The organism is Hymenobacter sp. UYAg731 (assembly GCF_054061335.1).
On the sequence record NZ_JBSSEC010000003.1, the window covers coordinates 747545 to 803436 of the forward strand.

At 57.5% G+C, this 55892-nt stretch carries 61 protein-coding genes and 1 pseudogene (2 of these 62 running past the window's edge); 6 read left to right on the forward strand and 56 right to left on the reverse strand.

The window, feature by feature from the left end:
* A protein-coding gene (locus ACVWYF_RS11310) for an Ldh family oxidoreductase (RefSeq protein ID WP_457067939.1) crosses the window boundary here: on the forward strand, window positions 1–554 show its 3' portion. It extends 511 nt beyond the left edge of the window; 554 of the gene's 1065 nt are visible here — the last part of the coding sequence; the start codon falls outside the window, past its left edge; its stop codon occupies window positions 552–554.
* An 83-nt stretch (window positions 555–637) separates the two neighbouring features.
* Here ACVWYF_RS11310 and ACVWYF_RS11315 read toward each other — a convergent pair whose 3' ends face one another.
* Together ACVWYF_RS11315 and ACVWYF_RS11320 are read right to left on the reverse strand one after the other, a co-directional pair.
* Complete coding sequence (locus ACVWYF_RS11315) at window positions 638–1483, reverse strand: murein L,D-transpeptidase catalytic domain family protein (RefSeq protein WP_457067941.1); 846 nt, start codon at window positions 1481–1483, stop codon at window positions 638–640.
* A gap of 148 nt (window positions 1484–1631) precedes the next feature.
* Window positions 1632–2318 carry a murein L,D-transpeptidase catalytic domain family protein gene (locus tag ACVWYF_RS11320; protein WP_457067943.1) on the reverse strand — a complete coding sequence of 229 codons (687 nt, stop codon included), beginning with the start codon at window positions 2316–2318 and terminating at the stop codon, window positions 1632–1634.
* Window positions 2319–3051: 733 nt separating this feature from the next.
* On the opposite strand from ACVWYF_RS11320, the pseudogene ACVWYF_RS11325 reads away from it, so the two are divergent.
* Window positions 3052–3990: pseudogene (locus ACVWYF_RS11325) on the forward strand (alpha-amylase family glycosyl hydrolase); the annotation flags it as partial.
* A gap of 942 nt (window positions 3991–4932) precedes the next feature.
* Window positions 4933–5235, forward strand: coding sequence for a T9SS type A sorting domain-containing protein (locus ACVWYF_RS11330; protein ID WP_457068223.1), 303 nt, complete (start codon window positions 4933–4935; stop codon window positions 5233–5235).
* Window positions 5236–5306: 71 nt separating this feature from the next.
* Here ACVWYF_RS11330 and ACVWYF_RS11335 read toward each other — a convergent pair whose 3' ends face one another.
* The 6 genes from ACVWYF_RS11335 to ACVWYF_RS11360 form a co-directional block, all read right to left on the reverse strand.
* A complete protein-coding gene (locus tag ACVWYF_RS11335) occupies window positions 5307–7628 on the reverse strand; it encodes a TonB-dependent receptor (protein ID WP_457067945.1) in 2322 nt (773 codons plus the stop codon).
* Between the two features lie 84 nt (window positions 7629–7712).
* Window positions 7713–7952, reverse strand: coding sequence for a hypothetical protein (locus ACVWYF_RS11340; protein WP_457067947.1), 240 nt, complete (start codon window positions 7950–7952; stop codon window positions 7713–7715).
* Between the two features lie 147 nt (window positions 7953–8099).
* Window positions 8100–8489: a hypothetical protein gene (locus tag ACVWYF_RS11345; protein ID WP_457067949.1), complete on the reverse strand. Its 390-nt coding sequence runs from the start codon at window positions 8487–8489 to the stop codon at window positions 8100–8102.
* A 71-nt stretch (window positions 8490–8560) separates the two neighbouring features.
* Complete coding sequence (locus ACVWYF_RS11350; RefSeq protein WP_457067951.1) at window positions 8561–9262, reverse strand: HupE/UreJ family protein; 702 nt, start codon at window positions 9260–9262, stop codon at window positions 8561–8563.
* Window positions 9263–9301: 39 nt separating this feature from the next.
* Complete coding sequence (locus tag ACVWYF_RS11355) at window positions 9302–10630, reverse strand: tetratricopeptide repeat protein (protein ID WP_457067953.1); 1329 nt, start codon at window positions 10628–10630, stop codon at window positions 9302–9304.
* A 121-nt stretch (window positions 10631–10751) separates the two neighbouring features.
* Window positions 10752–12914: a DUF4331 family protein gene (locus tag ACVWYF_RS11360; protein WP_457067955.1), complete on the reverse strand. Its 2163-nt coding sequence runs from the start codon at window positions 12912–12914 to the stop codon at window positions 10752–10754.
* Between the two features lie 321 nt (window positions 12915–13235).
* Here ACVWYF_RS11360 and hscA point away from each other — a divergent pair, with 321 nt between their 5' ends.
* A complete protein-coding gene (gene hscA / locus ACVWYF_RS11365; protein WP_457067957.1) occupies window positions 13236–15107 on the forward strand; it encodes a Fe-S protein assembly chaperone HscA in 1872 nt (623 codons plus the stop codon).
* Between the two features lie 72 nt (window positions 15108–15179).
* Window positions 15180–16352, forward strand: a complete 1173-nt coding sequence (locus ACVWYF_RS11370; RefSeq protein ID WP_457067959.1) for an anhydro-N-acetylmuramic acid kinase — start codon at window positions 15180–15182, stop codon at window positions 16350–16352.
* Window positions 16353–16396: 44 nt separating this feature from the next.
* Here the strand turns inward: ACVWYF_RS11370 and ACVWYF_RS11375 are convergent, their stop codons facing one another.
* The 22 genes from ACVWYF_RS11375 to lepB all read right to left on the reverse strand — a co-directional run bounded on the left by ACVWYF_RS11375 (window position 16397) and on the right by lepB (window position 34541).
* Window positions 16397–16933: a hypothetical protein gene (locus tag ACVWYF_RS11375; RefSeq protein WP_457067962.1), complete on the reverse strand. Its 537-nt coding sequence runs from the start codon at window positions 16931–16933 to the stop codon at window positions 16397–16399.
* A 93-nt stretch (window positions 16934–17026) separates the two neighbouring features.
* On the reverse strand, window positions 17027–21397 hold the full coding sequence (locus ACVWYF_RS11380; protein WP_457067964.1) for a CARDB domain-containing protein: 4371 nt from the start codon (window positions 21395–21397) through the stop codon (window positions 17027–17029).
* 111 nt (window positions 21398–21508) lie between these two features.
* Complete coding sequence (locus ACVWYF_RS11385; RefSeq protein WP_457067966.1) at window positions 21509–21823, reverse strand: FtsB family cell division protein; 315 nt, start codon at window positions 21821–21823, stop codon at window positions 21509–21511.
* A gap of 75 nt (window positions 21824–21898) precedes the next feature.
* The gene (gene eno / locus ACVWYF_RS11390; protein WP_457067969.1) at window positions 21899–23170 is read right to left on the reverse strand and encodes a phosphopyruvate hydratase; all 1272 of its coding nucleotides are present in this window, start codon (window positions 23168–23170) and stop codon (window positions 21899–21901) included.
* A gap of 248 nt (window positions 23171–23418) precedes the next feature.
* A complete protein-coding gene (rplQ, locus tag ACVWYF_RS11395) occupies window positions 23419–23973 on the reverse strand; it encodes a 50S ribosomal protein L17 (protein ID WP_457067972.1) in 555 nt (184 codons plus the stop codon).
* 186 nt (window positions 23974–24159) lie between these two features.
* Entirely contained in the window at window positions 24160–25149 is a 990-nt protein-coding gene (locus tag ACVWYF_RS11400; protein ID WP_457067974.1) for a DNA-directed RNA polymerase subunit alpha, read from the reverse strand.
* 90 nt (window positions 25150–25239) lie between these two features.
* The gene (gene rpsD / locus ACVWYF_RS11405) at window positions 25240–25845 is read right to left on the reverse strand and encodes a 30S ribosomal protein S4 (protein WP_457067977.1); all 606 of its coding nucleotides are present in this window, start codon (window positions 25843–25845) and stop codon (window positions 25240–25242) included.
* A gap of 26 nt (window positions 25846–25871) precedes the next feature.
* On the reverse strand, window positions 25872–26264 hold the full coding sequence (rpsK, locus tag ACVWYF_RS11410; RefSeq protein WP_035567868.1) for a 30S ribosomal protein S11: 393 nt from the start codon (window positions 26262–26264) through the stop codon (window positions 25872–25874).
* Window positions 26265–26351: 87 nt separating this feature from the next.
* Window positions 26352–26729 (reverse strand): 30S ribosomal protein S13, encoded by a 378-nt coding sequence (gene rpsM, locus ACVWYF_RS11415; protein WP_035567870.1) that lies wholly within the window; start codon window positions 26727–26729, stop codon window positions 26352–26354.
* A 111-nt stretch (window positions 26730–26840) separates the two neighbouring features.
* Entirely contained in the window at window positions 26841–26957 is a 117-nt protein-coding gene (gene ykgO / locus ACVWYF_RS11420; protein ID WP_035567872.1) for a type B 50S ribosomal protein L36, read from the reverse strand.
* A 175-nt stretch (window positions 26958–27132) separates the two neighbouring features.
* Window positions 27133–27351, reverse strand: a complete 219-nt coding sequence (gene infA, locus ACVWYF_RS11425; protein ID WP_035567874.1) for a translation initiation factor IF-1 — start codon at window positions 27349–27351, stop codon at window positions 27133–27135.
* 5 nt (window positions 27352–27356) lie between these two features.
* Complete coding sequence (gene map / locus ACVWYF_RS11430; RefSeq protein ID WP_457067982.1) at window positions 27357–28142, reverse strand: type I methionyl aminopeptidase; 786 nt, start codon at window positions 28140–28142, stop codon at window positions 27357–27359.
* 9 nt (window positions 28143–28151) lie between these two features.
* Window positions 28152–29471 carry a preprotein translocase subunit SecY gene (gene secY / locus ACVWYF_RS11435; protein WP_457067984.1) on the reverse strand — a complete coding sequence of 440 codons (1320 nt, stop codon included), beginning with the start codon at window positions 29469–29471 and terminating at the stop codon, window positions 28152–28154.
* A 15-nt stretch (window positions 29472–29486) separates the two neighbouring features.
* Window positions 29487–29936 (reverse strand): 50S ribosomal protein L15, encoded by a 450-nt coding sequence (gene rplO, locus ACVWYF_RS11440; protein WP_457067987.1) that lies wholly within the window; start codon window positions 29934–29936, stop codon window positions 29487–29489.
* A gap of 13 nt (window positions 29937–29949) precedes the next feature.
* Complete coding sequence (gene rpmD, locus ACVWYF_RS11445) at window positions 29950–30129, reverse strand: 50S ribosomal protein L30 (protein ID WP_035567880.1); 180 nt, start codon at window positions 30127–30129, stop codon at window positions 29950–29952.
* A 5-nt stretch (window positions 30130–30134) separates the two neighbouring features.
* The gene (rpsE, locus tag ACVWYF_RS11450; RefSeq protein ID WP_035567955.1) at window positions 30135–30626 is read right to left on the reverse strand and encodes a 30S ribosomal protein S5; all 492 of its coding nucleotides are present in this window, start codon (window positions 30624–30626) and stop codon (window positions 30135–30137) included.
* Window positions 30627–30716: 90 nt separating this feature from the next.
* On the reverse strand, window positions 30717–31067 hold the full coding sequence (gene rplR, locus ACVWYF_RS11455; protein WP_210521205.1) for a 50S ribosomal protein L18: 351 nt from the start codon (window positions 31065–31067) through the stop codon (window positions 30717–30719).
* 9 nt (window positions 31068–31076) lie between these two features.
* On the reverse strand, window positions 31077–31631 hold the full coding sequence (gene rplF / locus ACVWYF_RS11460; protein WP_457067990.1) for a 50S ribosomal protein L6: 555 nt from the start codon (window positions 31629–31631) through the stop codon (window positions 31077–31079).
* Window positions 31632–31658: 27 nt separating this feature from the next.
* Window positions 31659–32057 carry a 30S ribosomal protein S8 gene (rpsH, locus tag ACVWYF_RS11465; protein ID WP_068191741.1) on the reverse strand — a complete coding sequence of 133 codons (399 nt, stop codon included), beginning with the start codon at window positions 32055–32057 and terminating at the stop codon, window positions 31659–31661.
* 270 nt (window positions 32058–32327) lie between these two features.
* Entirely contained in the window at window positions 32328–33089 is a 762-nt protein-coding gene (locus tag ACVWYF_RS11470; RefSeq protein ID WP_457067993.1) for a zeta toxin family protein, read from the reverse strand.
* Complete coding sequence (locus ACVWYF_RS11475; protein WP_457067995.1) at window positions 33082–33333, reverse strand: hypothetical protein; 252 nt, start codon at window positions 33331–33333, stop codon at window positions 33082–33084. Before ACVWYF_RS11475 ends, ACVWYF_RS11470 begins: the two co-directional genes overlap by 8 nt.
* A gap of 41 nt (window positions 33334–33374) precedes the next feature.
* Complete coding sequence (gene lepB / locus ACVWYF_RS11480) at window positions 33375–34541, reverse strand: signal peptidase I (protein ID WP_457067997.1); 1167 nt, start codon at window positions 34539–34541, stop codon at window positions 33375–33377.
* 195 nt (window positions 34542–34736) lie between these two features.
* Between lepB and ACVWYF_RS11485 the strand changes: the two genes are divergently transcribed.
* Window positions 34737–35465 (forward strand): hypothetical protein, encoded by a 729-nt coding sequence (locus ACVWYF_RS11485; protein ID WP_457067999.1) that lies wholly within the window; start codon window positions 34737–34739, stop codon window positions 35463–35465.
* Between the two features lie 197 nt (window positions 35466–35662).
* Here ACVWYF_RS11485 and ACVWYF_RS11490 read toward each other — a convergent pair whose 3' ends face one another.
* The 26 genes from ACVWYF_RS11490 to rpoB all read right to left on the reverse strand — a co-directional run.
* Window positions 35663–35998: a type II toxin-antitoxin system HicB family antitoxin gene (locus tag ACVWYF_RS11490; protein ID WP_210521211.1), complete on the reverse strand. Its 336-nt coding sequence runs from the start codon at window positions 35996–35998 to the stop codon at window positions 35663–35665.
* 56 nt (window positions 35999–36054) lie between these two features.
* Window positions 36055–36330, reverse strand: a complete 276-nt coding sequence (locus ACVWYF_RS11495) for a type II toxin-antitoxin system HicA family toxin (protein WP_457068002.1) — start codon at window positions 36328–36330, stop codon at window positions 36055–36057.
* A gap of 169 nt (window positions 36331–36499) precedes the next feature.
* A complete protein-coding gene (locus tag ACVWYF_RS11500; RefSeq protein ID WP_457068004.1) occupies window positions 36500–37078 on the reverse strand; it encodes a hypothetical protein in 579 nt (192 codons plus the stop codon).
* 98 nt (window positions 37079–37176) lie between these two features.
* Window positions 37177–37446 carry a 30S ribosomal protein S14 gene (gene rpsN / locus ACVWYF_RS11505; RefSeq protein WP_035567891.1) on the reverse strand — a complete coding sequence of 90 codons (270 nt, stop codon included), beginning with the start codon at window positions 37444–37446 and terminating at the stop codon, window positions 37177–37179.
* Between the two features lie 12 nt (window positions 37447–37458).
* On the reverse strand, window positions 37459–38013 hold the full coding sequence (gene rplE / locus ACVWYF_RS11510; RefSeq protein WP_457068006.1) for a 50S ribosomal protein L5: 555 nt from the start codon (window positions 38011–38013) through the stop codon (window positions 37459–37461).
* Window positions 38014–38028: 15 nt separating this feature from the next.
* Window positions 38029–38373 carry a 50S ribosomal protein L24 gene (gene rplX, locus ACVWYF_RS11515; protein WP_457068008.1) on the reverse strand — a complete coding sequence of 115 codons (345 nt, stop codon included), beginning with the start codon at window positions 38371–38373 and terminating at the stop codon, window positions 38029–38031.
* Between the two features lie 3 nt (window positions 38374–38376).
* Window positions 38377–38745, reverse strand: coding sequence for a 50S ribosomal protein L14 (gene rplN / locus ACVWYF_RS11520; RefSeq protein ID WP_188561967.1), 369 nt, complete (start codon window positions 38743–38745; stop codon window positions 38377–38379).
* A 9-nt stretch (window positions 38746–38754) separates the two neighbouring features.
* The gene (rpsQ, locus tag ACVWYF_RS11525; RefSeq protein ID WP_168672178.1) at window positions 38755–39054 is read right to left on the reverse strand and encodes a 30S ribosomal protein S17; all 300 of its coding nucleotides are present in this window, start codon (window positions 39052–39054) and stop codon (window positions 38755–38757) included.
* 5 nt (window positions 39055–39059) lie between these two features.
* On the reverse strand, window positions 39060–39272 hold the full coding sequence (rpmC, locus tag ACVWYF_RS11530; protein ID WP_345051291.1) for a 50S ribosomal protein L29: 213 nt from the start codon (window positions 39270–39272) through the stop codon (window positions 39060–39062).
* A gap of 3 nt (window positions 39273–39275) precedes the next feature.
* Window positions 39276–39701, reverse strand: coding sequence for a 50S ribosomal protein L16 (rplP, locus tag ACVWYF_RS11535; RefSeq protein ID WP_035567899.1), 426 nt, complete (start codon window positions 39699–39701; stop codon window positions 39276–39278).
* Between the two features lie 108 nt (window positions 39702–39809).
* Window positions 39810–40700, reverse strand: coding sequence for a 30S ribosomal protein S3 (gene rpsC, locus ACVWYF_RS11540; RefSeq protein WP_092676431.1), 891 nt, complete (start codon window positions 40698–40700; stop codon window positions 39810–39812).
* Window positions 40701–40706: 6 nt separating this feature from the next.
* Window positions 40707–41153: a 50S ribosomal protein L22 gene (gene rplV, locus ACVWYF_RS11545; RefSeq protein ID WP_457068012.1), complete on the reverse strand. Its 447-nt coding sequence runs from the start codon at window positions 41151–41153 to the stop codon at window positions 40707–40709.
* A 1-nt stretch (window position 41154) separates the two neighbouring features.
* Complete coding sequence (rpsS, locus tag ACVWYF_RS11550) at window positions 41155–41433, reverse strand: 30S ribosomal protein S19 (RefSeq protein ID WP_068191730.1); 279 nt, start codon at window positions 41431–41433, stop codon at window positions 41155–41157.
* 3 nt (window positions 41434–41436) lie between these two features.
* A complete protein-coding gene (gene rplB, locus ACVWYF_RS11555; RefSeq protein ID WP_035567906.1) occupies window positions 41437–42264 on the reverse strand; it encodes a 50S ribosomal protein L2 in 828 nt (275 codons plus the stop codon).
* Window positions 42265–42315: 51 nt separating this feature from the next.
* On the reverse strand, window positions 42316–42603 hold the full coding sequence (gene rplW, locus ACVWYF_RS11560) for a 50S ribosomal protein L23 (protein WP_345051278.1): 288 nt from the start codon (window positions 42601–42603) through the stop codon (window positions 42316–42318).
* Complete coding sequence (gene rplD, locus ACVWYF_RS11565; protein ID WP_457068015.1) at window positions 42603–43241, reverse strand: 50S ribosomal protein L4; 639 nt, start codon at window positions 43239–43241, stop codon at window positions 42603–42605. Before rplD ends, rplW begins: the two co-directional genes overlap by 1 nt.
* Window positions 43242–43250: 9 nt before the next feature.
* Window positions 43251–43871 carry a 50S ribosomal protein L3 gene (gene rplC, locus ACVWYF_RS11570; protein ID WP_457068017.1) on the reverse strand — a complete coding sequence of 207 codons (621 nt, stop codon included), beginning with the start codon at window positions 43869–43871 and terminating at the stop codon, window positions 43251–43253.
* A gap of 232 nt (window positions 43872–44103) precedes the next feature.
* Window positions 44104–45372 carry an O-antigen ligase family protein gene (locus ACVWYF_RS11575; protein ID WP_457068019.1) on the reverse strand — a complete coding sequence of 423 codons (1269 nt, stop codon included), beginning with the start codon at window positions 45370–45372 and terminating at the stop codon, window positions 44104–44106.
* 96 nt (window positions 45373–45468) lie between these two features.
* Window positions 45469–45774 carry a 30S ribosomal protein S10 gene (gene rpsJ, locus ACVWYF_RS11580; protein ID WP_035567915.1) on the reverse strand — a complete coding sequence of 102 codons (306 nt, stop codon included), beginning with the start codon at window positions 45772–45774 and terminating at the stop codon, window positions 45469–45471.
* A gap of 39 nt (window positions 45775–45813) precedes the next feature.
* A complete protein-coding gene (gene fusA / locus ACVWYF_RS11585) occupies window positions 45814–47952 on the reverse strand; it encodes an elongation factor G (RefSeq protein ID WP_457068022.1) in 2139 nt (712 codons plus the stop codon).
* A gap of 103 nt (window positions 47953–48055) precedes the next feature.
* Entirely contained in the window at window positions 48056–48523 is a 468-nt protein-coding gene (gene rpsG / locus ACVWYF_RS11590; protein WP_035567919.1) for a 30S ribosomal protein S7, read from the reverse strand.
* A 98-nt stretch (window positions 48524–48621) separates the two neighbouring features.
* Window positions 48622–49044 carry a 30S ribosomal protein S12 gene (rpsL, locus tag ACVWYF_RS11595; RefSeq protein WP_035567920.1) on the reverse strand — a complete coding sequence of 141 codons (423 nt, stop codon included), beginning with the start codon at window positions 49042–49044 and terminating at the stop codon, window positions 48622–48624.
* 296 nt (window positions 49045–49340) lie between these two features.
* Complete coding sequence (locus tag ACVWYF_RS11600; RefSeq protein ID WP_046245258.1) at window positions 49341–49664, reverse strand: DUF3467 domain-containing protein; 324 nt, start codon at window positions 49662–49664, stop codon at window positions 49341–49343.
* Window positions 49665–49718: 54 nt separating this feature from the next.
* Window positions 49719–50183, reverse strand: coding sequence for a hypothetical protein (locus ACVWYF_RS11605; protein WP_457068026.1), 465 nt, complete (start codon window positions 50181–50183; stop codon window positions 49719–49721).
* Between the two features lie 72 nt (window positions 50184–50255).
* The gene (gene rpoC / locus ACVWYF_RS11610; RefSeq protein WP_457068029.1) at window positions 50256–54608 is read right to left on the reverse strand and encodes a DNA-directed RNA polymerase subunit beta'; all 4353 of its coding nucleotides are present in this window, start codon (window positions 54606–54608) and stop codon (window positions 50256–50258) included.
* A 413-nt stretch (window positions 54609–55021) separates the two neighbouring features.
* Window positions 55022–55892, reverse strand: the 3' portion of a protein-coding gene (gene rpoB, locus ACVWYF_RS11615) for a DNA-directed RNA polymerase subunit beta (RefSeq protein ID WP_457068226.1). The gene runs 2999 nt beyond the window's last position; only the last 871 of its 3870 coding nucleotides appear in the window; its start codon lies off the right edge, out of view — the gene reads right to left on this strand; its stop codon occupies window positions 55022–55024.

Genomic DNA, 55892 nt, shown 5'->3' on the forward strand with positions numbered 1-55892 from the left:
ACTTCGTGGCCGATATGGCCACCACTACCGCCGCTAACGGCAAGCTCGAAATTGCCCAGCGCAAAGGCCTGCCCCTGCCCGAAGGCTGGGCCCAAACCGCCGACGGCCAGCCCAGCACCGACGCCAACGCCGTGAAGAACGGCGGTGCGCTGCTGCCCCTTGGCGGGGCCACCGGCTCGCACAAAGGCTACGCGCTGGGCAGCATTGTGGATATTTTCTCGGCCGTGCTCTCGGGGGCCAACTATGGGCCGTGGGTGCCGCCGTTCGTGGCCTTTCTTCAGCCTTCGGCCAACCCGGTGGGCCAGGGCCTGGGCCACTTCTTCGGCGCGATGCGCGTGGATGCGTTCCGGCCCGCCGACGAGTTCAAAGCGCACATGGACAACTGGATTACAACTTTCCGCAACGCCCAGGCCGTGGAGGGCAAAAAAGTCCTCATCCCCGGCGACCCGGAGCGTGAAATGGCCGCCCACCGCCTGCTGGAAGGCATTCCGCTGCTTGATGCCGTGGTGAAGGATTTGGAGGGCGTGGGCGCGAAGTTTGGGGTGAAGCTGTAGGCGGAAATCAGCCATTCCGAAGCATGAAAAAGGCCCTTCGCTGATGCGAAGGGCCTTTCTTATACTATAATTTCTGGCAATGTTTAAGAAATACCATTAGTCGCAGCCTGGGGCACCAGCGCGGCAATGGCTACCTGCTGGTTCAGGTATTGCGAAGAGTAGCCGGCATCCGACTTGTTCAGAAACAGGCAAGTGCCGCCGTTCACGGCATCAATAATCTGCGAATACTGGTCCATCGGCAGGGCCGGGCAGCCCAGGCTGCGGCCCAGGCGGCCGTTTTGCTTAATGAAGTCTTCGCTCACGTAATCAGCGCCGTGCATCACAATAGAGCGGGCGGCGGCGTTCGTATTCACGCCTTCGTCCAAGCCTTGCAGGTGTAGCGAGTGACCGTGCTTGCCCTCGTACTCGCCACCCGTGGCGTAGAAGCCGAGGCTGCTCATGTTGCTCTGGTCGGTGTTGGAGAAGTTGGTGGCCTCGTTCTCGCCCGAGTTGTGGCCGTGGGCCACGAGGGTGTGAAACAGAATTTCCTTCTTGCCCAAATCGAGCACCCAAAGGCGCTTTTCGGTGCTGGGCAGGTCGAAGTCAATAACTGTCAGCATCTGCTTATTCTCGGCCAGCTTGCCATCCTGACGCAGGTTGAGGTAGCCGGTCATGGCTTTGGCGAAGGTTTCGAAACGCAGGCCTTCCTGTTCTGCCCCGAGGGCTTTGTAGGTGGCGTGCAATTCCTGGTCGAACTGGGCTTTGGGCGAGAAGTCCATTTTGGGCATCCGCAGCTCATTGCGCGATCCAGCCATGGACTGCTGGATATTGCCCGCCAACGGCGTGGCCAGAAACAACGATGCCAGGAACGGCAGAACGCGACGCGCTAAGCGCTGACGACGCAGGCTTTTGCGTTTGCGCTGAACAATGCTGGGCTGGTGCTGGTGCATAATCGAAGTGGCTGGTGGTGAAAAAGAACCAGCCGCCGCATGTGCGGCAACTGCTTCGATACCTTATACGGGATAGAAACCCCGGTGGCTATTTTCAAACCCCTCACCAGCCCAAATGATTCCGTTTCCGGCCCGCCGGGCAGACGGCTTAGCGCCAGCCGCGCTGCAAAAACCGCCGCCCGGCGGCCCCGCCATCCAGCCAGCGCGAGGCCAGCCCGGGGCCGCTCACGAGCAGCATGCTCCCGACTCGTAGCGTGGCAATGATGTCCTTGAACTGCTCAGGGGGCAGGGCCGGGCAGCCCCGGCTGTAGCCCAGGTGGCCATATTGGCGCACGTATTTCGGGCTGGCATAGTCGGCGGCGTGCAGCACCACGTAGCGGCCGAAGGCATTGGCATTCTGGCCCTTATCGAGCCCCTCGATGCGGCGCGAGTAGCCATGAATACCATCGTAAGTAGCGCCGGTGCGGTAGAAGCCCAGCGAAGTGCAGGCCGAAGACTCCTGGTTGGAGAAGCGGCGGGCGCGCAAGTGGCCCGAGCCTTCGCCGTGGGCCACCAAGCTGCGGTGCAGCACTTTGGCTTCCTTCAGGTCGATGACCCAGAGGCGTTCGGTGGTATTGGGCAGGTCCATGTCGGCCACGGCCAGCAGGCCGGCCCGCTCGATGCGGCCGGTGGGGTGTAGCGTGAGGTAACCGATGCAGGCCTGTTCCAGCACCTCGGGGCGCAGTTCGGCGGCGGCGGGGCCGAGGGCGGCGTGGAGCTGCTGAATGGCCTGGCGCAGGGTATCGGGCACGGCGGCCAGTGCGGGTACCGGCGTCAGGCGGAGCGAATCGGGCACGGGGGGGGCGGGGGCCGACGTGTCGGGGGCAGCGGTCGGCGTGAGGGGCGTTGCGATTGAGACCAGCCTTTTAGCCGGCATTTGCGCCTCTTCGGCCCGTAGCTGGCAGCCGGCCGTGAGCAATGCTGCCGCCAGGTAACCAACTAAGTGCGCTCTTTCGGCGGCCGTTTTGGCACCAATCCAATATGCTCTCAACCTAACCATTGGCTGAAATTACGCCGCGCTGCCACAGCAACCACATTTCCACCGGCACTTTTGCCTGAATCGGTCGGGCTGCGAGTTGCGTGAGAGCCTATGGTGAAGCTGAGCACCAAGGCTTATCCAAAGCCTGATGAACAATAAATATCAGCATAGCACAATTATTTAAAAAATGCAATCGAATGCACAAATAATATTTTGTCATTTCAAGGTCATGCAAACCATTTCTTCTACCTTGAGGCCATCAATCAACCGAAAAATCCGCATTTTGGATTGCGGCTGATTGACAAGCCACGCTTCACTTTTTCCTCACAAAACCCAATTCCCACACATGATGCACTTTTCTCCTCATTTTCCGTTCCGCAAACGATTCCGGTTCGCGCTGGCGCTGGCTTTGGCCTTGCTGGGAGCCGGCAACCAGAGCGCCCACGCCCAAAAAGTAGTGATGCAGGGCTTCTGGTGGGATTTCTGGAACTCGAACTACCCCAACGGCTGGGCCAACTACCTCGCCGACCTGGCCCCGCGCCTGAAAAGCATGGGCGTAGACGCCGTCTGGATTCCGCCCACCATCAAAAACGCCAACCAGGGCAACGGCTACTCCCCTTTCGACAACTACGACCTGGGCGATAAGTGGCAAAAAGGCTTCCTGGCCACCCGCATGGGCACCAAGGACGAGCTACTGCGCGCCGTGGCCGTGCTGCACGCCAACGGCGTGGAAGTGATTCAGGACGTGGTGCTGAACCACAACGACGGGGCGGGCTCCTCGAACGGCGCGGGCGGGCAGGACCCCGGTGCCTGGGAAGACGGCACGACCAGCAAGTACAAGAACTTCCGCTACGTGAGCTACGCCAAGCCCGTGACCGACGAGAGCGCCGCCGACTACTTCAGCCGCTCGGGCCGCTTCTCGAAAAACTGGGAGAACTTCAACCCCAACCAGGGCAATAACTCGACCTCGGGCGACTGGAACGCGCCCTTCTTCGGGCCGGATATTAGCTACTACGCCGGCTCCTACGGCCAAAGCTCCAACGCCACCACCTACAACCCCGTGCAGGCCAGCGACTACATGCGCACCGGCAACCGCAACTGGCTGATTTGGTACAAGAAGCAGGTCGGTTTCGATGGCGTGCGGATGGATGCCGTGAAGCATTTTCCGGATTTCGCCTCCGAAGATTTCCTGTATAATCTGCAAAGCAATGCCGGCTGGGCCAACGGCGGGGCCACCATGTACGCCGTGGGCGAATGGGTGGGCTCGTCCTCGCAGATGGATGGCTGGGTGGCCAACGTGAACAACCGCGCGGGTACCTTCGATTTCTCGTTGCGCAACGGCCTGTACAACGTCGTGAGCCAAGGGGGCAGCTTCGACATCGGCACGCTGCCCAGCTACCAGCAGGGCACGCGGGTGGTGAACATCGGCGGGACGTATGTGCATCGCACGGTGCCCTTCGTGAACAACCACGACACGATGCGTCCCCAGGTGGATGCCAACGGCAACTACACCGGCTGGAACACCGGCTCGGAGCTGGCCCCGCACATCGACCCATTCGACCCGCGCCTGTCGGCCGTGTATGCCGCCGCGCTGGCCATGGATGGCTCGCCGATGCTCTTCTTTGAGGACGTGTTCAACGTGGGCAACACCAGCAAGCGCTACAGCCACAGCCCCAAAAGCACCACCGACCTGCCCACCCGCGACGACCTCGTGAACCTGGTGTGGTGCCACCAGAACCTGCACTTCAAGGACGGCGCGTATCGGGTGCGCTACCAGGCCGCCGACCACCTCGTGATTGAGCGCAGCACGAAGGCCATCATTGGCATCAACGACAACTTTACCACCTGGCAGAACAATACGGTGAGTTGCGATTTCGCCCCCGGCACCGTACTCAAGGACTATTCCGGGGCCAATGGCACTTCTACCGTCACGGTGAGCGCCTCGCAGACCGTGGCCATCAACACGCCGCCGTGCAACGGCACGGCCGCCAGCGGCCGGCGCGGTTACTCCGTGTGGGCCCCCACCAACGCCGTGACCGGCTACACCCGCCCGGCCCTGACCACCACCCAGGAATGGGAACTGGCCAACGACCTCGGCGATTCTGACAGCCGCAGCTTGATGCAGGGCGGCGCACTGCCGGCCGCCAGCACAGCCTACCGCACGGCCGGCCGCATCTATGGCGCGGCCAACAAATCAATCACCTACACCCTCTTCCCCGTTGATGCCACGCGCAGCCTGACGGTAGCCGTGCTCAACAGCGCCGGCACGGTGGTGAGCAGCCAGACCGGCACGGGCACCCTCACGGGCACCTACACGCCCACCGCCGAGGGCTGGTACACGCTTAAAGCCAAAAACGCCAGCACCGCCAACCCCAGCCAGGGCGCATTCGTGAAGGCCACCTATACCGCCCCCACCGTGGTAACCGGGGCCATGACCGGCCGCCGCGACGCTGCCGTGCTGGCCGCCACCCAGGAAGCCCCCGCCGCTGAAGTGCTGGTGTACCCCAACCCCACCGCCGCCGACCGCATCGACGTGGTAATTACCGCCAACCGCGAGCAGGCCGCCACCGTGCAGCTGCACGACCTCACCGGCCGCCTGGTACACCAGGAAACCGTGCGCCTCTACAACGGCTCCAACGAGCTGCGCCTGGGTGTGAAGAAGACGCTGCCCGCCGGGATTTACCAGTTGAGCGTGCCCGAGTTCCACGTCAGCCAGAAAGTGGCGGTGCAGTAGAGCATAAATCTGACGCAAAAAAGGCCTCTCCAAATATTTGGAGAGGCCTTTTTTGCGTCAAAGAAACCGGCTTAGAAGAAAATACTGAAATTGGCCCGCAGGTTGAAGGGCGTGCCCGGCGTGAAGGTCCGTTCGGTAATGGGGGAGGCTTCGCTACGCAGCTGGGTTTCGGTGGCGTACTGGGCCTCATTCCAGTCCACGTTCAGCAGATTTTGCACCGTGAGACCGAACTGGTAGCGCGGCCGGGTGTAGGCCAGCACGGCATCGACCACGAAGTAGGGTAAGGCCCGCACCGAGTTGTCTTCGATGGCGGGGCGGCCGCCGAGGTAGCGGTAGCGCAGGCTGCCGCTCAGGCCGTTGGGCTGCTTGTAGGTAATGCCCGCGATGCTGGTAAAAATGGGACCCAGCGGCACGAAGTTCTCGCCCTCCGGCGCATCCAGAATGCGGGCGTGGCTGTAGTTGCCGTCAAAATCCAGGAATAAGCGGCTCGTGAGCTGGTAGCGGGCCGAGAGGTCGAAGCCAAACCGCTGGGTCGGTCCCACGCTTTCGGTGGTGCCCTCGTCGCCGGAATACACCAGCTCGTCCTGCAGGCGCAGGTACCAGAAAGCGGCGTTCACCACCAAATTGGCTACGGGCTTGAAGGTGCTGCCCGCCTCGGCCCCCGTGGCGCGGGGCAGCGCCTGGGCGGGGTTAGTGCCCCGGATAACACCCCGCGCATCGTTGGAGTGGAAGCCCAGGCCGGAGCGCACAAACAGCTGCACGTTCGGCGAGGCCTGGTAGTAGAAGTTGAGTTTGGGCGAAACGCGGGCGGCGTTCACGCGCCCGTTCAGCGGCCCGAAGTTTTTCCCGGTCGAGTCGGCAATTTGCCCGCGAAAATCGAACACGAACAGGTCGGCCCGCACGGCGGCGTTCACGGTCAGGCGGTCGGTCAGCTCCAGCGTCTCGTCGAGGTAGGCATTCAGGTTTTGCTCGTGCAAGCGGCCAATGTCGATGATGCTCGTGTCCGACACCTGGCGCTGCACGGCGTGGCGCAGGGCCAGGTTCGCATCGTCGATGCGGGTGCCCACGCCAATGGTGGTGTGCAGGTTACGGCTGCCCAGGCGGTTGTCGCGCTCGTAGGTGCCGGTGTAGCCGTAGAGGTTGCGGCCGTTATCGGTTTGGTTGATTTCGTCGCCGTTGATGGGGTCTTCCTTGTAAAACGTGAAGTTGGAAAACAGGCCAAAGTTGTAGCGCGTGTAGTACACCTGCTGGCGCAGCACCGCGTCGTGGGGCAGCGCGGTGGTGAGGATGGCGTAGGCGTTGCCCCGGTTGGTGGTGCCGCCCTCGGTAGGGTCGATGCTGCCGAAACGCGTAATGGTGCCATCGGCCACGGCACGGGTCGGGATTTCGCCGCTCGCGTTCCAGTTCGAGGTGAAGTAGGAGCCAAACAGCGTGAGCGAGGTGTTATTCGTGAGTTGGCCCGTGTACTTGCCCATGCCGTTGAAGCGCTTGAAACGCTGGTTATTCACGAAGGGCGAAGCGCTGTAGTAGTATTCGCTGGCCACGTAGGCACTCTCCGATTTTTTGGTCAGCAGGTGATGATTACCCAGCAAATCGAGCATCACCAGCGCCCGGTACGTGCTGTACTGGCCGGCCTCTACTTTCACCTGGCTGTGGTCGAGGCTGGTTTTGGTAAGGAATTCGCCCGCACCGGCCGTGGCCAGGTCGCCAAAACGGGCCGTGTAGGGGCCTTTGTACACTTTCAGCTGCTCCACCGTTTCGGGTATCACGAAGTGAAAGTCCGCGTAGCCCTGGCCGTGGGCCTGGCTCACCATGTTCACGGGCATCCCGTCCACGCTGATGGCGAAGTCGGTACCGTGGTCGGCATCGAAGCCCCGCAGGAAAATCTGCTCGGCCTTGCCGCCGCCCGCGTGTTGGGCGATAAACAGGCCCGGCACCAGCCGCAACAAATCCTGCCCCGAGTTCACGGGCCGCAAGCTCTGGTCGATGTGGGTGATGGCGGCCAGGCTCTGGTTGGGGTCGCGGGGCTGGTTCACCGTCACCTCGGCCAGGCTGAGCGTGGCAGTGGCCAGCGTCATGGTCAGGCCGCGCGTTTCGCCGGCCACCAAGGTCACGGCCTGGCTCTGGACGCGGTAGCCGAGGGCTCCCACCCGCAGGGTTTGCTTCCCCGCCGGCAGGCCCGTGAGGCGGAACTGCCCCAGCGCATCGGTGGCGGCCCCGCCCGGCTGGCCCAGCAATCCCACGCTCGCGCCCACCACCGGCTGGCCCGAGAGCGAGTCGGCCACGGTGCCGCGTAGGGTAGCAGTGCCCTGCGCCTGCGTCATCTGCGCCACTAGAAGCAGGCCGAGCAGCAAGCCCCACCCGGTCGATAATGTAGTAAGTAGTTTTTTCATCTAAGTCGGTATCAAGGCCAATGGCAGGCGGCACCGCAGCACCGCCTACCATTGGCTCAGTTGAAGAAAGGGGAAATGTGCCGACTAGAAGTTGGCCTTGCTCATGCAGTTGGCGCGGCACTGCACCTGGTGCTGGGTGCGCTGCTGGCCAAGGTGGCCGCGCGGCTGGTCATGCCGGGCCGAATCAGGGTTGGCCGGCAGTGCGCGGCTACCGCCCGCATCGAACAAAGAAATGGCAATGCGTCCCGCCGTAGGCAATTGCACACGGGAAGCAACGCTCGTAGCGCCCGCTACGGGTTGGAGGGAATTAGCCCGGAAAATCATAAAATGAAGGAGTTGAACGCGCCCCGGCACCATGGCCCGGCAGGCTGCGTCGGATTGATGGATAAGATGAAGCGGCGCGGCTCCTTAGCGGCAGCCGCGCTCAGGAGCTACAGCTGGAATCCAATCCAACCGCGGCCCAGTCTCAACTTATCCCCGACGGGGCGGCAACTCAATCCGGCCCCGGTAGCCCACGGGCACGGCCACCACGCGGGCCGCCCGCCGGGCCACGACAGCACTAAAAACCGGCCGGGTAAACACCACGCGCACTTCTGCCAGGCAGTGGGTATCCAGACCTTTGAGGGAGGTGAGCAGCTGTTGCAAAGGCGGCCGCTCGCCATTTTTCTTCACCGTGTACTGCACCCCGTTGCAATCATCAAAGCAAGCCAGCCGCAACGTGTGCTTTAGCTGGCAATCTTGGCTGTGTACGTAGGCAAACGGCCGGTCAATCACCTTCGCCGGACGCTCCACGAGTCCTGCCCCCACCACCAGCAGGTAGTTGAGCAGCAAAAGCAGCGTGAAGTACGGGCGGAAGGCCATGAGGTGGGAGTGGTTTAGAACTATCTACGGCGCAGGTAGCAGAAAGGATGAATGAATTGTTGGTTGATTGTTCAGGCAAAAAAAACGCGCTCCACGGTCCAGTAAGCCGCAATCAGGCCGATAACCACCGACACCGGAATCACAACCCGCTGCTTGTACCAGCTTTTATCGGCGGCCCAGCGGCCTACCAGTGCCCAGCACAGCAATATTACCGAAACCTGGCCCAACTCCACACCGACATTGAAGGAGATGAGCGAGCCGAAATAGTCCTTCTGCGGCAGCCCCAGCCCCGTGAGGGCGCTGGCAAAACCCATCCCATGCACCAGCCCAAAGCCGAACACGATAACCAGCCGCCACGGGTTCAGCTTATCGGTAATGATATTCTCGATGGCCACAAACAGAATGGACAGCGCGATTATCGGCTCAATAACCGACGACGGCGGCTGAATGAACCCGTACATGGCCAGCCCCAGCGTGATGGAATGCGCCACCGTGAACGCCGTGGCCTGCATGAGCACCGGCTTGAGGCGCGGCTCCAGAATATAGAGGCTGATAATGAACAGAATATGGTCAAATCCCAGCGGAATGATGTGCGTGAACCCCAGCTGTAGGTAGGTCCAGAAAATCTCCGTGCGCGAAAGCTTGCTCAGGTCCGTGTTGAGGACGTGCGCAGCGGCCGGCAACGCCAGCAGCACCAGCAGCACCAGCAGCGGCAGGGCTACCAGGGCGCGGCGCGGCAGGCGCATTCCTCGCAACGGGTTTACTTTTTTCATTTTACGCTCACTACTCACGACCAACTACTTGCTGCCATTCTACCGCGCCGCCAGCAGCTTCTTGCCTTCAGCCTCTACCTCAGGGTTGAGGTAAGGAGCAGTTTTCAGCGCATTCTCAATCAGGGCCTGCCCCTCGGCCGTCTTGCCCATCTTGCTGAGGATGAGACCCGCGCGGCACAGCAGCACCGGGTTTTTCGAGCCCGTGCGGCGGGCCACCTGCATGTATTTCTGAGCCTCGGCATACTGGCCGCGCTTATAGAGCACCCAAGCCATGGTTTCGTTCACGTCGATGTTATCGGGCCGGCGGTCGTACTCGATTTTGGCGTGTTCCATTGCCTTGTCCAGCTCGTTGGTTTTGAGGTAGGCGTAGGCCAGCTCACGGTCGGCGTAGTGACCCATCTGCTCGTTGCTGTTGGCCTCGCTGGCGGCGCTGGCCAGCATATCAATGGATTCTTTGGCCATTTTATCGGCTTCGGCGGGCTGGCCGTTCAGGCGGTAAAGGTCCGTTAGCTCATCGGCAAAGGCATAATCCTTCACGGTAATGCGGGCCTCTTGGTAGAGCTTAATGGCACGGGGATAGTCCTTGCGGGCTGCCGCCATGCGGCCCAGGCCAGCCAGCGCATACGCGTAGCCGGGGCGGGCGGCCAGCGCCATGAGGTAGTAGCCCCGGGCGTGGGCCGTGTCGCCGCTCACTTCGTAGATGTGGCCCAGGGCTACGCGGGTCCATTCGGTTTGCTCCAAACCAATGTAGCCGGCTTTGGCAGCCATATCCATTGCTTGAATGGCCCCGGGCACGTCGCCATAAATCTCGCGCAGGTAGCTCACCCGGGCGTAGGCGGGCAGGTCGGGGCGCACGGCGTTCATCTTGTCGGCCATTTTGATGGCTTCCTCGTAGTGGCCCATTTCCACGTTGGCATCGGTCAGCAGGCCGTACACGAAGCCGCTGTTGGGGTTGAGTTTCTGGGCCTGTTCGGCAATGCCGAGGCCTTGGGCAAAGTGGTGCTGCGTGAGGCAGAGCGAAGCTTTGCAGCACATGGCTTCAAAGTTTTCGGGTTCGGCGGCCAGCACCTGCTCCAGCAGGTCCATAGCCGCACCGTCATAATATGGGTGGTCGCCGGTGATGCGGCCTTCCTGCATATAGGCCTGAGCCAGGAGCAAGCGGCTCTTCTGGTCTTTGGGATTGGTGCGCAGCTTGGCCAGCAGGCCCTCAATAGCCGCTTTGGTGTTTAGCCATTCGTTGCCGACCGACAGGCTGCCGCGCCGGTCTTTCAGTTCCGGCGTACGAACCTCTGGCTTTTTAAAGAAAAAAATGGCGGCCGCCAATACGCCGAAAACCACTAATAGACTGGGGTATAAGTACTTTTTCAAGACAGAGAAAGATGATGGAGTGGAGGAGTAACCGTAAAAATAACGCCTAAAAAAAGAGCCGCCGCCAGTCCCAACGAGGACCAAACGACGGCTCTTTTCAATTAGCTTTTAGCGCAGCAGCTTACTGGCGCTCGATGCGCACCGATTGCACCACGGTGCTACCGTTGTACAGCGTGGCGATGTACTGGCCGGGGGCCACATCGCGGCCGGGCATCCAGCTCAGCTCGTTGGTACCAGCACCGAAAGACTTGTCCTTGGCAATGGTAGCCACCTTGCGGCCGGTCACGTCGGTGATAACCACGCTCATCGTGCCTTTGGTGGGCAGCTCAAAGCGCAGCGTAGTGCGGTCGGCGAAGGGGTTGGGGTAAGCCTGGGCTACGGTCAGGTTAGGCGACAAGCCCAAGCCGCTCGAACGCTGAGCCAAGGCTACACGCTGGGCGGTGGTACCGCTCCAAGGCGTCTGCGAGTAAGGGAACGCAGCTTTGAACGTCGTATCGTTGGCTGGCACACCGGCGCTGAAATTCAGCACGTTGCCGAGCTGAGCAGTAACGGGGTTAGCGCCACCAGCGGGATAGTCGTCGTACCACAGGCCGATGGCGGCCAGTACGACACCACCCACAGCTTGCAATTCGATGCGAGTCACATCATCCTCGAGGCGGCGACCGTTGGGGAAGCCATCCATGTTGGGGATGTTCTGTACGGTGGTGGTGGTGTTGTACGTAGCGTTCGTCAGGCCCAGCACAGCAGCGGCCAGCAGGCCTTCCGAGCTGAAGTTAGCCGAGTTGCGAGCCGTAGGCGGCACAGCCATGTTCAGGCGCAGCATGTCGCCACCGGGGTTGCTTGCCGAGCCACCCACCAACAGGAAGTTGTTGATGAAAGGCTTGCCGGCAGCCAGCGGGTTACCGTTTTTGCCGGTAGCCAGCTGGTAGGGAGGGTAATTAGGCACACCCGTGTGGAAGATGGGCAGAATGTCGACTGAGCGCGGCTTGCCAGCACGTAGCAGGTAAGCGCCGTAAGGGGCAGGGCCAGTAGTAGCCAGTGCCGTGCCGTTCAGGGCAGCGTTGCCCGCCAAGCCGCTCAAGCCGGCCGCGCCGTTGCGGAAGTCAAAACCAGCAGCAGGCAGGCCCGCAGTTCCGGCCAGCGACTTGCTCTGGATACGCAATGGCCCAAGGCCGGGTACAGCCTCACCGTAGTAAGTCTGGCCAGCAGGCTTGGGAGATGCCCCGTTCATGGGCACGTTGTCAGCCATATACAAACCTAGCTCCGGGTTCGACAGGTAGTCATCCGTAGCAGCAACTTCAGCGTAGGGGGAGCCGGCGTTCCAAGCATCCTTAGCGCCAATTGGGTTGATAACTTCGTTCAGCAAGGGCATGCCGATGCGCGATACCTGCACGTAGTTGCCCGATACCGTCGGTGCAGCACCCGTAGCCGACAGCACACGGGTAGCAGGACGGCTAGCCGAAGCCCACACACCGATGATGTAGTTCGAATCCAGAATGTTGGTTGAGCTGGTCAAGGCAGCAGTACCCGTCTTAGCCAGCAACGCCACCGGAATCTGTATGGCAATAGCGTGGGTATTCTTGCGGGCGAGGCCATCGCGGGCAGCGCCGGGAGCACGAATACCGCCCAGGTCGAAAATGCCGCCCAAGTCAGCAAAGAACGGGTCATCGGTCGGGCCGCAGAAGAATTTAGTACCATCCGACAGGGTCATGATGGCGTTGGTCATTAGCGTGTTGTAGGGCGAATTCAAACCAGCGGCGCTGGTGATTGAACGCGGACCGACGTTGGGCGGCGGCACTATACCGTTGGTTACAATGGTATTGAAAGCCCCACCGCCTATGCTTTTCTCGACGATGTACGTCGTTTTCAGGTTCTGCATCCCCAAGCGGATATTGAAGAACGTGGTAGGGTCCTGGTTGGCGCGGGTAAACGTGAAACGGTACGTGATATCGTCGCCGGCCGTGGCCGAGTTGTTTTTCACGTGGATTTCGTAGCGTACGTTCTCGCCGAACGTGTTGTAGTTGGGGCCGCCCTGGGGCAGCTCCAACGGGATGTAGTTGGCGATGATGGTGACGCTGGCGCTACCGTCGTTGTTAGGCGAGTCGGGGCTGCGGAAAGCGTACAAGTCGGTGTTATCGGCCAGCGGGTCGTCGGCGATAAGCGGGGCTTCGCGGTGGCTAGATGCTTCCAATGTGTTGTGCTGGCTGCTCAGGGCCACCACACCTCCAGCCGCGGTTGCGAGCAGAGCAGCCTGGACAAGAGGGCGAGTAAGTAGATTTTTCATAAAAACTGAAAATTGGATTGGGGTGAGGTGTAAGGAAACCGGAAAAATCACAAGCTGAATAGTAGCTTCAATAAACCCACATGTGATGTGGCGCTTTTGAACTACCTGCTCAGCTATACTTTCCTTACGTGCAGACCCGCGAATTCGGTTTTGATTATTCCAATAATAGTTCAATAAGATTTGGGCTAAGTCTGTGGCAATGCTCCTGAGCCTCTTATCGGCTCTGATGTGGCCAGGTTTACCCCGTACTTTTGTAGGGCGCTTTTCTGCGCCATCAACTTTCATTTTTCGGGCCGCCACCAGTGGCAGGCCCTTGTTTATATGGCTACAGTAGCAATCAACCTGGCCACCGGCAGCCTTCAGCAGGAAGAAATCATCGTCGGCATCGACCTAGGCACCACCAACAGCCTCGTGGCCTACGTGCATCCTGAAAGCCGCCAGCCCGCCGCCATCAACGATTTGGGCCGGGGCACCATCGTGCCGTCGGTGGTGCATTTCCCTGCCGGTGGGGCCGACCCCATCATCGGGGCCGAGGCCCGTGAGTATCTCCTCACTGACCCGCAACGCACCATCTATTCCGTGAAGCGCCTGCTGGGCAAAAGCTACCGCGACCTGGGCCAGCACGCCAGCCAGCTCGGCTACAAAGTCATCGACGACAATTCCGAGGGCCTGGTCAAAATCCGGGTCGATGACCGGTTCTTTTCCCCTATTGAGTTGTCGGCCGCCATCCTGCGGGAGTTACGCGCCCGCGCCGAGCACGCCCTGAAAACCCCGGTGAACCGCGCCGTTATTACCGTGCCGGCTTATTTCAACGACTCGCAGCGCCAGGCCACCCGCGATGCGGGCCGCCTCGCGGGCCTTGAGGTGCTGCGCATCGTGAATGAGCCCACCGCCGCCGCCCTAGCCTACGGCATCGGCCTCGACCCCGACGAAGAGAAAACCGTGGCCGTGTACGACCTCGGCGGCGGCACGTTCGATATCAGCATTCTGCGCATTCAGCAGGGCATTTTTGAAGTGCTGAGCACCAACGGCGACACCTACCTTGGGGGCGACGACCTGGACCGCGCCGTGGTGGACTACTGGACGGCCATCTTCGGCCTTCCGGATGCTTTCCATACTAACCCACACTTGCAGCAGCAGCTGCGCCTGGCCGCCGAGATGGCCAAGAAATACCTCAGCCAGCACGACGATTTCACGACCCACCTCACCGACGAGGCCGGCCAGAATATCACCGTCACGCTCACCCGCGCGCAGTTCAACGACCTCATCCGCCCGCTGGTGGACCGCACGATTACGGCCTGCCGCCAGGCATTGGCTGATGCCAAGCTCGAAACCAAGCTTGATGCCGTTTTGCTGGTAGGCGGCTCTACCCGCGTGCCGCTAGTGTACGAAGCCGTGTCGGAGTTTTTCGGCCAGCCGGCGAATAATTCACTTAACCCAGATGAAGTGGTAGCGCTGGGGGCGGCCATTCAGGCCGACATTCTGGCCGGCAACCGGCGCGATGTGCTGCTGCTGGATGTGACGCCGCTCACGCTGGGCATTGAAACGCTAGGCGGCCTGTTGGACCCGATTATTCCACGAAACTCGAAAATCCCGACCAAGGCCGGCCGCCAGTATACCACCAGCGTGGACGGGCAGGTGAACCTGAAAATTGCCGTGTACCAGGGCGAGCGCGACCTCGTGAGCCAGAACCGCAAGCTGGGCGAATTTACCCTCACCGGCATTCCGGCCATGCCCGCCGGCCTACCCAAAGTTGATGTCAACTTCCTGCTGAATGCCGACGGCATCCTGAAGGTGGAGGCCATCGAGCTACGCTCCAACACCCGCCAGCAGGTAGAGATAAAGCCCCAGTACGGCCTCACCGACGACCAGGTAGAACAGATGCTGATGGACTCGCTGGTGAATGCCAAGGACGATGTGGCCGCGCGCCTGCTCATCGAAGCCCGCACCGCCGCCGAGCAGTTGGTGTACCAGGTAAATAATTTCACCCGTAAAAACCGCCAGCACCTTACGGAAACCGAGCTGACCGCTACCGAGGCGCAGGTTGCCACGGTACAGGCCGCACTGGCCGCCACTGAGCGCGACCCCATTCTGAAGGCCATGGACGAGCTCGACGAACTGACCCGTCCCTATGCCGAGCGGGTGATGAACATCTCTATCCAGCAAGCCATGGCGGGCAAGAAAATCGAGTAGCATCCCGGCTAACAGCACAACGGGGCACAAACTGCTTTTTATACCTTTGCAAAAGTTCTCAAAGGCCCATTCGTGAACCCTTATCTCGCCCGTCTTTTCACGCTGGCCCAGCAGCCCGGCCGCCGCATCATTGGCCTGATGTCAGGTACTTCGCTCGATGGGCTGGATGTGGCGCTGTGCCGCTGCGTAGGCCACGGTGCCCAGCTACAGACCGCGCTGGAGCACTTTGCCACCCTGCCCTATTCTGCGGAATTCCGACAACGGCTGCGGGCCATTTCGCAGCCCGCCGTGGCATTGCAGGACGTTACCATTCTCAATGCCGAAGTGGCCCGGCAGCACGCGGAGATGCTATTGGTTTGCCTGCAGTCCTGGCAGGTGGCAGCGGCCGAGGTCGACCTTATCGCCAGCCACGGCCAAACCATCTGGCATGCGCCGCGTCACCAGCACCAGCAGCCCGGTTTCCCTTACCACGCCACGCTGCAAATCGGCGATGGCGACCACCTGGCGGCACTCACCGGCATCATCACCGTGGCCGATTTCCGGCAGAAACACGTAGCTAACGGCTTTGAGGGAGCCCCATTGGCTGGCTACGCCGACCAATTACTGTTCTCCTCCCCCACCGAAAACCGCCTGCTGCTCAACCTCGGCGGCATTGCCAACTTCACTTACCTACCGGCTCAGCCCGCCGTCGGCCTACCCCTCACCACCGATACCGGCCCCGGCAATACGCTGCTCGATGCCGTGACGCGGCAGCATTTCCCGGGCCGCGAGTATGATGAAAACGGCGCTATAGCGGCCAGCGGCACCATTCATGCGGCGCTGTTGCAGGAGTTGCTGAGCCACCCGTTTTTCGCCGCGCCGCTCCCCAAAACCACCGGCCCAGAGCTTTTCGGCCCCGACTACCTGCACGAAGCGCAGCACCAAACGGGCACCTCTTCGCTGCCTCCCGCCGATGTGCTGGCCACTTTGGTTGAGCTAACGGCTAGCGGCGTAGCCATGGCTGCCCGCCAGTGCCGCACGGCAGCCGGGAATGACAGTGTGGCCTGCTACGTGAGTGGCGGCGGCAGCCACAATGCCACGTTGCTCCAGGCCCTGCAACGGCACCTGCCCACTGCCCGCTTCGCGCCCATTGATACGCTGGGCATTCCGGCCGATGCCAAAGAAGCCGTGTTGTTTGCCGTGCTGGCCAATGAAACCGTGGCGGGCAGCCCCAGCATCAGCTTGGGCAAAATATGCTTGCCCTAGTCATTTGCCTGATTGGGGATTAGCGCAAAGCAACTGTGCCGCAGCTACCTGCTTTGCAGACTTTTTCCACCTTGTTTATTCGACCTGGCAATTGTACTGGTGCGCAGGCTGAACCCCAGCACTGCCCGGGAAGCCGTGTCCCGAAACGTTACCTCCAGCAGTTCCGACGGAGTCCGCAGGCTGGAGTCGGCCGCGAAGGAAAAGCTATAGAATAGCCGTGAGCTGCCCCCATCGCCAAGGCGCACCCCCAGCTTGTAGAGTTCGATGACCGTACCGCGACCGGGCCGCTGGCCACTTTTCCAAAGCGGCCGGGCCGCGACGGCAAACCGGGCGAGGCTGATGCTCTGCCGAACCTCCGGTGCCAAACGGCTGTAGGCTGACGAATAATTGGCGCGGAGTATGGCCCGCAGAAACTGGCCCGCTACCTGGCCCTGGCTGAGCAGTGAGCCAGCTTTTGCAACCGGCCGTGCGCTCCCCAAGGCTCCCCATACTACGCCTACGGCTGTCAGGTTCAGCATCAGCAGGCCTATCGCGAAGTTGGTTAGCCACCGCTTTTGCTTCCGGCCGGAGTGTACTTGCATGGCCAAAAATAAGCGGGGGCGGCTGGTCCGGACTGATGTCCGGGCCGCCGCCCCCGCTCCGGCCCCTGCTGGGGGCCAGTCAGCCTGCGCAGGTTATTCGATGACCACGCGCCGCGTCACGTTCAGGTTCGTACCAGTGAGGTGCAGCACATACACCCCGGTGGCCAAGCCACGCGTCGAAATCTCGGCCTGATTGGCGCGGCCGGTGCCCAGCTGCAGCTGTTGCGAGCTCACCTGCTGCCCCAGGGCATTGAACAGGTCCACCGAAGCCGTGCAGGTTGCGCCTACACCGGTCATTTGCACGCGCAACGCATTGCCATTGGCCACGGGGTTGGGGGCTACGGCCACGCTGTAGCCAGCGGTTTGCTCGCGGCTGGCCAGCCCCTGGGTTACCGTCACGGCTAATGAAGCCAGGTTGTTGGTTTCGTTGGCTTCTGCCACCACATTCAGGGGGTCAGCCACAAATAGCACGTAGTAAGCACCCGGCGTTACGCTGGTCGGCACGGCCGCCACCAGTTGGCGGTTGGCACTCACGCTAGCCGCCAGCGAAGTGCCGGCGCTGGTACCCAGCAGAACGTCGCTGGCATCCAGCACCTGGTTGGTCGAGAGGTAATAGCCCACGGCCGAGCTGGCCGCCGAGCCGCCGCCCTGGTTGGCCACGGTGGCGCTCAACGACAGGTTGCCGCCAGCCGGCACCGACGATGGCGAAGCCCCAATCTGCGTCAGCAGCAGGTCGGGCAGAATCGTGGGCGCGGTTACGCAGGTCACGGCGGCATCGAAGCCCGAGGCCGTCACGCTGCCATCACTCGTGAATACGAGGGTCAGGGCACCGGTTGAGTTGGTAGCCAAAATGGGCAGCGAGGGCATTGCCGTCAACGTGGCCAGCAGCGGCGACTGCGCATTCGGACCGTCGTAAATCATCAGCCGGTCGCAGCAAGATTCTACCACAAACGAGTTGAACGAAAGCTGAATGCGGCTATTGGCCGTGCCGGGGTTAATGGTCAGTGTGCCGTTGGCATTGTCTGAATAGTTGCCAAATCCGGCGTGGTCATACACCGTAGTGCTGCAGGTAGTCACGGTATTTGTACCCGAGTAAGGCACGACGGTGCCCGTGAACGGACCCGTTACTGTGAACTGGTAATAGCCCACGTTGTTGTTTTCGTTGGTTTCGGCCACCACGTTCGTGGGGTCGGCTACGGCCAGCAGGTAGTAGTTGCCGGCGGCGGTACCCGTCGGAATCGTCACGCTAGTGCTCGAATTCAACGATTGGTAGGCCCCCAGCAGGCCGCCGGTGGTAGTGCTCATTAGCACGTCGTTGGCATCCAGCGTCGAGTTGGTCGACAAGTAATAGCCTACGTTGCTGCTTGGCGAGGACGTATTGCCCGCGTTGTAGATGTAGGAGTTAACCGGAACCGAAGTACCGGGTGCTACCGACGTGATGTTCATATACAACTGCGTAATCTGCAGGTCGATGCTTGGAGTCGTTACCTGAATGGTGGTGCTGGCTACGTTGTTGTTCTCGTTGGTTTCCACTACGGCATTGGCAGGGTCGGCCACAAACAGCACGTAATAGTAGCCTGGTGCCGTGCCCGTAGGAATAGTAGCCGAAGCCGTGCGGTACGAGCTTGCATTGGCCGCCAACTGGCTTCCGGCCACGGTAGTCAGCAGCACGTCGTTGGCGTCCAGCGTCGAGTTCGTCGACAGGTAATAGCCCACCGTGCTGCTTGGCGACGAGAGCGAGCCCGTGTTGTAGATATATGCCGCCAGGGTCACTGTTGCACCCGTGCCTACGGTGTAGGGAGTGGCATTTGCCTGGCTCATTTGCAGGTCGATGCCTGGAGCCGTTACCTGAATGGTGGCACTGGCCACGTTGTTGTTCTCGTTGGTTTCCACTACGGCATTGGCCGGGTCGGCCACAAACAGCACGTAGTAGTAACCCGAAGCAGTAGCCGTCGGCACCGTGATGGTCGAGTAGATGTTCAGGTAGCCGCCGCCGTAGAGCGTGGAATTTGGCTGGCTGCCCAGCAGCACATCATTTGCGCTGAAGGTATTATCAGTCGACAAGTAGAAGCTGATATTCGCCGGGGTGGCCGCACTATTGCCCAAGTTGTTGAGGTAGCACGAAGCGCTTACACTGGCTCCGGCCGCCACCGTGGTCGGCGATACATACGGGTACGTCACTGATAAATCAATCGTCGGCGCAATTACCTGAATGGTGGTGTTGGCTACGTTATTATTTTCGTTGGTTTCCGTTACGGCATTGGCCGGGTCAGCCACAAACAGCACGTAGTAGTAGCCTGCCGCTGTCCCCGTCGGAACCGTGGCCGAAGCCGTGCGATACGAGCTTGCATTGGCTGCCAATTGTCCACCAGCCACCGTATTCAGCAGCACGTCGTTGGCGTCCAGCGTCGAGTTGGTCGACAGGTAATAGCCCACCGTGCTGCTCGTCGATGCGATTGTGCCGGTGTTGTAGATATACGAGCTCAGGCTCAGCGTGCCGCCGGCCCCCACAGTGTAGGGAGAGGCATATGCCTGGCTCATTTGCAGGTCGATGCCCGGAGCCGTCACCACGAGGGTAGTGCTGGCCACGTTGTTGTTCTCGTTGGTTTCCGCCACGACATTAGCCGGGTCGGCCACAAACAGCAGGTAGTACGTGCCCGAAGTAGTACCGGTCGGTACCGTAATGGTCGAATAGATATTCAGATAACCGCCGCCATACAGCGAAGTATTCGTCTGGCTGCCCACCAGCACGTCGTTCGCGCTGAAGGTGTTATCGGTCGACAGATAAAAGCTGATGTTGGCGGGGCTGGCCACGGCATTGCCCAGGTTGTAGAGGTAGCACGAAGCGCTGGCGCTGGCTCCCGCCGCCACTGTGGTCGGCGATACATACGGGTAAGTCACCGACAGGTCAATTGTCGGCGCGATTACCGTCAGGGCCAGGCTGCTCACGTTGTTGGTTTCGTTGGTTTCGGTCACTACGTTCGTGGGGTCGGCCACAAACAGCACGTAGTAGCTGCCCGCCGCCGTGCCCACCGGCACCGTCAGGTTGGCCGAGCGGTACGAGGACAAGTTAGCAGCCAGTGTCCCGCCTGTCACGGTCGACAGCAGCACATCATTGGCATCCAGCGTAGTGTTGGTCGAGAGGTAAAAGCCCATCGTGCTGCTCGTAGCCGTCACGTTGCCCTGGTTATATATCGAAGCCGAGGCTTGCACCGTGCCGCCGGCCACGGTCGAATTGTAGTAGAGCGAGGGCTGCTGCACTATCAAATCCACGCCGGGAGGCGCTACCGTAATGGCAACGGACGCGACGTTGTTGTTCTCGTTGGTCTCCGCCACCTGGCCCTGATAGTCGGCCACAAACAGAATGTAGTACGTCCCGGGCGTCAGGCCCGTAGGAATAGCGGCCGTGCCGTAGCGCGACGAAGAATACGTTGTCGTAAGGGAGCCACCGTACTGCGAAGTCAGCAAGATGTCATTGGCATCCAGCGTGGTGTTGGTCGAAATGTAAAAACCGACGCTGCTGCTGGTGGCCACGGCGTTGCCGGTATTCAGAATGTAGCAGCTCATGGATATCGGCGTGCCCACGGCCGTAGTCGTTGGCGTCACCGAAGGCTGCAAAATGGTCAGGTCGATGCTGGGTGCCGTTACCGTCACGTTCACCGAAGCCACGTTGTTGTTTTCGTTGCTCTCGCTCACCTGGTTCAGGTAATCACCGGCAAACAGGATGTAATAGCTGCCCGGAGCAGTTGTGGCCGGAATGGTAACCGAGGTATAACGGCTGCTCGACAAGCCCGGGTTCAGCGCGTAGCCCGTCGAATTGCCCAGCAGTACGTCGTTGGCGTCCAGCGTGGCATCCGTCGAGAAATAGTAGCCGACGTTGCTGCTGGTGGCCACTCCGGCCCCAATATTATAGATGGAGCAACTCAGCGAAACCGTGTTGCCGGCCACCGTGCTCAACGGGCTAACCGAAGCTCCCTGCACGGCCAAATCTGCCAGCGGCACCGTCGTCACGCACGACACAGCCGCCTCAATGCCACTCAGAGTGTAGGAGTAATCGCTTTGAAGCACCACCGTCAGGCTGCCGGTTGTGTTGGTCGCGTACACCGAGGCCGGCGGCAGGTTGTAGTTGTTATACTCACCAATCAGCGGGGCCGAAGTTGAGCTACCGTCATAAATCCGCACCACATCGTAGTAAGGGTCGATGTTGAACTGGTTGAATTGCAGCCGGATTTTGTTGCCGGCCGTGGCTGGCACCAGCGTAGTGCCCCCCAGCGCGTTGTTCGAATAGGAACCCGATGCCCCACCATCATCATATAGGGTGCCCGCGCAGGTGGTTACGGAAGTAATGCCCGAGACGGGTAGCAGGTATGTCTGCGCGTTAGCCAGTTGGCTCCAGAGCAGCACGGCCACCAGTACGCACCAGCGCAAAGGTTTCCGGAAAATCGCATCGTAGGATTGTTTCATGTGAAAAGGTTAGAAATTAAAAAGAAATTAGTAATAATGTCAGCAGTGGAGAACCAATAAATTGCGCGCAGTGATATTGCTATCCCATCGCGCTATCTCAATTTCCCGCTATTAGTTCTCGGTTTGGGGCACCAGTACAAACACGTCCTCACCGGGGCGTTTCATCAGGTATTTTTCCCGCGCAAATTTTTCCAGCAACGCTGGTGAGCTCATCAGTTCGGCCCGTTCTTTTTTTACCACCTCAATGTTATCGAGGTAATATTGCTTCTCATTGCGCAGCTCTTTCCACTTTTGGTAGATGTCGAACTGCTTGCCCACATCGTTGGCATCGAACACCAGCATCCAGACCAAAAAGCCCACGCCGGTCAGAAAATAGAAGCTGCGCACCACCCGAAGTATCGGACTAATGAAGAAAGGTAGATTCATCGATATAAAGGTAATACAAACGGCCAATTCCGCTAATGCGAAATTGGCCGTTTGTGCTCTTAATCACTGAAATACTTACATCTTCTTGCCGGGAAAGTACGCCACCTCGCCCAGCTCTTCCTCAATGCGCAGCAATTGATTGTACTTGGCCATCCGGTCCGAGCGCGAAGCCGAGCCCGTTTTGATTTGGCCCGTGTTCAGCGCCACGGCCAAATCAGCAATTGTGCTGTCCTCCGTCTCGCCCGAGCGATGGCTCATGATGCTCTTGTAGCCATTGCGGCGGCCCAGATTTACAGCCGCAATCGTCTCCGTCAGCGTTCCAATCTGGTTCACCTTAATAAGAATGGCATTGGCGATGTTCTCATCAATGCCGCGCTGCAAGCGGTCCACATTGGTCACGAACAAGTCGTCGCCTACCAACTGGGTTTGCTTGCCCACGCGCTCCGTGAGCGACTTCCAGCCACTCCAGTCATCCTCATCCATGCCATCTTCCAGGCTGATGATAGGGTATTTCTTCACCCAATCAGCCCAATAGTCCACCATTTGCGACGAAGTCAGCTTGTCGCCGGTGCTCTTCTTGAAGTGGTACACCCCGTCCTCGTAAAACTCCGACACGGCCGCATCCATCGCAATGAATACATCCTCGCCGGGGCGGTAACCGGCCGTTTCAATGGCCTGCAACACGATTTTGATAGCGTCCTCATTCGATTTGATATTGGGCGCAAAACCTCCCTCATCGCCCACGTTGGTGCTGAAACCTTGCTTCTTCAGCACGGCCTTGAGGTGGTGGAAAATTTCCGTACCCCAACGCAATGCTTCCGAGAAGGATGAAGCCCCGGTCGGCATAATCATGAACTCCTGAAAGTCAATCGAGTTGTCGGCGTGCGAACCACCGTTCAGGATATTCATCATCGGTACCGGTAAAGTCGAAGCTCCTACCCCACCCACGTAGCGGTACAGCGGCATGCCGGCATCCTGTGCCGCTGCCCGGGCGGCGGCCAGGCTCACACCCAGAATAGCATTGGCACCCAGATTGGCTTTGTTCGGCGTACCGTCCAGCTCAATCATAATCTTGTCGAGCAAGGCCTGCTCATATACTGAGAAGCCTACCAGTTCCTCGGCAATGCGGGAATTCACATTCTCCACCGCCTTCAGCACACCTTTCCCCATAAACTGGCTGGCATCGTCATCGCGTAGCTCCACGGCCTCGTGTTTGCCCGTGCTGGCGCCCGAGGGAACCGCTGCCCGGCCTACCACACCCGAATCAAGCGTTACGTCAACTTCCACCGTCGGATTACCACGGGAATCAAAAATCTGGCGGGCGTGAATTTGCGAAATGAAGCTCATAGCGTCTCGGTTTTAAATCTGTTTACGTTGCCACAAACCTACGGGAATCAGCCGGCATAAGCACAATTATGGTATCAATTCCTGTAGCGCCGCAGCTCCAACAGCACCAAACGATTGCAGCAGTACTCAGCCACAACCCTGCTCTCTGGCACCAGTAATCAAGAGGTGTTATCCTCGCCATTCTTCAACAAAAAAGAGGGACACACCTTTCGGCGTGTCCCTCTTCAGATTTTAGCAGCTTGCGGCACTTAAGCGCCAGCTTCGTCAGCCTTAGCTTCGGCTGCCGGAGCAGCTTCTTCCGGAGCAGCAGCTTCAGCTTGCACTTCAGTGGCCGAAGTAGCAGCGTCATCGCTAGCAGCCTTCTTGCCACCACGGCTGCGCGAACGACGGGTCGTAGCGGTAGCCTTTTCAGCAGCCGCCGATTTAGCTTCCAGCAGTGTCTCGTTGAAGTCCACCAACTCGATGATGCACATATCAGCGTTGTCACCCAAACGGGTATCGCTCAGCTTCAGAATGCGGGTATAGCCACCAGGACGATTAGCAATTTTGCCCGAAATGTTGCCAAACAGCTCCTTAATCGACTCCTTGTCCTGCAGAGCAGCAAACACCATGCGGCGCGAGTGCGTCGTATCGTCTTTCGACTTGGTCAGCAGGGGCTCGATGTATTTACGCAAAGCCTTGGCCTTAGCTACCGTAGTGGTAACGCGCTTGTACAAGATGAGCGAAGACGACATGTTCGACAACATGGCGTGACGGTGGGCGGTAGTCCGGCCCAAATGGTTGATTTTTCTTCCGTGTCGCATTGGACGTTTGAAAAAGTGTGTGCTTGCGGGCGGCGACCACGGCGGGCCTCAAAGGCCTCATTAGAACCGCTGCCCCTAGGGCACACTGTGGATAAATGTGAAAATAAAAAAATGTGGAGATGTGAAAGTTGTGGGTTGAGCGCAAAGCTCACATTTCCACATTATCACATCTCCACATTATAAACCCTAGTCTTCGTCTAGGCGATACTTGCCTAAGTCCATCCCGAACTCCAAACCACGCTCTTCAACGAGGTTTTCCAATTCAGTCAGGCTCTTCTTGCCGAAGTTACGGAACTTCATCATGTCGGCAATCTCAAGCTGTACCAATTCGCCCATCGTCTTGATGTCGGCAGCCTTGAGGCAGTTCTTGGCGCGTACGCTGAGCTCCATATCCTCCAATGGAGTCTTGAGCATTTTGCGCATCTGCATGGTTTCCTCATCAATCGGCTCGTCTTCGGTCACGCGCGGACCTTCGAGGGTCATCGTGTTGTCCGAGAACAGCATGAAGTGCTGAATCAGAATGTTGGCCGCACCTTTCAGTGCCTCCTCCGGGTGAATAGAACCATCGGTCTGAATCTCGATAACGAGCTTCTCATAGTCCGTCTTCTGCTCCACGCGGGTGTTCTCGATGCTGTACTTCACGTTCTTGATAGGCGTGTAGATAGCGTCGATGGCAATCTGACCGAAAACCTGGTCAGCCGGCTTGTTCTCATCGGCGGGCACGTAGCCACGGCCTCGGGCAATCGTCAACTCAAACTCCAACTCCGTGCTGGGATCCAGATGCGCAATTACGTGGTCGGGGTTCAGTACTTCGAAGCCGCTGGCGAACTTGGCAATATCAGCTCCCGAGAAGGTATCCTGGCCTTTCACGCGCACCGTAATTTTATCCGAGATGGCATCGCTCACTTTCTTGAAGCGGACCATCTTCAGGTTCAGGATGATTTCGGACATGTCCTCAATCACTCCTTCGATGGTCGAAAACTCATGTAGCACGCTGTTGGTGCGTACCGACGTGATGGCGAAACCCTCCAGCGACGACAACAGAATGCGACGCAGCGCATTACCGATGGTGACGCCGTAGCCCTTCTCGAGCGGCTTAAATTCAAACGTCCCGGTGAAGTCGTCGGATTTCTCCATCACCACTTTCTCCGGCATCTGAAAAGCTAAGATTGACATATGTGGGGCGTAAAAAAGGTAAAAAAATGGGGTGAAGTATACGCACAAGAGCGGCCCGACAAACTGCCGGGCCGCTACCATTAGCGCTATTTACTTCGAATACAGTTCGACGATGAGCTGCTCGGTGATTTTCTCCGGAATCAGCTCACGAGCGGGGGCGTTGATGAACTTGCCAGCCATCTCCTTGCCGTCCCACTCCAACCAAGAAAACTGGCGCGAGTTGCGAACTGACAGGCTCGTAGCAATAGCTTCCAGCGACTTCGACTTCTCCCGCACGGCCACGATGTCGCCGGGACGGAGGTGGTACGAAGGGATGTTCACCACTTCACCGTTCACGGTGATGTGCTTGTGACCAACGAGCTGGCGAGCAGCGCGACGCGTCGAGGCAATGCCCAAACGGTACACGGCGTTATCTAGACGCGCTTCCAGCAATGCGAGCAGGTTGTCGCCGGTGATGCCAGGAAGGGCTGCTGCTTTGTGGAACAGGTTTTCGAATTGCTTCTCCAACATGCCGTACATGTATTTCACCTTCTGCTTCTCCATCAGCTGGACAGCGTACTCCGACTGCTTCTTGCGACGGCCGCGGCCGTGCTGGCCCGGAGGATAAGCTTTTTTGTTGAGCGCTTTGCTCGGGCCGAAAATCGCCTCGTTGAAGCGACGGGCAATTTTTGAGGTTGGGCCGGTATAACGTGCCATTGTAATCTAATTTCTGAAGTGAAAAACTAAACGCGACGACGCTTGGGAGGGCGGCAGCCGTTGTGGGGCAGCGGCGTTACGTCGCGGATGGTGGTCACCTCAATGCCCACGTTGCCGAGGGCGCGGATGGCCGACTCACGGCCCGAACCCGGGCCTTTTACGAATACTTCGGCTTTGCGCATGCCCAAGTCGTGGGCTACTTTACCGCAGTCGCTCATCGCCATTTGGGCGGCGTAGGGCGTGTTCTTCTTCGAACCACGGAAGCCCATTTTGCCGGCCGAAGCCCACGAAATCACTTGACCGTTATTGTTCGTAATCGAGATGATGATGTTGTTGAACGAGGCACGGATGTGTACCTGGCCCACCTGCTCCACCACGACAACGCGCTTCTTGGCTTTGTCTTTTCTTTTTTGTGCCATTTGGTTATCGCAAAAAATGCGGGAGGTGTTGGCGCTGGCTGCGCGAGTGCATTACTCGCCAGAACCAGCGCCGATTCCCGGTTAAGTTTATTTAGTTGCCTTCTTCTTGCCGGCCACGGTCTTGCGCTTGCCCTTGCGGGTACGCGAGTTGTTCTTGGTGCGCTGACCACGAACTGGCAGACCTTTGCGGTGACGCAGACCACGGTAGCAGCCGATGTCCATCAAACGCTTGATGTTCGTCGTCACTTCCGAGCGCAGCACGCCTTCGGTTTTGTGCTCGGCAGCAATGATGGCGCGGACGGCACCCGACTCTTCGTCGGTCCAGTCCTTCACCTTCTTGTTGACATCGATGCCAGCTTTTACCAGAATCTTGCTGGCGTTGCTCCGGCCAATGCCGAAAATGTAGGTCAGCGAAATTTCGCCGCGCTTGTTGTCCGGGATATCAACCCCTGCGATACGAGCCATATTGGATGGTTATGTGTTTGCGGACAGAAACCCGGCAACTACTTGGAAGGCGGGCCGGAGGTGGATAACCAACGACTCAGTACCCAAGGTTCCGGGGTTCTAAAAATTGAATTAACCCTGACGCTGCTTGAAGCGGGGGTTTTTCTTGTTGATAACGTAGAGCTTGCCATTGCGACGCACAATCTTGCAGTCAACGCTACGCTTTTTGATGGAGGTTTTGACTTTCATTGCTGAAAAGAGTTACTTGTTATTACTTGCGGTTTTACTTCTAGGATTTCTGTGAAAGAAGTTGGCTGCTTTGTAAATACCGAAAACAACCAAAGCAAGAACAAAAATGACAACTGCGTTAAAACCATAAAGAATGGTTTTCAATTATCACTGAACTCGTCTAGAAGCAAGGGTATTACTTGTAGCGGTACTTAATGCGGCCCTTAGACAAATCGTAAGGTGACATTTCCAGCTTCACTTTGTCGCCGGGCAGAATTTTGATATAGTGCATCCGCATCTTGCCCGAAATGTGGGCAATCAACTGGTGACCATTCTCCAGCTCCACACGGAACATGGCGTTGGAGAGGGCTTCCAGGATGGTTCCGTCCTGCTCAATCGAGGCTTGTTTTGCCATAAGGGCTACTGCTGCAATGCTTTTTCGATGTACTCAAAGGAGGTGAGAATCTCCGCCTTTTCTTTTCTAACTACTACGGTATGCTCGAAGTGCGCCGAAGGCTTGCGGTCCTTGGTGCGAATAGTCCAGCCATCCGCTTCCTGCACCACGTCCTTCTTGCCCAGGTTCACCATCGGCTCAATCGCGATGACCAAACCGGTTTGCAAAAGCGGCCCGGAACCCCGCTTGCCATAGTTCGGCACCTCGGGTTTCTCGTGTAGCTTCGCGCCAACTCCGTGACCGACCAGTTCGCGCACCACCCCGTAGCCCATCGGGGCCACATGGTTCTGGATAGCATAGCTGATATCGCCCACGCGGTTGCCGCTCACGGCTTGTTCGATACCCTTGTACAGCGCTGCTTTGGTTTCCCGTAGCAAAGCCAGTACTTCCGGTGCCACCTCCCCGATTGGGTATGTGTAAGCACTATCTGAGTGAAAACCATTCAGAAAAACTCCACCATCCACCGTGAGAATGTCACCATTTTTCAGCGGTTCGTCGGTGGCGAACCCATGCACGACTACCGAATTCGGCGACAAGCACAGGCTATCAGGGAAACCATACAACCCCTTAAAGGAGGGCACCCCACCGTGGTCCCGGATGAATTCCTCCGCACGCTTATCAAGCTGCCGCGTCGTCACTCCTTCCTTTACCATGCTCGCAACTTCGCCGTGAGCCTTGGCCAGCACGAGTGCGCTGGCACGGATGAGGTCAATCTCTTCTTCGGTTTTGTATTGAATGCTACCGCTTGCCATCGTTGCTGCTTACGAAGCGATGGAAATAGGCTGTGCCGTGCGACCGCGCAGCTTGCCCGATTTCATCATACCATCGTAGTGCTGCATCAACAAGTAACTCTGCACTTGGTTCACCGTGTCAAGTACCACTCCCACCATGATAATGAGGGAAGTACCGCCATAGAAAGCCGAGAACGGACGAGTTACGCCAAGCAGCAGGGCGATAGCCGGGAAAATGGCAATCAGCGCAAGAGCTACAGCACCCGGCAGCGTTACGCGCGTCAGGATTTCGTCAATATACTCCGAGGTCTCGCGGCCTGGCTTCACGCCGGGCACGAAACCACCGCTCCGCTTCAGGTCATCGGCAATCTGGTTAGGATTGACGCTGATGGCGGTGTAGAAGTAGGTGAAGATGATAATTAGCACGCCGAAGGTCAGGTTGTACTGCCACGAGGTGTAGTCCGAAAACTTCACGCCGATGTAGCTGGCGGTGTCGCTCTGGTTCTGCCATACCGATGCCACGATGGCGGGTACAAACATCAACGACTGCGCGAAAATGATGGGCATTACGCCAGCCGCATTCACCTTGAGAGGAATGAACTGACGTTGCGCATCCAACTGCGTGGTCCCGCCCACTTGCTTAGCGTATTGCACCGCGATGCGGCGAACCGCCTGCGTGAGCACGATAACCGCCATTACCACGAGGAACAGCACCACCATTTCCAGCAGGAAAATCAGGGACTTGTTCACGCCTTTGGCCGCAGCTTCACCGATGATGGCACCGGGGAGACGCGACACGATGCCAATCATGATAATCATGGAGATACCGTTGCCGATGCCTTTGTCCGTGATTTTCTCGCCCAGCCACATGCAGAACAACGTGCCGGCCGTGATGATAATCATGGTCGAGACGGTGAAGAATGTGCCGGGGTTGATGATGGCTTCGGCGTTAATTGTGGCAATAAAGCCAACTGATTGGGCCAATACAATCGGAATTGTGAGAACCCGGGTGTATTGGTTGATTTTCTTGCGTCCCGACTCGCCTTCCTTCTGGAGCTTTTGGAAGTAAGGCACGGCGATGGTGAGCAATTGCAACACAATCGACGCCGAGATGTAGGGCATGATGCCCAACGCGAAGATGGATGCGTGGCTGAATGCGCCGCCAAGCAGCGTATCCAAGATGCCAAACAGACCCTGGGCACCCGTCTTGAGTTGGGTAGGGTCAACGCCCGGCAACACCACGTAAACGCCTAGGCGATAGATGGCAATGAAGAAAAGCGTATTGAGGATTCGCGTACGCAAATCCTCAATCGCAAAAATGTTTTTTATCGACTCGATAAACTTATTCATTGCCGAAGGTAGCTATTAGAGCGTTACCGCTTTGCCGCCCGCCTTCTCGATGGCTTCAATAGCCGACTTCGAGAATGCGTGAGCATGAACTTCTACAGCCGTGGCGATTTCGCCGCGACCGAGGATTTTGATTTTCGCGTTCTTGGAAACCAAGCCGTTAGCCACGAAGTAGGCAGCGTCCATTGTGGTGGTGCTGTTCTTTTCGAGGAGGGTAGCAAGGGCATCGAGGTTGATGCCTTTATACTCTACACGGTTGATGTTCGTGAAGCCGAACTTAGGCACACGACGCTGGAGGGGCATCTGGCCACCTTCAAAACCGGACTTGCGCTTGTAGCCCGAACGCGACTTGGCGCCTTTGTGACCACGGGTCGACGTGCCACCGCGCGTGGAGCCTTCGCCCCGGCCAATCCGCTTCTCGTTTTTAGTCGAGCCGTAGGCGGGCGATAAATTGCTGAGATTGAGCATGACGATTATAGTCTTACAGTTCGGTTACGAGGAGCAGGTGCTGCACGCTTTTCACCATGCCCATAACGGACGGGTTCACTTCGTGGGTAGCAGTGCTGTTGAGTTTGTTCAGGCCGAGGGACTGAACGGTGCGCTTCTGACGCTCGGGGCGGTCAATGGCGCTGCGCACGAGCTTTACTTGAATTTGTGCCATGTCAATTAACCGTTAAAAACGCGGGCCAGAGAAATACCACGGGCTTGAGCGATTTGCAACGGGTCGCGCATTTTGGCGAGGGCTGCAAACGTCGCTTTCACCACGTTGTGAGGGTTCGACGAGCCTTTCGACTTCGCCAGCACATCCTTGATACCGGCGCTCTCGAATACGGCGCGCATGGCACCGCCGGCGATTACCCCCGTACCAGCCGCTGCAGGCTGGATGAGCACGAAACCACCGCCGTAGCGGCCTTCCATGAGGTGAGGAACGGTGTGCTTGTACATCGGCACTTTCACCACGTTCTTCTTGGCATCGTCAATGCCTTTGGCAATGGCGTCGGTTACTTCGTTGGCTTTGCCGAGGCCGTAGCCTACGTTGCCGTTGCCGTCGCCTACTACCACGATGGCAGAGAAGCTAAAGCGGCGACCGCCTTTCACCACCTTCGCTACGCGGTTGATGGCTACTACTTTTTCTTTGAAGTCGGAGTCAGCACCCATGCGGGAGTTGTCCTTGTTCCGGTCGCGGTCGTTGCTGCGCTGACGGTCTCCGCCAGGACGATTGTTGTCGCGTTCTTGCGCCATGATAGTTTAGAAATTGAGGCCGCCTTCGCGAGCACCTTCAGCCAATGATTTTACGCGACCGTGGTAGAGGTAACCCGAGCGGTCGAACACCACTTTCGTGATGCCTTTCTCCTGAGCTACCGCAGCGATTTGCCGGCCTACGGCAGCGGCCAGAGCCACACCGTTGCCACCTTCGGCGGTTACTTTTTTCGACGTTGCGGCAGCCAGGGTGCGGCCGGTCGTGTCGTCGATAATCTGAGCATAAATGCCCGTGTTGCTGCGGAACACCGACAGGCGCGGACGCTCCGTGGTACCGGACACTTTCGTGCGGATGATGCGCTGAATCCGCTTGCGGCGAGTTGCTTTATCAAATGCCATGATGCGAATTTATTTAGAGGCCGTTTTACCAGCTTTGCGACGGATAATTTCGCCCACGAAGCGCACACCTTTGCCTTTGTAAGGCTCCACTTTGCGCAGCGAACGAATTTTGGCGGCCACCTGGCCCAGCAACTGATTGTCGATGCTGGTCAGCGTAACAATCGGGTTTTTGCCTTTGTCAGTAACAGCCGTAGCAGTTACTTCACCCGGCAGGGCGATGTACACGTTGTGCGAGTAGCCAAGGGCCAGCTCCAGCGTGCTGCCGACGAGCGAGGCTTTGTAGCCTACACCCACCAACTCCAGCTTCTTCTCGAAGCCTTTGCTTACGCCTTCCACCATGTTGTTGATGAGCGAACGGTACAGGCCATGCATGGCTTTGTGACGCTTCTGCTCGGTGGGGCGGGTTACGGTGAGTGTACCGTCTTCAACGGCTACGGTGATGTCGCGGTCTACTTGCGTAGTGAGCGAGCCCTTGGGGCCTTTCACCGTCACCGCGTTGTCTTTGTCGACCGAAATAGCGACCCCAGCGGGGACGGAAATCGGCAGTTTACCAATACGTGACATAATTGAATTTGCTAAAGCGGTTCCGGACTAGTACACGTAGCACAGCACCTCGCCGCCCACGTTCTCGGTTTTGCACTCTTTCTCCGTCATCACGCCTTTCGAGGTCGAGATGATGGCGACACCCAGGCCGCTAAGGACGCGGGGCAGGTTGTCGGCGGCCACGTACTGACGCAAGCCGGGCGTCGAAACGCGCTGCAGCTTGGTGATGGCGGGCGCCTTCGTGGTCGGGTTGTACTTCAGAGCAATTTTGATGGTGCCCTGAACCGACGAATCATCAAAACGGTACGACTGGATGTAGCCTTTGTGGTACAGCACTTTCGTAATTTCCTTTTTGATGTTGCTGGCCGGGATTTCTACCACCCGGTGGTTCGCCTTGATGGCGTTGCGTACCCGGGTCAGGTAGTCGGCAATGGGGTCAGTGTTCATTATTTATTAAATACGTCCGCTTTTTTCGGAGCGCAAAGATAAGAAAATTTCGCCGGGTGCCCAACGGGACCAACGAAATTTCGGTTAAGACTACTTGGCACGCCCGGCGACGGCACGGCCAATGGTTTCTTTTGGCAACCTGCCAAATGGTTTTGAGGCAAGCCTCGGGGGTTTTGGGAGTGCAAAGGTAGCGGGAAGCGAGGCACTTATGCAAGTGCCTCGCAAAGCTTTGTCGGAGTGACTACGAATTTCGCCCTGCCCGCCGACGAGCTAACCGGCTGCTTGTGTTAGCAGCTTGGCGTGAAAATGGATGTAGACCCACTGGGGAATGTCATTCATGGCATATTCGACTTCCTGCCCATTCGTGATTTCCGCAATCAGTTGCGGCGTAAGGGAATTGTCGAAGATGTAGGCGCGGTCAACCAGCTTGACGGCTTCAAAAAGCAGCGCCAGGGAACGGAAGTAACGGTCGATGATTTTGACGCGGCTGACGTTGTGCCCGCCCTTCTTTACCCGCGCCCTCACCCGGTCGATGTTGATGTTCCAATCGTCGGTGGCCACATAGTAGAGATAAGTGCGGTAGCCCTTGGCGCGCACCTCACGCAGAAAACCGAGTTTGGACTCGTGTGACATCACTGTTTCGAAAGTCATCGACTGCCGGGCAGCGACCAAGTAGAAGCGCAGGAATTCCGCTATCCAAGCGGCGAGGTAGGAATTGAGTTGCAGCCGCGATAGTTGTAGCTCGTTGTTCGCAATCTTCATCCGGGCCAGGCGGCCGGGGGTGAGACGGGCAGCTTCGGGCCGAGCAGCAAATGCGAACAAGTCGTCCTGCTGCAAGGTGAGCTGCCAGTCAGCAAGGCGCAGCACTTGAGCAACTGCCCCAGCTTGCACCTTCAGTTGAGCCTCAATCATGTCGGCATTCACCAAGATACCTAGGTTGACTTCAGTGCGTAGGGAATCGACCAAAAAAGACTTGCCGGACCCATTGGGGCCGGCAAGCATACGGAGGCGCGGCACGGCGGAATTAGCCAAGGCGGAACCGGGTTTTGAGGAGCGTAACCGAGGCTTCGGCTTTCTTATTGAGCACTTCGCGGCTGTTGTCCGGCCGAATGCGGACCAACTGGCCGTTCTGGATGACGGTAATGGCCACTCCGCGCTGGAGGTTTTCTTTGGCTACGCGGAAGCCGGCATCTTTCAGCACCCGTTTCAGGCCGGCAGCCGAAAGCTCATCGGCTTTTCTTGTTTCCGCTTTGCTCGGAGTGGGGCGACGTTTCATAGTTCAAATATACGGCCTATACCCTTTGACTGCCGCCGCGCCTAGCTGATGGAATGAAACAAGCGGCTCCACCGGACTTTGTGCAGGAAGTCGGCATATGGGTCGAGGGAAAGCCACACGAAAACGGCTTTGCCCACGATGTGGTCTTCGGGTACGAAACCCCAGAAGCGGGAGTCTTCGGAGTTGTGGCGGTTGTCGCCCATCATGAAGTAATAGTTCTGTTTGATGGTGTAGCGGGTGAGCGGCTGGCCATTTTGCTGAATCATGCCATCCTGCCAAGTGATGCCGGGGTTGTGCTCGTACTGCGACACGATTTTGTAGTACATCGCGGCGTTGACGGGAGTGAGGGTGATGGTCTGGCCCTGCTTGGGGACGGGCAGGGGGCCGTACTGGTCGAGTTGCCAATGGTTGGGCGCGGCGCTGGCGGCGGTGGAGACATCGAAGTCGGCGGCATCGGGGAATAGCTGGACCTCATAGGGCAGCACAGTCAGCGCTTTCACGTAAGGCTGCTGGCGGAAGTAGCTGGCCACCGCAGCAGGGCAGCTGATGACGAAGCCCGACTGCCCTGTGGCCGGGTCGGCGACGACCTGGGGAATGCCATCGGGCTCGCGGTAATCGACCACGCCGTGTTCGCGCAAAGCCTGGCGGATTTCATCGTTGGGCGCGGGCACAGCCATGAAATAAGTGGTTTGGGGCTGGCCAGCCGCGGCCCCCGGCTGGCCGTTGAGGAACACCTGGCCGTTGCGGATTTCCAGCGTATCGCCTGCTACCGCGACGCAGCGCTTGATGAGGTTGGTGCGCAGGTCGGCGGGGCGCTGTGGCTCGTGCGGCACGTGGAAGACCACGATGTCGTTGCGCTGCACCGAGCTGAAGCCCGGGAAGCGGTAGGTAGGCAGCTGGATGAGGTCGGAATAGCTTTGTGGGCCGCCCTCCCAGAAAGTTTGGTGCGTGAGGGGCACCTGCAAGGGCGTTTGGGGTGTGATGGGCCCGTAGTGCAGCTTGCTCACGAACAGGTAATCGCCTACCAGCAGGGTGCCCTCCATGCTTTCCGAGGGAATGGTGTAGGCCTCCACCGCCGACCAGCGGAGCAGCGTGGCCGCCACCACGGCGAAAATCAGCGAGTCGGCCCACTCTCGGGTTTTGGTTTTGGGCGGCTTGGGCGCGGGGTTGGGGGTGGCGCGTTTAGTCTGGAAGAAGGGTATCCGCATGGGTTCCGGCTGAAGAGAGGGTGAGACAATAGCCACGGCAGCGCCGCAGCAACCAGGGTTGCCCTAACGCATCGCTGGGTAAAATAGTACAGCATCGCCATATAGCCACGCCCCTCCCCTATTCTTCCGCTTTTCCTGCCTAGTATTGCCGCGCCTGCGGGCAACATTGCCCGTGGTTTATCTCCCCTATTCCCAATGGCCAAATCTCCCACCAAACTGTTCAGCACCAAATTCCGCAACTGGTTGCTCTACCTCGTCGTGTCGCGGCAGAATCTCAAGGCCGTGGCCGGCTACACCATCCAAGCCTTGCAGCAGGACGGCACCCGCTTCAAGCCGCAGCTCGACCTGCTCCAACCACTCTACGATGGGTTTGATGCCAGCCTCACCACCTCGGCCGGGGCCAGCGCCGGGCGCGGCTCGCAAACCCTGATGGCCGATACGGTTTTCGGCCTAGTGAAGCAGTTTATGAAGCGGGCCTACAAGAAGAACTTCGCCGCGCTGGAAGAAGACAACCCGACGCTGTTCAAGGAGTTCTTTCCGGCCGGGCGCACCGAGTTTTCGTCGGCCTCGCGCAAGGGTATGGGCACGGCCTTCGCCCGCTTCGTGAAAACCCTGACCGAGCACAAAGCCGATGTGTCCGACGGGGCCAACCTGCTTAAAGCCGCCCAGCCCCTGGCCGAGCAATACACCGATGCCCGCAATACCCAGGCCGCCCGCAAGAAGCAGGTAAAGTCTGCCAGCACCGACCTCGATGCCGACGAAACCGACTTGCTGGTGGAGCTTTTCGGGGCCTACACCGCCCTGCTGGCCTACTACTACAAAACCCCGGAGCGCGCCGCTACCTACTTCGACTTCTCCATGCTGCCCCACAACCAGCCCGAGGCCTTGGCCGGTGCTCCCGGCGCGGCTCCTACGAAGCCCTAGGTTTTTCTATAGAGCCCCGTAGGACGACCTACAGGTCGGCAGAAAAAATGAGAAGGCCCGTAGGATGTCCTTCGGGCCTTCTCATTTTTCTGTAATGGCCCGTAGGAAAGCCTACGGGCACCTTGGTTTTTCTGTAGTGGTCCGTTGGACGGTTTTCGGGCAGCGGGCGGAACCTGGAGGGGCCGGAACCTCAATGGTTACGCCCCCACATAACGCGCCAGCGCCTCCCCTATCAACTGGTTGAGGCTGATGTTGCGCTGTTTGGATAGAATGGCCGCTTTGCGGTGCAGTTCGGTATTGACGCGCACATTGAAGGTGCCCGTATAGGGTTTATCGGGCTTCTTGCCCACTTCCGCACACGTCTCCAGGTAGCTTTCTACTGCCTCCTCAAAAGCCGCTTTCACTTCCTTCGCCGTTTCACCCTCGTAGCTGACTAAGTCCACGATGGCTTCAATCTTCCCGTAGAAGATTTCCGATTCGGGGCTATACTTCACGATGCTGAAGTAGCCTTTATGAGTGAGTACATTGTCCATTGATGGGTTGCCGTTATCGCCCGGCTGGCAAGTATTTCGGGTACCACATAGAAGCTTCAACCTTGCGCAGGCTTTACGGCCGGCTGGCAGATATTCAGCTTTTCAATAATCAAATCCAGTTGATAAGGCTTCAGGATATTGCCTGGATGCGGCTTGTGCAAATCAAGCACCTCTTGACTCGCTTCGTTGTAAAACTTGCGCCGGCTGCCGCCCGTCTTACCGCTTTTGAGTAGCAGGAAGCCATAAGCCGCCAGCAGTTTCTCCAACTCATCCCAGGTAAAATCCTTGGGCCGCTTGCACAGCCGGTCCGTCAACTTATCACGTCTGCTCATCTGGCATTGCTACTGATTTTGTTGGGCAACATGAGCAACTACTTTTTAGTTACAAAAAGCCACTCCTTTTTCGGCACCACACCTGTGGGTTCCGCCCCCTCCCCCATCACCCGCCGCCCCAGCATCGACAGAAACTGGAGTGGCAACAGGCTCACTGCAGATGCTTAGTCTAATAATCGTTCTCCAACCAGATACCTGTAATCGGTCTCAATAGCAGATTCTCACCGGGTTGCTTTTTGCCGGGACTGATGAAACGAATAGTTGGAAAAACCAGAACGGTATACCAATGCTCCCCATCGTTGGAAATCTCCTGTGCTGCTGGCAGTGAATTGTCCTTCTTTTCAAAATTAATGGGGCAGTACCGGGCAATCACGTCTCCAAACCTGTGTTTACCGGGCTGGATGCCCTTGGCAGAGGAAACATTGGCCGTTGAGTCGAAGGCAATGAGAGCCATCCCATGATGACGCTTGGTAGTATTGACGTAACAGACCAGTCCTTGCTCGAGGTATTGTAGAGAAACCCCGATTTCTTGCTTGATAGTCATACAGCCACCACTGCGCAATTTCCCAGTGCTCTCACCAATTATTTTTTCCGCCCGGTAGTGGCTCCCGAGTTTAGTTATAACCTGTTCCAAGGATGACTGCCCAATTTGGAGACCCTGAAACAAGCTGTCGCCTTGTATGACGGTTTGTCCACATGCTGGCACCCATCCAATGGTTAGCAAAGCGAGGAGAAAATATTTCGTCATAGAATTGCCTTGTAGTCTATAAAGCTAATAAAACAAAAATAGACGCCCCAGCCGAAGCTGAAGCGTCTATCTAGTTGCTTGCGAAAAGCCTTACTGGACTACCAGCTCGACTTGGTCACACCGGGAATCTTCCCGGCGAGGGCCATTTCGCGGAAACGCACGCGGCTGATGCCAAACTTGCGCATGTAGCCGCGGGGGCGGCCGTCAATCATGTCGCGGTTGTGCAGGCGCACGGGCGAAGCGTTTTTGGGCAGCTTGTCGAGACCTTCGTAGTCGCCGGCAGCTTTCAGAGCCTTGCGCTTCTCAGCGTAGCGGGCCACGGTGGCAATGCGCTTGCGCTCCCGTGCTTTGATGGATTCTTTAGCCATGAGTTCGGGAGATTAAGCTTCTTTGTTGGCGTTGGCGAAAGGCATACCGAAAGCTTTCAGCAATTCGTAGCTCTGCTCATCGTTCTCGGCACTGGTCACGAACGTGATGTCCATGCCCGAGATGCCTTTGATTTTGTCAATCGAGATTTCGGGGAAGATGATTTGCTCCTTCACGCCGAGCGTGTAGTTGCCACGACCATCAAAACCTTTGTCGTTGATGCCTTTGAAGTCACGTACGCGGGGCAGGGCCACCGTCAGGAGACGGTCCATGAACTCGTACATTTTCTCGCCGCGCAGCGTCACTTTAGCACCGATAGGCATGCCTTCGCGGAGCTTAAAGTTCGACACCGATTTCTTGGCGATGGTGGCAATGGCTTTCTGGCCGGTGATAACCGTCAGTTCTTCCACGCCGTTGTCGACCAATTTCTTATCGGCTACCGCCGCGCCAATGCCGCGGTTGATGCAGATTTTGGTGACTTTCGGTACCTGCATGATGCTCTTGAACTGGAATTTCTCCTGGAGCGCGGGTACGATGTCTTTTTTATAAATGTCTTTGAGACGGGCCATGATGCGGGGGGCTGCTTAAGCCGTTTTGGCAGTGGCGCGCTTGGCTTTGGCCGGAGCGGCAGCCGGAGCTGCAGCGGCAGCCGCGCCTTTGCGCGCACGCTCACCAGTGGTGGGGTTAATAGCCTGCACGTTGCTCACGTGCATGGGCGCCTCCATCTTGGTGATGCCGCCCTGGGGCGATTTGGCGCTCGGCTTGTTGTGTTTCGTCACCAGGTTCAACCCCTCAACGGTTACGCGCTGGGTTACCCGGTTCACCGACTTGATAACGCCGGTTTTGCCCTTTTCGTCGCCAGCAATCACCTTCACGGTATCGCCCGACTTTACGTGCAGCTGCACGGGGTCTGCTTTTCTGATAGCCATGGCTTAGAGTACTTCGGGGGCTAGGGATACAATTTTCATGAACTGACGCTCGCGCAGCTCGCGGGCCACTGGGCCGAAGATGCGCGTGCCGCGGGGCTCGTCGTTGTTGTTGAGCAACACAGCAGCGTTGTCGTCGAAGCGGATATACGAACCGTCTTTACGACGAATCTCCTTCTTCACACGCACCACTACGGCCTTGCTCACGGTACCTTTCTTGGCGTTGCCCGACGGGATAGCCGACTTGATGGCTACCACAATCTTGTCGCCAACGCTGGCGTATTTCTTGCCCGTGCCACCCAAAACGCGGATGCAGAGGACTTCCTTGGCGCCGCTATTGTCGGCCACCGTCAGGCGGGATTCTTGCTGTATCATCGAGTTAGATTATTTAGCGCGTTCAATAATTTCCACCAGGCGCCACCGCTTGGTTTTGCTCAGCGGACGGGTGCTCATGATGAGAACCGTGTCGCCTTCGCCGCACTCGTTTTTCTCGTCGTGGGCGTGGAATTTCGTGGTTTTGGTCACGAACTTGCCGTACTTGGGGTGCTTTTGCTTCTGCACCACAGCCACGGTGATGGACTTATCCATCTTGCTGCTCGTCACCTTGCCGGTGATTTCTTTGCGCATGTTGCGCGAAGCTTCATCAGCAGCGGTTTGGTCTTGGGTTGTTACGTCGGTTGCCATCGGAATTAAGCGGGGTTAGAGGCCTGCTCGTTGTTCCGACGAGTCTGCTCGGTGAGCAAGCGGGCGACGTTCTTACGGTTGGCCTTGAGGCGGGCGGGGTTTTCGAGGGGCGAAATCGCATGAGCGAAACGCAGCTGCTGGCCCTGAGCCTGCTCGGTTTTGATTTGCTCTTTCAGCGCGTCGGCGGAAAGGCCTTTGTGGTCGGTCTTGTTCTTCATGACTTAGGCGGCGTCCGTGTAGTCGCGGCGAACCACGAATGAAGTACGAACCGGCAGCTTCTGAGCCGCGAGACGCAGCGACTCCTTGGCTACTTCCAGCGATACGCCGTCCGACTCGAACATGATTTGACCCGGCTTCACGCAGGCTACCCAATACTCAGGCGAGCCTTTACCCTTACCCATCCGCACTTCAGCAGGCTTCTTGGTAATGGGTTTGTCGGGGAAAATGCGAATCCATACTTGCCCTTCGCGTTTCATGGCGCGGGTCATGGCGATACGAGCTGCCTCAATTTGGCGAGCCGTAATCCAAGAAACCTCCAGCGACTTGATAGCGAACGAACCGAAGTCTATGGAGCTGCCGCGGTAGGCGAGGCCTGTTACGCGACCCTTTTGCATCTTGCGATACTTGGTCCTTTTCGGTTGTAACATTTGATTTTAATAAAAGAGAGTGTTCTGTAAAAGAGAGGGTCGAACAGCCGAACATTTCGCTTCGTTCACCTGAAAGCGGCAAACGAAGCGAAATGGCTTGGCTTTGTTCTAGCGACGCGGGCCGCGAGCGGCACCACCGGCAGCTCCACCACCTTGGGCGGGGCCGTTGCGGCGGGGACCAGCATTGTCGCCGCGGGGAGCACCACCGCCGGCGTTGCCGCCACGGTCGTTGCCACCACGGCCACCAGCACCACCGTCACGACGCGGGCCGCGGTCGCCTTCACGACGCTCGCCACGGGGGCCACGGTCGTCACGACGTCCACCGGCATCGCCACCGGGGTTGGTGAGCTGCTGGTTGGGCGAGAGGTCGGGCTTGCCGAACACCTCACCGCGCATTACCCACACCTTGATGCCAATTTTGCCATACACGGTCTGAGCTTCCGACAAAGCGTAGTCGATATCGGCGCGCAGCGTGTGCAGCGGCGTACGACCTTCTTTGTACTGCTCCGAACGGGCAATTTCAGCACCGCCGAGACGGCCACCGCACTGAATCTTAATGCCTTCGGCACCAACACGCATCGCAGCCTGAATCGACATCTTCATGGCGCGACGGAAGGAGATACGAGCGGCCAGCTGCTGGGCGATGCTCTCGCCTACCAGCTTGGCATCCAACTCCGGACGCTTAATTTCGAAGATGTTGATTTGAACGTCTTTGCTGGTGATTTGCTTCAGCTCGTCCTTAATCTTGTCAACCTCCTGGCCGCCTTTACCAATCACCACACCCGGACGCGCCGTGTTGATGGTGATGGTGATACGCTTCAGGGTGCGCTCAATCACAATGCGGCTAATGCCACCTTTCTGAATGCGGGCGTTGATGTACTTGCGGATTTTCTCGTCCTCCACCAATTTCTCGGCGAAGTCCTTACCACCGTACCAGTTGGAGTCCCAGCCTTTGATGACTCCCAAGCGGAAGCCAACCGGATTTACTTTCTGTCCCATATTAAATTAGGATTTGGCGTCGGCCTTAGGGTTATCGGTAGTACCAACTTGCTTGGCATGCTGGGTGGTGTCTTCAGCTTGCGCACGAGCAGCTTTCGAACCGGCTTTCTCCACTTTCGTGTCGATTTTCAGGGTCACGTGGTTGCTGCGCTTGCGGATGCGGTGGCCACGGCCCTGGGGGGCGGGGCGCAGGCGCTTCAACTGGCGTCCTTCGTCCACGAAGATTTCGCTGATGTAGAGGTTTGCGTCCTCAATCCGCTCTTCTTCGTTGTGCTGCTGCCAGTTGGCCAAGGCCGAAAGGAGCAGTTTCTCAATCTTCTCGGCGCCGATATTGGCTTCGAAGCGCAACAAGCCGAGGGCCTGGGTCACTTTCTTGCCGCGCACGAGGTCGGCCACCAGTCGCATCTTACGAGGCGAGGTCGGCACATTGCGGAGTTTTGCTACTGCTTCCATCTTAGCGCTTGCCTTTATCTTTTTTGGCGACGTGACCACGGAAGTTACGCGTCGGGGCAAATTCGCCCAACTTGTGTCCCACCATGTTCTCGGTCACATACACCGGGATGAACTTATTGCCGTTGTGAACAGCGAATGTGTGGCCAACGAAATCGGGGGAAATCATCGAGCGGCGCGACCAAGTCTTTACCACTGATTTTTTACCGGCCGTTTCGAGTGCCGTGACTTTCTTTTCCAGCCGGAAGTCAATGTACGGCCCTTTTTTGAGTGAACGTGCCATATATTACTTCTTGCCTTTGCGGCTCACAATCAGGTTCTCCGAATACTTGTTCTTGTTACGGGTCTTCTGGCCCTTAGCCAAAATGCCGTTACGGCTACGTGGGTGACCACCCGACGATTTGCCTTCGCCACCACCCATGGGGTGGTCGACAGGGTTCATCACCACACCACGAACGCGGGGACGACGACCAGCCCACCGGTTCCGGCCAGCCTTACCCATCACGGTGTTCATGTGGTCGCCATTCGACACGGTACCAACGGTAGCCATGCAGGTAACGAGTACCATGCGCATTTCGCCGGAAGGCAATTTGAGCGTGGCATACTTCTCTTCGCGGGCTACGATTTGGGCGTAGGTACCGGCCGAGCGGGCCATGGCCGCACCCTGACCGGGCTGCAATTCGATGTTGTGGAGGATGGTACCGAGGGGAATCTCGCGCAGCGGCAAGGTATTGCCCACTTCGGGAGCCACGCCGGGGCCCGATACAATCTTCGCGCCTACCTGCATGCCGGCGGGAGCGATGATGTAACGCTTCTCGCCGTCAGCGTAGCTGAGCAGGGCGATGCGGGCGGTCCGGTTGGGGTCGTACTCAATGGTCTTCACCGTGGCGGGCACACCGGCCTTGTCACGCTTGAAGTCCACGATACGGTACTGGGTTTTATGACCACCGCCGATGTAGCGGTTGGACATTTTACCGGAAGAGTTCCGGCCACCCGATTTGGGGAGGGAAGTCATCAAAGACTTCTCCGGCGTCGACGTTGTAATCTCGTCGAACATCGGCGCAACGCGGTGGCGCTGCCCTGGAGTTGTTGGTCTGAGTTTTTTAAGTGCCATTACTAGCTAGTTGTGCTTTTGCGGCGAGAGAATCTCTTGTTGGCGAAAGGCCTACAGGTTGCTATAGAAGTCGATTACATCGCCTTCTTTAACCGTCACAATGGCTTTTTTGCCATTGGAACGACGGCCGGAAACCTGGCCGCCTTTGGTACCTTTCGACTTGATTTTGCCAATGGTGCGCATCGTGTTGATGTCGGTTACCGTCACGCCGTACAGCGTTTCGATGTCCTTCTTGATTTGCACTTTGTTGGCGGTGCGCTCCACTTCGAACGTGTAGCGGCCTTTCTCATTCAGGCCAGTGGCCTTTTCGGTGACGATGGGGCGTTTCAGCGTGCTCATTATTCGGCGGTGCTATAGAGTTCAACCAATGAAGCCATGCCGTCTTCCGAAATCAGGAGCGTGTCCGTGTTCAGCAGGTCGTGGGTGTTAAGGCCGATAGGCGTCGACACTTTCACTTTCTGCAGGTTGCGGGCGCTCAGGAGCACGTTTTTGTTGACCTCACCGGTCACGAGCATGGTCTTTTTGCCATTGTTCAGCTTGAGGCCGTCCATGATGGCAACGAAGTCCTTGGTGCGGGGAGCAGTCATGGCAATGTTCTCCACGATGGAGATTTTGCCATCCTTCGCCAGGCTCGACAGAGCCGAGAGGCGTGCTACGCGCTTGGTCTTCTTGTTCAGCTTGAAGTTGTAGTCGCGGGGCTGCGGACCGAACATCCGGCCACCACCAACGAACACACCCGACTTCATGCTGCCGGCGCGGGCGCCGCCCGTACCTTTTTGTTTCTTGAGCTTCTTCGTGGTGCCGTGCACCTCGTTGCGCTGCTTGGACTTGTGCGTGCCCTGGCGCTGATTGGCCAAGTACTGCTTCACGTCCAAGTACATCACGTGCTCGTTTACTTCGAGACCGAAGATGGCGTCAGACAGGGTCACTTTGCGGCCGGTGTCTTCGCCTTTGAGGCTATATACTGCGAGTTCCATCGTACTAGTCTATTTCTCGATTACCACGTAAGAATTCTTAGCACCGGGAATCGAGCCGCTCACCAGAATCAGGTTCTTGTCGCCTACTACGCGCATCACCTTCAGGTTCTGCACTTTCACGCGGTCGTTGCCCATCCGGCCACCCATGCGCATTCCTTTGAATACGCGCGAAGGCCAGGAGCAAGCACCAATCGAACCGGGGTGACGCAGGCGGTTGTGCTGACCGTGGGTCTGGCCACCAACACCCTGGAAGTTGTAACGCTTTACAACACCCTGGAAACCCTTGCCTTTGGAAGTGCCCACAACGTCCACAAACTCGCCCTCTGCGAAGAGAGTCGCGTCGATGATAGCGCCGGCGGCGTAGGTCGATTCGGCGTCGAGGCGGAATTCAACCAGTTTTTTCTTGGGGGTAGTGCCAGCTTTGGTGAAGTGACCAACCAAAGCTTTGGTGGTGTTCTTCATCTTCTTCTCGCCGTACCCAATTTGAATGGCGGTGTAGCCGTCATTCGCGATAGTCTTAACCTGCGTCACTACGCACGGACCCGCTTCGATGAGCGTGCAGGGAATGTTTTTCCCATCCGGAGTGAAGAGGCTTGTCATACCGATTTTTTTACCGATGATGCCAGGCATTCTGTTATTGATTAAATGACACAAAAAGAAAACGACCGAATGCCGTTTTCGCTAAGGGAGTGCAAAGATAGGAAAAAAGGCCGGTGAATCACAAGGTGAATCGGAAATATTTTCTCAGTGAGGCTGTTAGCTGCCGTTTCAGGTCTTCGATGTAGGGTGCGGGGCTTGTACCCGCCGTCGTTGAACGCATCCTGCGTATCGTCTAACGACGGGCGGGGGCAAGTCCCGCACCCTATGCCGGCCGCCAGCTAGGGTCCTTCTCCTCACAGGGCAGTGAGCCCTGCAAGGCTAGCAACAGGAAGAAGACCGAGAAAGCAAGGCCAATCTGCGTTTCCAGCGTGTATTCGACCAAAAAAGATAAGGCAATACTAACGTATTGGGCCAGCAATAATGGTGCGTGTTTCTGGCGCGCCCACCAAGCGGGGTAAAATAGGCTCAGGCAGAATACCAGTAGTCCAATGGTGCCGTAAGCAGCCAAGTTATATAAGTATTGGTTATGAGGAAGGATATAGAAATCTGGCGTGAGTTGGGGATATAGGGTAGCATAACGCTTGGCCATTTCGCTCTGCAAATTTGGCTTCCCTACTCCTACTAACTTGTTATCACTCCACACGGCCAGAGCAGCTTGGTAGGAATACACCCTGGCTGAGATGGAGAAGTTCTTACCCTCCGAGCTTTCCTGCACCTTGCTCACATCTTCCTGGGTATTGTAAACCCGGTTGCGGAAAGTGGGAAACACTAGGTAGCTTACAACAGGCAGCATCACGAGTACCGTGGCTAGAAGCGCTGCTTTTTGCCATTGCTTTCTGCAAAAGGCCAGCCACAACACTGCCAAGCCACTTAACGCATAAAAGGTCATTTCTCCGCTGCGCACGGCTAGCAGATGGAGAAATAAAGCTAACCCAATAATGGCAGCCTTTACCCACACGCGCCACGTTTGCGCCACTGTTTGGTGAGCAAGTAGCAGCATGGCGGCGGCAATTGCCATTGTAATCATAATGCTGAACCGGATGTGGTCCGGCTCCGTCGGCATTACCTTGGAGTGTATATAAGACTCATTGATTTCCTGAGTGTGCAACAGGTAATTGATGGTGGCACCCAAGGCTGCCAGTACCGTCATTGCGATAAAGAGCCACCACAACCAGCGCAAGTATCGGCTGGGCAACGGGGGCAATAGCCAGAACGAGAGCGGCAAAATCAGAAATGGCAGCTGCAACCCCAAATCAAACCGATACTCATCCATATTGCCGGCCTGAGTATGAAATCCGGCCAGCAGATGCAGGACGAAGACCATTGCGATACTCCCGAAGACGGGCCACAGCGAGCGGTTGGCAATGCGCTTATGCACGAGGGCGAAAACCACACTGGTCACGGCAAGCCCTCCCATGGCAATACCCAGCGCTACCCGCAGCCAATTGACCAGGAAAATGCTGATGATAATGCAGGCACAGAAGAAGAAAGCAGAGCGGTGTAGTCGCGCAAGAGAAAAGACAGCAAGCATGAAAAATTAGTAGTGGCGCTGCAAGTTCTAAAGAAAAAGCCCTACCGCGACAAATCACGGTAGGGCTTTAACTCAATTAAGTCTGAAATCGGTGCCTCAGACTTTGATTTCTACGTCAACGCCGCTAGGCAATTCCAGCTTCATCAGGGCATCAACGGTCTTCGACGAGGTCGAGAAGATGTCCACGAGGCGCTTGTAGGTGCAAAGCTGGAACTGCTCCCGGCTCTTCTTGTTCACGTGGGGCGAGCGCAACACGGTGAACTTCTCCTTTTGGGTCGGCAAAGGAATCGGGCCGCTAACGATGGCACCGGTGGCCTTCACAGCTTTCACGATTTTCTCGGCCGATTTGTCTACGAGGTTGTGGTCGTAGGACTTCAGCTTAATGCGAATTTTCTGGTTCATTGGGGGTTTTGGTCCGATTGACCAAGTTAGTGACCGGTATTATTTACTTCCTTTTACTTTGGCAATGATGGCTTCGGCCATGTTGGTCGGCACCTGCTCGTAGTGCGAGAACGTGAGCGAAGCCGAAGCCCGACCCGACGAAATCGTCCGCAGCGCAGTTACGTAGCCGAACAGCTCCGACAGCGGAACATCGGCCTTAATCAGCTGGGCACCGCCTTTGGTGTCCATGCCTTTCATCAGACCACGACGACGGTTCAAGTCACCGGTTACGGGACCCGTGTACTCGTCGGGGCACACCACTTCCACGCTCATGATGGGCTCGAGCAATTTCGGGCCAGCCTGGCGGGCAGCTTCGCGGAAACCACCACGGGCAGCAAGTTCGAACGACAGGGCGTCCGAGTCAACGTCGTGGAAGGAACCGTGGTAGAGACGCACTTTCATGCCCTCAATCGGGAAGCCGGCCAACGGACCTTGCTTCATGGCTTCTTCAAAACCCTTCTGAATCGGGGCAATGAATTCGCGGGGGATAACACCGCCCACGATGGCGTTGTCGAACTCGAAGCCGGGCTTTTCCGGGTCAGTCTCTTTCGGACCGAGCTCAAACACGATGTCGCCGAATTTACCGCGGCCACCGGTCTGCTTCTTGTAGGTTTCGCGGTGGTCGACTTTCTTGGTGAGAATCTCCTTGTAGGCCACCATCGGGGCACCCTGGTTGATTTCCACTTTGAATTCGCGACGCATGCGGTCGATGATGATTTCCAAGTGAAGCTCGCCCATGCCGCGCAACACCGTCTGACCGGTTTCGGGGTCGGTGTGTACTTTCAGCGTGGGGTCTTCCTCGATGAGCTTGGCGATGGCCATGCCCATTTTGTCGACGTCAGCCTGCGTTTTCGGCTCGATAGCGTAGCCAATTACCGGCTCGGGGAAGCTCATCGACTCGAGGACGATGGGGTGCTTCTCTTCGCTCAGCGTATCGCCGGTGCGTATGTCTTTGAAACCAACACCAGCTGCAATATCACCCGCCTGGATTTTGTCAATCGGGTTCTGCTTGTTGGAGTGCATCTGCATGAGGCGCGAGATACGCTCCTTCTTGCCGGTGCGGTTGTTGAGCACATAAGAGCCAGCGTCGAGCACGCCGCTGTAGCAGCGGAAGAAGCACAGACGGCCGACGAACGGGTCGGTAGCAATTTTGAACGCCAAGGCGGTGAAAGGCTCCGAGTTGTCGGGGTGACGCTCGATTTCGGCCCCGGTGTCGGGGTCGGTGCCCATGATGGCGGGCATGTCGAGGGGCGACGGCAGGTAGGCCATTACGGCATCCAGCATAGTCTGCACACCCTTGTTCTTGAAAGCCGAGCCGCACAACACGGGCGAGAATTTCATGTCGATAACCGCCTGGCGGATAACAACCATCATTTCCTCTTTCGTAATGGAATCGGGGTTGTCGAAGAATTTCTCCAGCAACGCGTCATCATACTCGGCAACGCTCTCAACGAGCTTCTGACGCCACTCGGCTACCGTCTCAACGAGGTCCTCGGGAACGGGGATTTCGTCGTACGACTTGCCTTCAGTTTTGTCGTCCCACACGATGGCTTTGCCAGTCAGCAGGTCAACTACGCCTTTGAAGGTATCTTCAGCACCAATCGGAATCTGCAGAGGAATGGGGTTAGCGCCCAGTTTCTCCTTGATTTCGTTCACGGCCTTGAAGAAGTCGGCACCGGCGCGGTCCATCTTGTTGACGAAGCAGATACGGGGCACGCTGTATTTGTCAGCCTGACGCCATACGGTTTCCGACTGTGGCTCAACGCCCGAAACGGCGCAGAACAATGCAACAGCACCATCAAGCACACGCAGCGAACGCTCAACTTCTACCGTGAAGTCAACGTGACCGGGGGTGTCAATGAGGTTGATTTTGTACTGGTGGGTATCCGGCGTGGGGTCACCCTTCACGTCGGTGGGGTAGTTCCAGAACGTAGTCGTGGCAGCCGAGGTAATCGTGATGCCGCGCTCCTGCTCCTGCTCCATCCAGTCCATCGTGGCGGCACCATCATGCACTTCCCCAATTTTGTGGGTTTTACCCGTGTAATACAAAATACGCTCCGACGTCGTGGTCTTACCGGCGTCGATGTGCGCCATAATCCCGATGTTGCGGAGGTATTGAAGTTCTTTGTTGACGGCCATTGTTACAATGAATGAGTTTGTGAACAAGCGAATGAGTGAATCAGTGATTAGGTTCCGTTAGGGGCAAATCACTCATTCACTCATTCGCTTGTTCGCACTTGGTTTAGAAACGGAAGTGCGAGAAGGCCTTGTTGGCCTCAGCCATACGGTGGGTGTCGTCTTTTTTCTTAACGGCAGCGCCTTCGCCTTTGGCAGCAGCGATGATTTCGCCAGCCAGCTTGTCCTTCATGGTCTTCTCACCACGACGACGGGCGTACTGAATCATCCACTTGGCACCTACCGAAATGCGGCGGTCGGCGCGCACTTCAATCGGAACCTGGAAGGTGGCACCACCTACGCGGCGGCTCTTTACTTCCACGGTGGGCATCACGTTATTCAACGCTTTGCGCCACATTTCAAGGCCGCTCTCCTTGGTGCGCTGCTCTACGAGGTCGCAGGCATCATAGAAGATGGTGTACGCGAGGTTTTTCTTCCCGTCGTACATCATGTAGTTCACAAAGCGGGTTACCAGCGTCTCCTTGTACTTAGGGTCCGGCAGCAAGATGCGCTTTTTTGGTTTTGACTTTCTCATGATTGAATATAGTTGTCAGTTGCTTGTTGTCAGTTGTCAGCTGCTGAGCCGATTAAACGACCTGACAACTGACAACTGACAACCAACAACTAAATCATTTATTTCTTCTTCTTAGCGGGTGCGCCTTTCGCTGCTGCGGCGGGCTGACCGGGCTTCGGACGCTTGGCACCGTACTTCGAACGACGCTGGGTCCGGCCGCTTACACCGGCGGTGTCCAGGGCGCCACGGATAATGTGGTAGCGAACACCTGGCAAGTCTTTTACCCGGCCGCCACGAATCAGCACAATGCTGTGTTCCTGGAGGTTGTGGCCTTCACCGGGGATGTATGCGTTTACTTCCTTACCGTTGGTAAGGCGCACACGGGCCACTTTGCGCATAGCCGAGTTCGGCTTCTTAGGCGTGGTGGTGTACACACGGGTGCACACGCCCCGACGCTGCGGGCACGAATCAAGGGCGGGGGACTTCGACTTGGTAGTCAAAGCCTCACGGCCTTTCCGTACTAACTGATTGATGGTTGGCATTTAAGGAATGGTTTGTTGGGAGCCGTTTGCCCCTAAAATTTGGCTTGCAAAGGTAAGATTATTTCGCCGCAATAGCAAACAGCGTGAGGATGTTAATTTTCTGCGGCTGTTGAGACATTGCCCTCGCATGAACCTCACCCCCGGCCCCTCTCCAAAAGAGAGGGGGAGCGTGACGCCAGCGCAGAACCGGTGCCCCCCTCTTTTTTTGGAGAGGGGCCGGGGGTGAGGTTGACGTGAGGGCAGTAAAAAGCGCCTCCCTTGTAGCAGGAAGACGCTTTCGCAGCTTCTGCCCCGCCCTACGCCTCCCCTACCGCGCCGCCGAAGTTCATCGGGTAGCTGGGGGCTTCGCTCTGCATCTTGATAGTGCCGAAAGCGGCTTCAAACCGCTCAATGTTCTCGGTAAGGGCTTGCAACAGACGCTTGGCGTGCTCGGGCGTGACGACGATGCGCGCCTTCACCTTGGCCTTGGGCAGGCCGGGCATCATGCGGATGAAGTCAATCACGAACTCGCTGTTGCTGTGCGCAATCATGGCGAGGTTGGCGTATTCGCCCTCGGCCATGGCTTCGGAAAGCTCGATGTTGATGGCGTTGGGGTCCGGGTTTTGGTCGGTTGGTTGCATTGCAATGGCTTTATAAACTTAGATGTTTGGCTTTCTCAATATATGCAAACGGCTCTACCGCCTGTCCACATAATGAAAATTCTTGTGCCCATCCTGCACTTCAATCTTCGTGATGTCGCGCAATAGAATGACATTTATCAAACCTGGCATAAAGGTCGAAGGGCTACCGACAACCGCACTGTCTTTGATAAAGAGGCAGTCAAAGTACATAATATTTCTTTTGCCGTTGTGAGTGAATCGAACCTCAATAGATGGGCTATTTTGTAGAATCACTTCCTTATTATTTGAGTCAACACATTTGATTGTCGGAATTCTAGCGACGTTTGCGAGGTAGCTTATCGGCATTCCATAAGGTCCGCTTACTCTCACTTGTTGCAGACTGTTCATATCTACTCCAACAAACTGCTCCCGAAAGCTTTGAACTGGAATCTGAAATGTAGCGCATCCTGTGAAACTTAAAGCTCCCATTAGAAGCACTAGAATTATGCTTATTCGATTTCTCATTCTTGCTCTTTTCATTTAATTGAAAGGTAAAAGAAAAAGCCGACCGGGTTACCCCAGTCGGCTTTTCCATTACAAACCTACGGCGGATTACTCAGCCGACACTTCGCGCTTGCCAGCACGGCTGGGGCGCTTGGCGGGAACGGCCGCTTCAGCCGCCTGGGCGGCTTGGGCAGCTTCCATCTCCTCTTTCGAGCCTACTACCTGACGCGTGTACTCGCGCAAGCCAGTACCGGCCGGTATGAGGTGACCAACGATTACGTTCTCTTTCAAGCCCAACAGTTGGTCGGCCTTGCCACGGATGGCGGCTTCGCTCAGCACCTTGGTCGTTTCCTGGAAGGAAGCGGCCGAGATGAACGACTGCGTACCCAGCGAGGCCTGCGTGATGCCTTGCAGCGTGGGGCGCGAAACCGAAGGCTGCGCGTCGCGCACTTGCACGAGGGTCAGGTCGCGGCGTTTCAGGCTGCTGTTCTCGTCGCGTAGGCGACGGGCCGTCACAATCTGACCGGGCTTGAAGTTGCTCGAATCGCCGGCTTCGGTCACCACTTTCATGTCGATAATCATGTCGTTCTCGGCCATGAAGATGATTTTATCAATCACCTGATTTTCGAGGAACGACGTGTCACCGGCATCCAGAATAACCACTTTCTGCATCATCTGGCGAACAACCACCTCGATGTGCTTATCGTTGATTTTCACACCCTGCAAGCGGTACACTTCCTGAATCTCGTTCACGAGGTACTCCTGCACGGCACCGGGGCCCTGAATGCTCAGGATGTCGGAAGGCGTGATGGCACCATCCGACAGCGGCATGCCGGCGCGGATGAAGTCGTTGTCCTGCACCAGAATGTGCTTCGACAGCGGCACCATGTACTTCTTCTTGACCCCGTCTTTCGACTCGACGTAGATTTCCCGGTTACCGCGTTTCACGGTACCGTAGGTTACTACGCCGTCGATTTCCGATACAACGGCGGGGTTCGACGGGTTCCGGGCTTCGAAAAGTTCCGTTACGCGCGGCAGACCACCGGTGATGTCGCGGGTCTTGCCCACCGAGCGAGGAATCTTGGCGAGGATGTGACCAGCCGTGATTTTCTCGTTGTTCTCCACGGCCAAGTGCGAGCCCACCGGGATGCTGTAGGCTTTCTGGCCTTCGGCATCGCCCTTTTTGCCGGGACGAATGATGATGGACGGGTTCTGGTCCTTGGCTTTGGATTCGATAATCACCTTCTCGCGGTGACCGGTCTGTTCGTCCGATTCCTCGCGGAACGTGATGCCTTCGGTGATGGCGTCGAACTGCACCGTACCATCAAACTCGGCCAGAATAACGGCGTTGTAAGGGTCCCAGTTGTTCAGCTCCGTACCTTTTTCCACTTCCTGGCCTTCCGTTACGAGCATGAACGAGCCGTAAGGGACGTGGTTGGAAGTGAAGACGCGGCCGGTGCCTTTCTCCACGATGCGAACTTCGCCCGAGCGGCCCATTACCACGGCACCCTTCACGCCTTCGGCGGTAGTGGTAGCCACGGTACGAACGTCTTCGAACTCCACCACACCAGCGAATTTGGCTTTGATGTTCGATTCTACGGCGATGTTGGAAGCCGTACCACCTACGTGGAAGGTACGCAGGGTCAGCTGCGTGCCGGGCTCACCAATCGACTGCGCAGCGATAACACCAACAGCCTCGCCACGCTGCACCATGCGGCCCGAAGCCAAGTTGCGGCCGTAGCACTTGGCGCAGATGCCGCGCTTGCTTTCGCAGGTCAGCACCGAGCGAATTTCCACCGATTCGATGCTGGTAGCATCGATGCGACGGGTCGTGTCTTCCTTGATTTCGGAACCCGAAGTCAAGAGCACTTCGCCGGTCAGCGGGTCGATGATATCGTGTACCGTCACACGGCCCAGGATACGCTCAGCCAGCGGCTCCACGATGTCCTCGTTGTCTTTCAACGCGAAGGTTTCGATGCCACGGAGGGTGCCGCAGTCCGGCTCGTTCACGATTACGTCCTGCGAAACGTCTACCAAACGACGGGTCAGGTAGCCGGCGTCAGCCGTTTTCAGAGCTGTATCAGCCAGACCTTTACGGGCACCGTGCGTCGAGATGAAGTACTCGATTACGTCGAGGCCTTCTTTGAAGTTCGACAGAATTGGGTTTTCGATAATCTCGCCAATCGAACCTTGCAGCGACTTCTGCGGCTTGGCCATCAGACCACGCATACCACCCAGCTGACGAATCTGCTCGCGCGAGCCACGGGCTCCCGAGTGCATCATCATATAGATGGAGTTGAAGCCCTGGTCCTCCTTTTCCAGGCGGCCCATCAGCGTCTCCGTAATCTGGTTGTTGATGCGGGTCCAGATGTCAATAACCTGGTTATAACGCTCGTTGTCCGTAATCAGACCCATCTGGTAGTTCTGCGTCACGGCCTTCACGTCGTTCTGCGCCTGCTTTACCAGCACGTCCTTCTCCATCGGGATTTTGATATCGCCGAGGCCCATGCTCAAGCCGCCTTTGTAGGCCGACTGGAAGCCGAGGGTCTTGATTTCGTCGAGGAACTGCGCGGTACGGGCCATGCCCGTGCGCTTGAACACCGTCGAAATAATTTGCTGGAGCTTCTTCTTGGTCAGCAGCTCGTCCACGAAACCTACTTCCTCCGGCACAAGCTGGTTGAAGAGCACGCGGCCGGCAACGGTATCCACGATTTTGGTTACCAAGTCGTCGTTTTCGTCACGAATCTGCGTCCGCACCTTAATGAAGGCGTGCTTCGAGAGCTGGCCTTCATTGATGGCAATTACAACTTCTTCGTCCGAGTAGAACACCCGGTCTTCACCGACAATCTTCTCGTTTTCGGTGCTGCGCTTGCCTTTGGTCACGTAGTACAGACCCAAAACCATGTCCTGCGACGGCACCGCGATGGGCGCGCCGTTGGCGGGGTTCAGGATGTTGTGCGACGCCAGCATGAGCATGGAGGCTTCCAGAATAGCGGCCGGGCCGAGGGGCACGTGCACAGCCATCTGGTCACCGTCAAAGTCAGCGTTGAAGGCCGTACAAACGAGGGGGTGCAACTGGATAGCCTTGCCCTCGATGAGGCGCGGCTGGAACGCCTGGATACCCAGACGGTGAAGCGTAGGAGCCCGGTTGAGGAGCACGGGGTGGCCTTTCAGCACGTTCTCCAGGATGTCCCAAACAACGGCGTCCTTGCGGTCCACAATTTTCTTAGCCGATTTCACCGTCTTCACAATGCCGCGCTCGATGAGCTTGCGGATGATGAACGGCTTGAACAGCTCGGCCGCCATGTTCTTGGGCAGACCGCACTCGTGCAGTTTCAGCTCAGGACCCACCACGATTACCGAACGACCCGAGTAGTCGACACGCTTACCGAGCAGGTTCTGACGGAAGCGGCCCTGCTTGCCTTTCAGCATATCGGACAGCGACTTCAGGGCGCGGTTGCCTTCGGCACGCACGGCGTTCACCTTACGCGAGTTGTCGAACAGGGAGTCAACAGCTTCCTGCAGCATGCGCTTCTCGTTCCGCAGAATCACTTCAGGAGCCTTGATTTCAATCAGGCGCTTGAGGCGGTTGTTACGGATGATAACGCGACGGTACAGGTCGTTCAAGTCGGAGGTGGCAAAACGGCCACCGTCGAGCGGAACGAGCGGGCGCAATTCCGGCGGAATCACCGGCACCATGCGGATTACCATCCACTCGGGCTTGTTCTCCACGCGGGTTGCAGCATCGCGGAAAGCTTCCACTACGCGCAGGCGCTTCAACGCTTCAGCCTTCCGCTGCTGCGACGTTTCGTGGGCAGCGGAGTCACGCAGCGAGTAGCTCAACTCGTCCAAATTGATGCGCTCCAGCAGCATGTGCAGGGCATCGGCACCCATGCGGGCGATGAACTTGTTGGGGTCCTCATTGGGCAGCATCTGGTTCTCCCGGGGGAGCTTGTCGATGATGTCCAGGTATTCGTCCTCGGTGAGGAAATCAAGCACTTGCACGCCTTCTTCAGCCAGCGAACCGGGCTGAACAACGACGTACCGCTCGTAATAGATAATCTGGTCGAGCTTCTTGGTGGGCAGGCCCAGCAGGTAGCCGATTTTGTTGGGCAGCGACTTGAAGTACCAGATGTGAGCAACGGGCACCACCAGTTCGATGTGGCCCATGCGCTCACGACGCACTTTCTTCTCGGTCACCTCCACGCCGCAACGGTCGCAGATGATGCCCTTGTAGCGGATGCGCTTGTACTTACCGCAGTGGCATTCCCAGTCCTTCACCGGACCGAAAATCCGCTCGCAGAACAAGCCACCCATCTCGGGCTTGTACGTGCGGTAGTTGATGGTTTCAGGCTTCACGACTTCGCCGGTGCTGCGCTCCAGAATTGCTTCGGGCGAGGCCAGCGAAATAGTGACTTTGGAGAAGTCCTGAACTATTTTCTTGTTTTTTGCGAAAGCCATTTGATTGGGGTTAAGCTAGTAGCTGTTGGCTTTGAGCTGCCTAATTCTTCGTCCTTCGCCAGAAGCACGCAAGAGGTTCAAACAGTTTGACACTCCAAAAAGTGCCTTTGCGTAACAGATAGGTATGTCGGGCAAAGGCACTTCAAAAAGGTCTATTTATTAAATCTGACGGCAGAGCTGACTGATAAAAAGGCCTTCGGTTAGGATTCACTGGGGGTTGATGCTGCACTGACCATATCTCGGAACAGCCCCCGCTCCTCCTTCACCGAAGCGTTTTCTCATCTTTCGTTACCAGAGTCGCTCAATCAGCGCCTCCTGTTGCCTGCCGGGCAGTTTTAGTTGTCAGTTGCTTGTTGTCAGTTGTTAGTTTCGGTAAAGAGCCTAACAACTGACAACAAGCAACTGACAACTAGTTATTCCATCGTAATCTCCAGTGCCAGACCACGGAGTTCGTGGAGCAGCACGTTGAACGACTCGGGGATATTCGGCTTGGGCAAAATGTCACCTTTTACAATGGCTTCGTACGCCTTAGCGCGGCCCACCACGTCATCCGATTTGATGGTCAGGATTTCCTGCAGCACGTTGGAAGCACCGAAGGCTTCCAGTGCCCACACTTCCATTTCGCCGAAGCGCTGGCCACCGAACTGTGCCTTACCACCCAGCGGCTGCTGCGTGATGAGCGAGTACGGCCCGATGGAACGAGCGTGCATCTTGTCATCTACCAAGTGACCGAGCTTGAGCATGTAAATCACGCCCACGGTTACGGGTTGGTCGAATCGGTCGCCGCTCAAGCCATCGTACAGGTAAGCCCGGCCCCAGTCGGGCAAGCCAGCCTCAGTCAACTCACGAGCAACTTCGTCTTCGGTAGCACCGTCGAAAATTGGAGTCGCGTAGGTGCGACCCATTTTCAGACCAGCCCAACCAAGTACGGTCTCATAAATCTGACCGATGTTCATGCGGCTTGGTACACCGAGTGGGTTCAGCACGATGTCCATTGGCGTGCCGTCGGGCAGGAAGGGCATGTCCTCATCGCGCACGATGCGGGCTACCACACCCTTGTTACCGTGGCGGCCGGCCATTTTATCACCCACCTTCAGCTTGCGCTTTTTGGCGATGTAAACCTTGGCCAACTGCACGATGCCGGCGGGCAGTTCGTCGCCTACTTCCAGGGTGAAGCGCTGACGCTTGAAGCGCGCAGTGATGGTGTTGCGGCGCTTGGCGTAGTTGCGCACCAGCTCCAGCACCAAACCATTCACGCGGGCATCAGCCGTCCAGCCTTCCAGA

Coding starts and splice junctions, on each gene's coding strand:
- ACVWYF_RS11315 (WP_457067941.1), bottom strand. CDS start 1,483: ATGCACCAGCACCAGCCCAGCATTGTTCAGCGCAAACGCAAAAGCCTG.
- ACVWYF_RS11330 (WP_457068223.1), top strand. CDS start 4,933: ATGACCGGCCGCCGCGACGCTGCCGTGCTGGCCGCCACCCAGGAAGCC.
- ACVWYF_RS11335 (WP_457067945.1), bottom strand. CDS start 7,628: ATGAAAAAACTACTTACTACATTATCGACCGGGTGGGGCTTGCTGCTC.
- ACVWYF_RS11340 (WP_457067947.1), bottom strand. CDS start 7,952: ATGATTTTCCGGGCTAATTCCCTCCAACCCGTAGCGGGCGCTACGAGC.
- ACVWYF_RS11345 (WP_457067949.1), bottom strand. CDS start 8,489: ATGGCCTTCCGCCCGTACTTCACGCTGCTTTTGCTGCTCAACTACCTG.
- ACVWYF_RS11350 (WP_457067951.1), bottom strand. CDS start 9,262: ATGAAAAAAGTAAACCCGTTGCGAGGAATGCGCCTGCCGCGCCGCGCC.
- ACVWYF_RS11360 (WP_457067955.1), bottom strand. CDS start 12,914: ATGAAAAATCTACTTACTCGCCCTCTTGTCCAGGCTGCTCTGCTCGCA.
- hscA (WP_457067957.1), top strand. CDS start 13,236: ATGGCTACAGTAGCAATCAACCTGGCCACCGGCAGCCTTCAGCAGGAA.
- ACVWYF_RS11375 (WP_457067962.1), bottom strand. CDS start 16,933: ATGCAAGTACACTCCGGCCGGAAGCAAAAGCGGTGGCTAACCAACTTC.
- ACVWYF_RS11380 (WP_457067964.1), bottom strand. CDS start 21,397: ATGAAACAATCCTACGATGCGATTTTCCGGAAACCTTTGCGCTGGTGC.
- ACVWYF_RS11385 (WP_457067966.1), bottom strand. CDS start 21,823: ATGAATCTACCTTTCTTCATTAGTCCGATACTTCGGGTGGTGCGCAGC.
- eno (WP_457067969.1), bottom strand. CDS start 23,170: ATGAGCTTCATTTCGCAAATTCACGCCCGCCAGATTTTTGATTCCCGT.
- rplQ (WP_457067972.1), bottom strand. CDS start 23,973: ATGCGACACGGAAGAAAAATCAACCATTTGGGCCGGACTACCGCCCAC.
- ACVWYF_RS11400 (WP_457067974.1), bottom strand. CDS start 25,149: ATGTCAATCTTAGCTTTTCAGATGCCGGAGAAAGTGGTGATGGAGAAA.
- rpsD (WP_457067977.1), bottom strand. CDS start 25,845: ATGGCACGTTATACCGGCCCAACCTCAAAAATTGCCCGTCGCTTCAAC.
- rpsK (WP_035567868.1), bottom strand. CDS start 26,264: ATGGCACAAAAAAGAAAAGACAAAGCCAAGAAGCGCGTTGTCGTGGTG.
- rpsM (WP_035567870.1), bottom strand. CDS start 26,729: ATGGCTCGTATCGCAGGGGTTGATATCCCGGACAACAAGCGCGGCGAA.
- ykgO (WP_035567872.1), bottom strand. CDS start 26,957: ATGAAAGTCAAAACCTCCATCAAAAAGCGTAGCGTTGACTGCAAGATT.
- infA (WP_035567874.1), bottom strand. CDS start 27,351: ATGGCAAAACAAGCCTCGATTGAGCAGGACGGAACCATCCTGGAAGCC.
- map (WP_457067982.1), bottom strand. CDS start 28,142: ATGGCAAGCGGTAGCATTCAATACAAAACCGAAGAAGAGATTGACCTC.
- secY (WP_457067984.1), bottom strand. CDS start 29,471: ATGAATAAGTTTATCGAGTCGATAAAAAACATTTTTGCGATTGAGGAT.
- rplO (WP_457067987.1), bottom strand. CDS start 29,936: ATGCTCAATCTCAGCAATTTATCGCCCGCCTACGGCTCGACTAAAAAC.
- rpmD (WP_035567880.1), bottom strand. CDS start 30,129: ATGGCACAAATTCAAGTAAAGCTCGTGCGCAGCGCCATTGACCGCCCC.
- rpsE (WP_035567955.1), bottom strand. CDS start 30,626: ATGGGTGCTGACTCCGACTTCAAAGAAAAAGTAGTAGCCATCAACCGC.
- rplR (WP_210521205.1), bottom strand. CDS start 31,067: ATGGCATTTGATAAAGCAACTCGCCGCAAGCGGATTCAGCGCATCATC.
- rplF (WP_457067990.1), bottom strand. CDS start 31,631: ATGTCACGTATTGGTAAACTGCCGATTTCCGTCCCCGCTGGGGTCGCT.
- rpsH (WP_068191741.1), bottom strand. CDS start 32,057: ATGAACACTGACCCCATTGCCGACTACCTGACCCGGGTACGCAACGCC.
- ACVWYF_RS11475 (WP_457067995.1), bottom strand. CDS start 33,333: ATGAAACGTCGCCCCACTCCGAGCAAAGCGGAAACAAGAAAAGCCGAT.
- lepB (WP_457067997.1), bottom strand. CDS start 34,541: ATGCGGATACCCTTCTTCCAGACTAAACGCGCCACCCCCAACCCCGCG.
- ACVWYF_RS11485 (WP_457067999.1), top strand. CDS start 34,737: ATGGCCAAATCTCCCACCAAACTGTTCAGCACCAAATTCCGCAACTGG.
- ACVWYF_RS11490 (WP_210521211.1), bottom strand. CDS start 35,998: ATGGACAATGTACTCACTCATAAAGGCTACTTCAGCATCGTGAAGTAT.
- ACVWYF_RS11495 (WP_457068002.1), bottom strand. CDS start 36,330: ATGAGCAGACGTGATAAGTTGACGGACCGGCTGTGCAAGCGGCCCAAG.
- ACVWYF_RS11500 (WP_457068004.1), bottom strand. CDS start 37,078: ATGACGAAATATTTTCTCCTCGCTTTGCTAACCATTGGATGGGTGCCA.
- rpsN (WP_035567891.1), bottom strand. CDS start 37,446: ATGGCTAAAGAATCCATCAAAGCACGGGAGCGCAAGCGCATTGCCACC.
- rplE (WP_457068006.1), bottom strand. CDS start 38,013: ATGGCCCGTCTCAAAGACATTTATAAAAAAGACATCGTACCCGCGCTC.
- rplX (WP_457068008.1), bottom strand. CDS start 38,373: ATGGCTATCAGAAAAGCAGACCCCGTGCAGCTGCACGTAAAGTCGGGC.
- rplN (WP_188561967.1), bottom strand. CDS start 38,745: ATGATACAGCAAGAATCCCGCCTGACGGTGGCCGACAATAGCGGCGCC.
- rpsQ (WP_168672178.1), bottom strand. CDS start 39,054: ATGGCAACCGACGTAACAACCCAAGACCAAACCGCTGCTGATGAAGCT.
- rpmC (WP_345051291.1), bottom strand. CDS start 39,272: ATGAAGAACAAGACCGACCACAAAGGCCTTTCCGCCGACGCGCTGAAA.
- rplP (WP_035567899.1), bottom strand. CDS start 39,701: ATGTTACAACCGAAAAGGACCAAGTATCGCAAGATGCAAAAGGGTCGC.
- rpsC (WP_092676431.1), bottom strand. CDS start 40,700: ATGGGACAGAAAGTAAATCCGGTTGGCTTCCGCTTGGGAGTCATCAAA.
- rplV (WP_457068012.1), bottom strand. CDS start 41,153: ATGGAAGCAGTAGCAAAACTCCGCAATGTGCCGACCTCGCCTCGTAAG.
- rpsS (WP_068191730.1), bottom strand. CDS start 41,433: ATGGCACGTTCACTCAAAAAAGGGCCGTACATTGACTTCCGGCTGGAA.
- rplB (WP_035567906.1), bottom strand. CDS start 42,264: ATGGCACTTAAAAAACTCAGACCAACAACTCCAGGGCAGCGCCACCGC.
- rplW (WP_345051278.1), bottom strand. CDS start 42,603: ATGAGCACGCTGAAACGCCCCATCGTCACCGAAAAGGCCACTGGCCTG.
- rplD (WP_457068015.1), bottom strand. CDS start 43,241: ATGGAACTCGCAGTATATAGCCTCAAAGGCGAAGACACCGGCCGCAAA.
- rplC (WP_457068017.1), bottom strand. CDS start 43,871: ATGCCTGGCATCATCGGTAAAAAAATCGGTATGACAAGCCTCTTCACT.
- ACVWYF_RS11575 (WP_457068019.1), bottom strand. CDS start 45,372: ATGCTTGCTGTCTTTTCTCTTGCGCGACTACACCGCTCTGCTTTCTTC.
- rpsJ (WP_035567915.1), bottom strand. CDS start 45,774: ATGAACCAGAAAATTCGCATTAAGCTGAAGTCCTACGACCACAACCTC.
- fusA (WP_457068022.1), bottom strand. CDS start 47,952: ATGGCCGTCAACAAAGAACTTCAATACCTCCGCAACATCGGGATTATG.
- rpsG (WP_035567919.1), bottom strand. CDS start 48,523: ATGAGAAAGTCAAAACCAAAAAAGCGCATCTTGCTGCCGGACCCTAAG.
- rpsL (WP_035567920.1), bottom strand. CDS start 49,044: ATGCCAACCATCAATCAGTTAGTACGGAAAGGCCGTGAGGCTTTGACT.
- ACVWYF_RS11600 (WP_046245258.1), bottom strand. CDS start 49,664: ATGCAACCAACCGACCAAAACCCGGACCCCAACGCCATCAACATCGAG.
- ACVWYF_RS11605 (WP_457068026.1), bottom strand. CDS start 50,183: ATGAAAAGAGCAAGAATGAGAAATCGAATAAGCATAATTCTAGTGCTT.
- rpoC (WP_457068029.1), bottom strand. CDS start 54,608: ATGGCTTTCGCAAAAAACAAGAAAATAGTTCAGGACTTCTCCAAAGTC.